This window comes from Streptomyces sp. NPDC127106, assembly GCF_042677605.1.
Classification (GTDB): domain Bacteria; phylum Actinomycetota; class Actinomycetes; order Streptomycetales; family Streptomycetaceae; genus Streptomyces.
Window position 1 is genome coordinate 262678 of record NZ_JBHXTC010000002.1, and the last position, 55703, is coordinate 318380.

A 55703-nucleotide genomic window follows, 5' to 3' on the forward strand; every position below is an offset into this window, starting at 1 on the left:
CCCGGGCGCCGCCGGGGGGGGCGCGGGCCCGCGCCGGCCGCGGGGGGGGGGGGCGCGGGGTGGCCCCCCGGGGGGGGGGGGGGGCCCGGCCGCCCCCCCACGGCCGCGCGTTGACCCCGGACGACCTGCGGGCCGAGCACAACCTCGGCCCGCTGCTGGCCGGTTCGGGCTGGGAGCTGGTCTCGTACGCCGACGAGGACGCCCGCTTCCTGGCCCTCGCGGTACGCCGCGGCTGATCAGGCCGGGGGCTGGGCCTCGGCCCCGGCCGGCCGGCGCGGGTGCGGGACGGGGCATCCGCCCAGGCCGGGGACCGGGAACGTGCCGAGCTCGCCCACGTCGTAGCCGTTCCGGTAGCCCTTGATCTCCGGGTTCTGGCGGGCGTAGTGCGGGGCCTTGCGCGGCGGCAGCAGCCGGACGGCGCGGCCGCGCAGCCGCAGGACGCCGCGGACCAACCGCTGGACCTGCGGGCGGGGGCGCTCGTACCGGAAGGCGTCGAGCAGCGGCTGGTCGAGCAGGGCGAGGCTGGCCCCGCGCAGGGCCGGGGCCAGCGGGGCCGGGTACCAGGAGGCCATCAGGTCGAGGGTGGAGTCGGCGACCTTGCGGCCGCCCTCGTCCCATCCGAAATGGGCCTTCTCGTAGGCGTTCAGGGTCTCCTCGAACTCCTCGTAGGAGTCCGGGACGTCCTTGATGCCCATGTGCCGGCCGAGGGTGGCGTAGTAGTTCGCGGAGGCGCGGCGCTCGTGGTGGGTCATCGGGCGCCAGCCGTAGTCGTCCATCCAGCGCGCCGGAATCACCACGAACGTGCACAGGACGTAGCGCATGTCCTCGTTCGAGATGTCATAGCTGCGGTGCATCTGGTTGATGCGGCGGATCGCCGTGCGCGCGGTCTCGCTCTCGAAGCCGTGCTCCACGACGGCGTCGAGCAGCAGCGCCGTGTCGTCGTAGCGCTTCTGCGGGCGGTCGGTGAATTCGGCGGTCTCGGCCAGGAGCCGGCCGATGCTGGGGACGGCGTAGGTCCGGAAGAGCGCGAGCTCCAGGGCCCGGGTGAAGTCCCAGGGGAACTCGTACGTGGCAGTGAGCCGGTAGATGGTGAGGAAGTCCTTGTCCGGGTCCAGACCGAGGATCTCCCTCAGCCGGTCGTAACGCTGCACCGGGGTGTCCCTTTCTGTGGCGGGTGGTCAACTCTACGTGCAGGTAGCGGCCTTGGAAATCGCCGCCCGCGGGCTCTCGACGCGGGGGTTACCCGCTGGTTAGGGTGCGCCGACGAGCGAGCGACCGGGAGGCCATGTGTCCGATGAGGAGGGGGGCGGTTCGCTCTATGTGCTGACCGCCGTGCTGCTGACCCCCGCCCAGTTCCCGAGCGTCCTGGGCGACGATTTCCCCGAGGCGTGTGCACTGTTGGGCGTGTCCGCGGCCCCCGAGGGGTACGGGCTGGTGCTCGGGCAGGACGAGGAGGGCGCGCGCTGGACGGTCGTCGTGGACGACGTGTCGCTCGTGGCTGCTGCGATCGCCTCCTGGGACTGCGGGATGGAGTACGACCTGTCCCCCGACGAGCGGACGATCGTGGTCTCGCTGGCGGGCTGGCCGCTGGACCTGTCCGTGGCCGCGCCCGGCGTGCCGGACCCGCACGACCCGGAGCAGGGCGCGGACGGCACCGGGCGGGTACCGCTGGCCCCGCCGTCGGCCGACACCTGGGGGCCGGTGCAGCGGCGGTTGGGTGCGGACCAGGTCGCCCGGGAGTGGGGCGACTGGCAGGACCGGGCCGCGGCCGACGGCGGTGCGGCGGCCGCCGCCCACCCGGGGCTCGCGCGGGCGCTGCGGGAGGCGCTGGAGTACACGCGGACGGCGCCGCCGCCCGGGCGGGTGCGGTCCTCCTTCGCGGGCGGGGGCGCACGGACGCTCAGGGTGGACGGGCCCGGCTGGTCGCTGGTGGCCCGCACCGACGGCGCGGCGTTCGTCCTGCTGGACGACGCGCCGCACGAGGTCCTTCCGGTGCCCCGGAATGGGGAGCGGGGGCTGCCAAAGCTGCCGGAGCTGCTGGCCGCGCTGGACGGGATCGCCGTACGCCCGTCCTGATCGCCTGACCGGTCGACCGATCGCCTGACCGATCGACCGCCCGACCGAGAACGCGTGAGAGCGAGGGGAACGACGTGGTGGTGTCCGAGCCGGTGGGCCTGGTGGTGGGCGGCCGCGCGCACGTGGCCGACGACGACTGGGGGCGGGAGAGGGCCGTGATCCGCCTGGACTCCGGCCGGTTCGGTCCGGAGGCGCTGTACGGGCTGGAGTCCTTTTCGCACGTCGAGGTCGTGTACCACTTCGACCGGGTGCCGGAAGGGAAGATCGAGACTGGCGCCCGGCGACCCCGGGGCAACCCGGACTGGCCGCTGGTCGGCATCTTCGCGCAGCGCGGTAGGAACCGGCCGAACCGGCTGGGTGTCTCCCGGTGCCGCGTGGTGCGGGTGGACGGCCTGGACGTGCACGTGGAGGGCCTCGACGCGGTGGACGGGACGCCCGTCCTGGACCTCAAGCCGTACATGGCCGAGTTCGGTCCCCGGGGTGAGGTCAGCCAGCCGGAGTGGGCCACCGAGCTGATGCGGGACTACTACTGATCGCCCCGGCCCGCTCGGCCGGCGGGCCGGGGCGGCGCTCCTCCCGGCCTGCTCAGCGGCCCAGCTGCTTCCTGTTCCTGGATATGCCCCGCAGGCGGCGGCGCTGGGAGGGGTCCAGCAGCAGATAGGCCGCCGCCGGGACACCGATCAGGACCAACAGCCCGGCCCAGAACCCGACCAGGCTCCACACCACGATGGCTGCCACGGCTCCGGCTACTGCGACACCCGCGCGCTTGGACATCTGCGGACACCTCCACCCGTCATGGGGCACTACTCCGTCACCTCACTCAACGCCCCGCGCCGTCGGCGGGTTCCCGAAAATCGGGACGGCCCCAGACCGCTCCGGAGCCGCCCCGGAGCCGCCCACCCCGGAGCCGCCCGGGACCGACCCCCACCACCCCGCACCGCCGCGGCGGAACCCCGTCCCGCGGCCCCCGCCACCTGCGCGCAACGAGCGGTGGCGTTTCGGCGCGGAGTGGCCGGGCGCGGCCTTGCCGCGGCCCCGGACCGCGGCGACGATGGGGCGCTTCCGGGGCTACGGGAGCTCCGGAACCTGCGGGAGGGTTTCATGGACGAGCCGCCGCTGGCACTGCCTGCCGGAGCCGACCCCGTCGAGCACGGGCGGGTACTGCGCAGGGCGCACTCCGCCTTCACCCGGTACGGCCGTGTCGAGGGACCGGTCCGGGCGGTGATCGCGAGGTCCTGGCTGCGGTGCGCCCGCGCACGCGTCAGCCCGGACTGCGCGCCGCAGGTGGAACTCGCGGAGGCGGAGCTCCGGCCGTACCGGGCGCAGCACCCGCTGGCCCGGGTGATGCCCCTGTTCCGGGACCTGGTGGGGGCGTTCGCGGCACACGGGTCGCACCTGTTGGCGGTGTGCGACGCCCGCGGCAGCCTGCTGTGGGTGGAGGGCGAGACGGCCACGTTGCGCCGCGCCGAGCGCCTCGGCTTCGTTCCCGGCGCGCGGTGGGCCGAGACGGCGATGGGCACCAACGCCCCGGGCACGGCGGTCGCGGTCGGCAGGTCGGTCCAGGTCCTCGGAGCCGAGCACTTCAGCCGGCGGGTCCACGCCTGGACGTGCGCCGCGGCCCCCGTGCGCGACCCCCGTACCGGCCGGATCCTGGGCGCGGTGGACATCACCGGTGGCGACGGCCTGGCCCACCCCCACTCGCTCGCGTTCGTCCGGGCGGTGGCCCGGGCGGCCGAGTCCCAGCTGGCCCTGCTGGACCCGTTACCCGCGGCCTCCGGGGACACCCTCGGGGCCCTGGGCCAGGACGAGGCCCTGCTGGTCGGCGCCGACGGGGCACGGACCCGGCTGGGGCGGCGGCACAGCGAGATCATGGCCCTGCTCGCGCACCACCCCGACGGGCTGACCGGCGAGGAGCTGGCGATCGAGCTCTACGAGGACGAATCCGTATCACCCGTGACGTTACGCGCCGAAATGTCGAGGCTGCGCGCTCTGCTGGGCCCCCGTGCCCCGCTCTCCCGCCCCTACCGCACGGCCGCTCCGCTGCAGGCCGACTTCGCCACCGTCACCCGTCACCTCGCCGCCGGCGCCGTCTCGGCGGCCCTCCAGCACTACACCGGCCCCCTCCTGCCCGCGTCCACCGCGCCCGGCATCGTGCGGCTGCGCCGCCGCATCGACGAGCAGGCGCGGGCCGCCGTGATCGCCCGGGCGGACGCGGGGCTGCTGACCGACTGGGTGTGCACGCCGTGGGGCGCGGACGACCCGGACGTGTGGCGGGCCCTGGCCGCAGCCCTGCCGCCCGGCGACCGCCCGGCCGCGCTGGCCCGCGTACGTTCCCTGGACGGCGAGCTCGGCACCGTACGACCGCTCCCCCGCAGCCGTGCAACGTATCCGCAACCTGCCCGCTCCTAGTCTCCTGCCGAGCGCCGGCCGACCGCGGCCGCGCCCGGCAAGGGGAGGACACCATGGCCCGTTACGCTGCACCCGGCACCGAGGGCGCGCTGATGTCGTACGCGTCCCGGTACGGCCACTTCATCGGTGGCGAGTACGTCGAACCCGTCCGCGGGCAGTACTTCGCCAATCCCTCCCCCGTCAACGGCGAGACCTTCACCGAAGTGGCGCGCGGCACGGCCGAGGACGTGGAGCGCGCCCTCGACGCCGCGCACGCGGCCGCGCCCGCCTGGGGGCGCACCTCGGCAGCCGAGCGGGCCTCGGTGCTGCTGCGCATGGCGGACCGGACGGAGGAGCACCTGGAGGCCCTGGCGGTCGCGGAGACCTGGGAGAACGGCAAGCCGATCCGTGAGACCCTCGCCGCCGACCTGCCGCTCGCCATCGACCAGTTCCGCTATTTCGCGGGAGCCCTGCGCGCCCAGGAGGGCGCGCTGAGCCAGCTCGACGACGACACGGTCGCCTACCACTTCCACGAGCCCCTCGGCGTCGTCGGGCAGATCATTCCGTGGAACTTCCCCCTCCTGATGGCGGTGTGGAAGCTGGCTCCGGCACTGGCGGCGGGCAACGCGGTGGTGCTGAAGCCGGCCGAGCAGACGCCGGCGTCGGTGCACTACTGGCTGGGCCTGGTGGCCGACCTGCTGCCGCCGGGCGTGGTGAACATCGTCAACGGCTTCGGCGAGGAGGCGGGCAAGCCGCTGGCGTCCAGCCCGCGGGTCGCGAAGATCGCGTTCACCGGGGAGACCTCCACGGGCCGGCTGATCATGCAGTACGCGGCGGAACACCTCAAGCCGGTCACCCTCGAACTCGGCGGCAAGAGCCCGAACATCTTCTTCGACGACATCTGGACGGTCGACGACGACCTGCGCGACAAGGCCCTGGAAGGGTTCGCCATGTTCGCCCTCAACCAGGGCGAGGTGTGCACGAGCCCGTCCCGCGCGCTGATCGAGCGCGGCCGGTACGGGGACTTCCTCGACGCGGCCGTCGCCCGCACCGAGCTGATCGTCCCGGGGCACCCGCTGGACACGGACACGATGATCGGCGCACAGGCCTCGGAAGAACAGCTGCGGAAGATCCTGTCGTACGTGGAGATCGGCCAGCGGGAGGGCGCGAAGATCCTGACCGGCGGCGAGCGCATCGACCACGGCGGCGACCTGGCCGGCGGCTACTACGTCCAACCGACGATCTTCGAGGGCGACAACCGGATGCGGATCTTCCAGGAGGAGATCTTCGGCCCGGTGGTGTCCGTGACCTCCTTCCAGGACTTCGAGGACGCCATCCGCATCGCGAACGACACCGCGTACGGCCTGGGCGCGGGCGTGTGGACCCGCGACATCAACACGGCGTACCGGGCGGGCCGCGCCATCCAGGCGGGCCGCGTCTGGACGAACTGCTACCACGCCTACCCGGCCCACGCCGCCTTCGGCGGCTACAAGCAGTCGGGCATAGGCCGCGAAACCCACAAGATGATGCTGGAGCACTACCAGCAGACCAAGAACCTCCTCGTCAGCTACTCCCCGAAGAAGCTCGGCTTCTTCTAGAGGCGTGAAGTCGATTGCCGGGAGTGGGTGTTAAGCCTCTCGGAAAAGCCCATCGAAGCCACTCCAGGTAATCAGATCGAAACCCTGGGCATTCTCCGTTTGCTTTGCGGAGGCTCGTCCGGACCAGTCACGGACCAACGGCATGTCCTTCGTGGATGGGGCAAGACAGATCCTGGGCTGCGGCCAGCCGCTCTCCAAAGTCAAGACCTCCGTTCGACGGAGGCTCGGCGGGGAGGCCTCTGGTCCGGGGCGGACGCCCTATGCGGGTGTGGACACTGTCAGGACAGGGGATCGGCAGCCGAGCATCACGGCTACTTTTTAGCTCAGGAGTCAAGGCCTGTGTCGGCCCAGAGGTGCGCCGCCATGGCTGACATCTCCCAAACCCTGGCCGGGTCTCTGACCCACCATCCCAGGGGCTCTGTTCACGAGAGCGTTCTCGTGAACAGAGCCATCCTGGTTACCGAGCTGGCCAGCCACGGCTGTCGCCGCTTTCATTTGCGTGCCAGCAAAGCGCCGGGAACCTACCTGCGTCGCCCTTTCCGCCGAGCGCGGGTAGTACGCGAAGGCTGTCGGCGGACTGCCATTGCGGATGGTTCCAGACTGGTCGGACCGGGCTGTATGCGCACGGAGACGAGGGCAGCCGCAAGCAGTCCGTTGCCGCTCGTCTCGGCGAACCGGCGGTGCACTTCTGCACGGTCCGTCATGAGCTGCCGATGCGCGACCGGGTCGCTAAGGGTTAGACCGTAGCCGTACAGCACGAGCACGCTGCCACGATCGCGCGCTACCTGCCGCCACCGACCTGATGCCGTCGCATTGGCGCGGGCAATCACGGTGCCGTCGTCGTGCTCGAGAGTCAGCCTTCGGCCCGCGATGGTGAGCGTGAGGTGCTGCGGTGAGGGGATGGTCGGCTGTGGCCCAACCAAACGACGCAGACCCTTGCCGCAAGCCCGGTGGATCTGTAGCTCGACTGTCTCACCGTTCTCGAGCAAGGTGGCGCCGAGCATCTGATCAGGCTCCAAGATGGCCAAAGCTCTCGACGCCGGCATCAGCTTCTTGATTTCCGGCAGTAGAATGTCCACGTTGGAGCGGCCAGCGAGGAACCCGTAGCCCGGGTCTGTGGACAGCGACAACACCGAATGGCAGCTGGCCTCCTCGTACACGGCACGCAGGTCCTCATCGGCCTGCAGCATCGGCGAAAATTCGGCAAGCACGGATTCGCCGGCCTCTTGCTGGTGGCGGTGTGCGGTCTCACCCGCAACGGCGGATAGCCGCGGAATCAATCCCTGGTAGATCCTCTCCCACACACTCCCGGGATCGTGCGGATCGGTGAACGTCTTGTCCCTAAGGCGGGCAAGCAGCCCAAGAGGATCCGCGTCGTCGGCGCCCTCGTGCATGGCACGCCAGCCTTCGTGGACCGCCTGCAACAAGATGAACCGTGCTTCGTCGGTACCCGTCTCGTACGCCGGATTGTCGGCGATGCAGGTCTCTTGCAGCAGGCGCCCGAGCAACTGCATCGCACGCTGCTCCCCGGTCAGCACCCATTTCCAGGCGGACTGACAGCCGACGTTGTGCACCAAGTGATGAACGGCAAACCCGTGGAGCGTGTGGGGGCCGGCATAGGGCACGAAGTCGGTGAAGGCAGCATCGGCCTCCGCCCATTTGTCCTGCAGAACCAACGCCTCGACCAACAGACGCCTCAGGTCGGCAGTGCTCGACGCCCAAGGATCAGCACATCCGACCAGGGCCTTGGTAACGGCGTGTTCGGCACGCTCGGTCTCTCCCTGCCCAATCAGGTCCTGGATAGCCAGGAGGTCCTGCACCGCCTGTTCCCTCTCGGCTGAGGGCAGACCGTCGGCCAGGACACGGTAGCCCTTCAGTAGATCCTCCAGCCTAGGGTCGGATTCTCTACGTAGTTGCATCTGCAAGATCAAGGATGCCTTACCTGGCAGGTCGGAGACGTTGTCGTGCAGGTGGCCCTCAAGCCTGCGCAGATAGCCCAGCACAGAGCCCAGATAGTCGGCCATGCGGGCAGCGCCGCCGTCCTGCTTGCGCAGATGAACGAGATGGGCGAGCGACGTACGCGCCTGGGCGGCCATTCCCTCGTCCGGGTCGCCGGCCTGTGCCAGCCATTCCAGTTCTTGCTCGAGCAGCCGCTGCGCGGACTCGTACTGGCCATGGGCGTGATGGAATGCGGCGAGGTTGCCCATGAGAAGTGCCGTGAACGTGTCTGGTGTCCCTGCCGAGCGGATGTGCCCCACGAGCGCAGTGGCGTGCTGGGCCAGCTCCCACGTCCGCTCGGCCTGGCCGGTAAGGAGGGCCCCACGCAGCCAGCGGTCCGTGTGAAAGGCAAGAGCCGACAAAGCGGCCGTGCCCTCTTCCTCGTCCATCTCCAGGTACCGGCCGATGATCTGCTGCACTACCGAGTTCATCGACACAGTGTCATCACTGCCCGGGAACGACTCGCCCCGGCTCGGCAGCGGCTCGTCCCACCGCACAAGGGAGACGTTGAGCAACTCGCGCATGACCTCCCGTACCGGTACATGGACCTCATCGAAGACCAGCCATCTGGGAGAGGGCGGCATGTTCTCGGGCTCGTAGAATGCGCATGCTGCAGCCAGATGCACTGGCACCCGACGCGGTGCGAGCCAGCACAGCGCCGCTACCGTGACCAGAGTTGCCTGCAGCAGGCCGCGGCCCTGCGCACTGATCGCCAGGCGATCCACTGTCAGCGCGACCGCTGCGGCCAGAGTCCGCGGGTACCCGGCAGGCACCGACTGCTCATCGTCGGCCGCCCGGTGAACCAAGGTCTCCGAATAGGCTGCAATCTGCTCCACGCCCACACCGCAGCTGACCAGATAGCCACTCGCCACCTCGATGGCCAACGGCCAGTACTCCAATACGTCCGCCAGCCGGGACAGCGCTGATGCGTGCTCGGCGGCCCCTTGTGCATCAACCGACAGCCGCAACTGCAGCAGCTCCAGTGCTTCCTCGCGACTCATCGGTTCTAGATCGATGCGCCCGTCCACCCTCGGCCAATGACCACCCAGCGCCGTCACGATGACCCGGCCACGTCCCTGACGGGGAATCCAGGCGCCGACAACAGACTGGCTCGCGTCGTCAAGAACCATGAGCCAACGCCCAGGCAGCGACTGCAGCTCGGCGTGAACCCGCTCACGTAACAGCCTCGGGTCGCGCACCTCCGTCTGCTCCGTCTTACCCGTTAGGTGCGCCAGGACCCTGACGAACGACGCCACCAAAGACTCTTCGGTCTCAGCATCAACCCAGAACACAGCGTCATAGCGGAAGGCCTCAGCCGCGATGTACGCGGCAGCAAGACTGGATTTCCCCAGGCCCGACAACCCTGTGATGACACACGTCAACACACCCTGCGCTGAATCCTGTCCACCCAGCAGTACCTCGCCCACCTTCTCGACAAGGTGGGCCCGGTCCACCTCCGGAACCGGAGGCACCTGCCCAAACACGATGCCCAGATCCTGCCGGCCCAAAGCCGAACGCAGTTCCTCATCACTCACCAGCACCGACCGGCGAAAAGCGCTCACATCCCACTGAGCCAGACCGGGATCAGCTGCCCGACGCATCACCTCTGCAACCAAACAGCCCAGTACAAGCCCTCCGGCCCGACCGGACAGACCCCGCCCAGCGCGCTCCCGCTCCAAACGCAGCGCACCATGGAGGTCTTCACGTAACTGCTCATCACTGCGGCCATCGAACTCAATGCCCGCACGCCCCAAGCGGTCCCAGTGCTCCTCGGACAACGCCTGACAGAGGCCCCAGGCTGCCGGAGCCCGTACCAGGAGCTCCTCAAGCCCCACCTTGAGACGCGAAACGTCCCCACCGTGGCGCTTCAGCAGCTCACCCAGACGCAGACAGCCTTCGTCCGGCACAGCGGACGTGATCAAACGGTACTGGTCGGCCTCGAAGCCGGTGACCAGGTGAACCAGCACTGACACCGCTTCGCGCGCCCTTACGGTCCGTCCCGTACCAGCACTCTTAACCTGCACCGCAAGCAGCGAGCGGCCAGAGGCGTCGACCAGATCGAAATCGACCGAATCCACATGGTGGACCGACACCGCATTCCCCGGCCCCTCAACACGACAAGCAGTCACCTCACTCTGCTGCATGCCGACCAACAAAGCTTCCACTGTGCGCAGGTACTGATACTGGAACCCACGAGCAGCAACGCGACCACCGTCGATCGCCACACAACCCCCCGGTGTCGAGACCTATTTGTGGGATTCAGCGTAGGGGCGAGGTATGACAGCCATGGACAGTCCGGCCACATGTGCGATGGCTTCCAGCCTGGAGAGGCTCAACTGCACATCGGGCGCCACCTACCGTGACAGCTCCCACGAGCCCGGAGGCATGGGACGTACCGCAGCACCCATGAGACCAGCGCGCTCTCAATCATTCCCAGAACCTCGCAGCCTCCATCCTCTTCACCCCACGAGCTCTGGGGCCGAGATCCGGACCATTTCCGCACCAGGCTTCGCCCGAGTGCCCTGCGCAGCGCCGTTTTCCCAGCTCAGCCCGGGTGTGGCTGCTGTACCACCAGCAGACCAAGAACCTCCTCGTCAGCTACTCCCCGAAGAAGCTCGGGCTCTTCTGAGCGCCTTCACCCTTGGCGGCACACAGCTGCATCGCGCCGCATGCCTCGGCGGCAAGGTCGAGCGCGGAGAGCATGAAGTGAGTCGGCTGGGGCGGTGGAACTGCCTCCGTCCCAGCCCATCAGCGGGCTCCTGCCGGCCCGATTCCTCGTCGCGATGACATCGCCAGAAGAGTCGGTGGCAGCGTCTGAGGTGCGGCGCATGTCTACCCCATCAACTGGGCTGCCCACAGACACACCCCTGTCACCGGTGTACCCCTTCAACGCGCCCGGAGAGCCGATCACTGTGGCTGGTCCAACGGCAACGATGCACCCGAACGCCCAGCCTCCCGTACACCCCGCCCCGGGCGTCGGCGCGCAGCCACGCATCGGCCACTCATCCGATGCGGGCACCGCGCCGGCGCGCATGAGGAACGCAGCGTCCCCGCAGCACACCAGCCTCCGTCTCAGCCGGTGGGCAGGCTTTCGGTCGTCGGGCGGCGGCGGACGCCGTCCGCGGTGAGCTGTACGAGTTCGCGGCGGACGCTGTCGTGGTGGGTGGGGTGGAAGCCGGGGACGGAACCGATGCGGGCGCCGGAGGTGGGGTCCCAGATCTCCAAGCCGGGTCCGCCTGCCGAGTACAGCAGGCCGTCGGCGGCGAAGAACCGGCCTTCCGGGCCTCCGAACGTCGTCGTCTCGTCGGGTCCCGAGCCGTGGACGCCGAGGTCGACCATGCGGGTGACGTCGAAGACGCGGGCGCCGGGGACCACTGCCTCGTCGTCGTCTCCGAGCCCGCCGAGGACGATCCGCGCCTCGTCCAGCCAGACCATGGGCCGGTTCCAGTGGTACTCGCAGGGAGGCAGCAGCCGGAATTCGACGGCGGGCTGCTCGCCGTGCCAGGCGGACTCCCCGTCGGCGAACCACCGGGCGAGGTCCCAGGTGACGGGCTGGCCCAGCGGGTGCCACAGCCAGGTGTCCGAAGCCAGGCGGGTGCCGCCCGGACTGAGGTGGAGCGCGCCGTGGAAGCTGTGCGCCCAGGCGGCCTCCTTCTCGGACTCCGGCATCAGGAGGACGGGCTCGCCGGTCGCCGGGTCCGTGCCCGCGATCCGGTTCCACCGGGTGCGGTGCAGGACGACGTCGCGGCCGGCGTGCTCGGTGAACAGGAGGGAGTAGGGGACGGTCTCGCTGTAGTACCCGTCGTTCTCCAGGACCGTGGTGACCCTTCCGGTGGCCAGGTCGATCACCTCGCCGGTGCGGCCGAAGTCGACGACGACGGCGGCGAACCGGCCGTTGCGGGAGGCGTGCAGCCGCAGGGCCTTGTCGTGCCCGTTCCACGGCTCCGCATCGGCCGGCACGCTGACGCCGGTGGTGGCCAGGTGCGTGCAGGAGCCCGCCTCGGCGTCCCACAGCAGGATCCGCCCGTCGGCCGCAAGCAGCAGCAGTCCCCGCTCGGTGGGAGCGAGGTCCAGGACCGTACCCGTTTCCGCGGGGAACGGGACCAGAGGTCCGGCGCCCGGGACGGGGCGGGAGGCGTCGATGGTCTCAGGGCGCCCGACGGAGTCGACGACGCTCCCGTACGAGGTGTCCGAACAGTCCTCACAGATGCGGCCTGCGGCGACCGGCCGGCCGTGCTCGGCTTCCTCGCGGCACAGGGCGCATATCCGCTGATGCTCGAGGCCGTGCCCGGTGTAATGGATGGAGAAGTCGACCTCGTCGGTCGCGGTCCGGATGTGCTCGCAGACCGGGAGGCCGTGGGCGGGGGCGTCGTGGCCGCAGGCGAGTGCCATGGTGGTGTCTCCTCGAAGTGGTGTTCCGGGCCGGTGGCCGCAGGGCCGGCCGCCGGTCGTCCCATTCCATCCGACGGCATCCTCGATTCCGGCCCGGTGCAGCGTGCGGCGGCCTGATCGGACGCCCTCCCGTGCCCGTTCGGGCACAGCCGGGCGCAGACGGGAACCGCATGCTCGGACCGGCAGTTCCCGTCGCGGCAGGCAGATGGCAAGCGGATGCCAAGCCGATGTCAGGCGGCACGGGGCAGGGTGGGAGAGACCGCGGCGGCCGTGGTGGTCTGCCGCGCAGGCCGGCCGCGCGGCCGCAACCCCTCCCGCGGGCCCCGGTTCCGGCCGTCGGCCCGGACACCAGATCGGCGGTGCACCCCCGTGCTCCTCACCCTCCCTGTCCCGGCTCCGGCCGCCTCGTCCGTTCCCGCCGACGGGGTACGAGTGGCAGTGCCTCCGCGCAGCCGCACGTCCGCGCCCGGCGGTTCCCGGCACGGCAGCCCCGGGAGCGGGCCGGTGGGCGTGTCGGTGACCGCCGAGGACGCCTTGACTGCGGAGGGCGCGCGGGCCCGGTTGCGCGACTACGCCGGGCTGCGGCCCCTGCCCGCTGCAGAGCGGCACCGGGCCGATGTGCACCTCGTCTTCGCGGACCGGTTCACCGGCGCCACCTTGGATCTCCTGCGTTCGCTGGCCGCCGGCGCGCACGATCCGGGAGCCGGCGCCGTGCTGGTGACCGGCGAGGTGCCCGACCGGTACGTCCTGCCCGCCGTGGAGTACGGGCTGCGCAGCGTGGTGGCACGCACCGCAGCGGGATTCGATCCGGTGGCGGAGGCTCTCCGGGAGACGGCCCAGGGCAACGCCGTGCTGCCGTCTGTGCTCCAAGGAACACTCATCGACCAGGTGCTCGGCCTGCGTAGCAGCGTCCTGGAACCCGCCGGGCTGACGTTCTCGGGGCTGGGGACCAGGGAGGTGGAAGTGCTGCGGCTGCTTGCGGAGGGCCTGGACACCGCGGACATCGGGCGCCGGCTGAACTACTCCGAGCGCACGATCAAGCAGGTGATCAGCGGGGTGACGGGTCGACTGGGCCTGCGCAACCGCACCCAGGCGGTGGCCTACGCTTTCCGGCACGGCGCCCTGTAACCCGGCGGCGCCCGCCGGTCGGATGCCTCGCCAGGGGTCTCCGGTCTGGCCACGGTGAGGGCCTTGTCAGCCCGCCAGCGCGCGCTCGGCCTCCTCGGCAGCGGCCTGCGTGTGCGGGGAGCCCCACGTGCGTGCGACGTCCGCAGCCTGCCGGAAGGCGTCCCTCGCGGCTGCCGTGTCGCCCAGCAGCGCGTACACCTCGCCCAGCGCGAGGGCGAGCGGGCGGGTGCAGAAGGCGGTGGTGGCGGCGGATCCGAACTGTTCCCGCAGGGGCAGGAGCAGCGGCACGAGGGCGGCCGCCGCCGCGGTGTCGTCCAGCAGGCAGGCCAGTCGGGCACGGGCGCCGAGCCGTACGCCGTAGAAGTGGTCCGGTACGGGCAGGGGTTCGAACCGGACGGCGCGCGCCTCCTCGGTACGGCCCTGGAGCGCCAGGACGAGGGCGAGTGCCTCGCCGCCGCGGGTGCCCCACGCCGCGTGCAGGGCGCGGGCCGGGGCTTCAATCTCCGCGATCCGGCCCTGGCTCAGTCTGATGGTGATGATCCCCCGGGCGTGGAGGTCGGCGGCTCGCGGCGCGTTGTGGCGTACCAGGCGTTCTCGCACCTGCTCGTACAGGTGCTCTGCTTCCGTGAAGTGGCCGCGGGCGTGGGCGAGCATGGCGAGGGTCGACAGGCTCGCTGCCTCCGCCTCGGGCATCCGGTAGCGGCGGGCCAGGGCGAGGCCCTCGTGGGCGTGGCGTTCCACCTGTTCGGCGTCGTTGCCGATCGCGGCGATCATCGCGTCTGCCTGTTCGCAGACCCACCGGTAGGCGGGCAGGTCGTGGCGCCGGGTCAGTTCGCGGAGTTCGGCGACGACGGGTGGGCAGCCGGAGGCCTGGTGTTCGTGGGGCAGCAGCTTGGTCATGGTGGTGAGCGCCGCCGCGAGCAGGGCCGGGTCGCCGGTGGAGCGCGCGAGGGCCAGTTGCCGCTCGGCGAGCCCGGCCGCCCGTTCTCCCGTGTCGTCGGGCAGCTCCTCCACCAGCGTCTGCAAGAGCCGGGCGCGGTCGGCGGGCGGCAGCCCCGGGCGGGCGGTCAGCTGCTCCAGGGTGTCGACGACGTACGTGTCGACCGTGCTCTGGCTGCGGGTCAGCCACGGTGTGGGCTCGGTCCACGCCGTGAAGGCCGCGACGGCGAGGTCTTCGCGGCCGGCGTACTGGGCGCAGTCCAGGGCCCGGCGGCGGGTGCGTGCGGCGGCGTCCCCGGAGCCGGCCCGGATCTGGGCGCGCGTGAGCGCGCCGAGCAGGCCGACGCTCCGTTCGGCCCGTGCGTCGGCCGTCTCGGGTATCAGCTCGGCCGCGTCGAGGGCCTGGCGGAGCAGGTCTGCGCTGACGTCGTGGGCGTACCGGTGCTCGGCGAGGGCGGCGGCGCGTACTGCGTGGTCCACGGCCCGGGCGGCGTGCCGGGGGTCTCCGGAGCGGGTGAAGTGCAGGGCGAGGGCGGGCAGGTCGTCCGGCCGGAGCAGGGCGAGCGCCTCGGCCACCCGGCCGTGCAGAAGGCCGCGGCGCAAGCCTGTGAGATCGCCGTACACGGTGTCGCGCAGCAGCGGGTGGGTGAAACGGACCCGCCCGGGGCCCGGTTCGGTGAGCAGGCCCGCGGTGACGCAGGCCTCCAGCGCCTCGATGACGGCGGCGGCCGGGGCGGCGGCCGAGAGCACCGCGACGTGCGTCTCGGTGCCCGCGACGGCGGCGAGCCGCAGGATGTCGGCGGCGCCGTCGGGTAGCCGGGCCAGGCGTTCGCGCACCACGTCGCGGATTCCGTCGGGCACCCCGGCCGCGTCTGCCTGGGCCTGCCCGCTCGCCAGGAGGCGGGCGCTCTCGGTGACGTAGAAGGGGTTTCCGCCGGTCCGCTCCGCAAGGGCGGTGACCACGCGGTCGTCCACGTCCGCGCCGCACACGGCCCGGACGAGCGCCGCGACCTCGGTCCTGTCCAGGCCGTCGAGGGCGACTCGGAAGGGCTCGCGGCGCGCCAGTGCGGCGAGCAGCGGGGCGAGACGGGCGTCGGCGTGGCCCGGGCGGAACGCCGCCACGACGAGGAGCGGGGCGCCGTCGATACCGGCGGCGCTGCCCAGGAGGGCCAACGTCTCCGCGTCGGCCTCGTGCAGATCGTCGATGAACACGGCGAGCGGCCGGTGCGCGGCTGCGGCCGTCAGCCACTGGTTGAAGGCGGAGTGGAGGTGGAAGCGGCCCGCGGTGGCATCGCCGGCTGCGCTGTCGGCCACCGGACTGCCGGGGGTGATCAACGCAGCGAGCGGCCCGACCGGATCCGGGGGCAGCACCGATGCCAGCCGACCCAGAGCCTGCGCCCACGCCCAGGCTGCGGGGGCACCCGCGTCGTCCGGGCAGCGCCCCTCCACGACGGTCCATCCCTGCGCCCGCAGCCCGGCGGAGAAACATTCCAGCAGAGAGGACTTGCCCGCACCCGCCTCGCCGGAGACCAGGGCGACCGCACCACCACGGAGTGCTGCGCCGGCGGCCGCGGCCAGCACACCGAGCTCGCGTTCGCGCCCCACGAAGGCCCGGCCGGCACTGCCGCGCCCTGCGGGCCGGAGCCTGCCCGGAGCCTCGGCGGGCAGGGCGTCTCCGGCGCTGCTGCGGTCCGCGGGACGCACTGCTGCGGCCGGAGGGGGTCCGTCGGAGCCGACGGGAGTACGCAGCGGAACGTCTCCGCCCGGGACCTGCGCCGCCGGCGCCCGCCGGTAGCCGACGTCCGTCAAGGGAGCCCCCGCCCCGAGGACCGCAGCCGCGGGAACCGCGGCGTGCAGGACCTCGGTCCGGCGGGTGAGGATCGCCCGCTCCAACTCCATCAGAGCCAGACCGGAGTCCAGACCGAGTTCCTCCGCGCACACGGCGGCCGCCCGGCGCAGGGCGGCCAGGGCATCTCCCTGGCGGCCGGTCGCCCACAACCCGAGGGCCAGCAGCCGCCAGCCCTCCTCACGGAGCGGATGACTGCGCACGTGGGACTCGGCAGTCGGCAGCACCTCCTGCGCGCACCCGGCTCCCAGCCCGGCCGCCATCGCCATCTCTTGAGCGGTCAGGCGGAGTTCGGTCAGGCGAGCCGTCTCGGCCACGGCCCAGGGCTCGCCGTCCCAGTCGGCGTACGCCTCGCCCCGCCACAGTCGCAGCGCGTCGTCGAGGAGCCGGACCGCCTCCGCCGGAGGTGCGCTGCGTGCGCGGTGCACGGCCGATTCGAAGGCCCAGGCGTCCACGGCGTCGTCGGGAAGGTGAAGGGCGTACCCCTGCGGGCTGCTGACGAGCAGGCTGGACGCCCCTCGCGCAGGCCGGCCGGGCTCCAGGAGCCCGCGCAGGTTGGAGACGTAGACGTGCAGGGAACTGCGCGGCTTGGCCGGCGGCCGCTCCTCCCACACCGCCGCGACGATACGGTCTACCGGCACAGCCGACCCCCGCGCTGCCAGCAGCCGCCCCAGAACGGTCCGCTGGCGCCGCCTCCCAGCCGGCACGGACTGCCCACCGACCACCAGCTCCAGCGGGCCCAGCACTTTCACACGCACCATGATCGAGCCAATGTAGCAACCAGTTGACACGAAGGGACCGACCGCAAAGCGGGTCTGTGCGTGTACCCCTGGCGCAGCCGACTGTGCTGTAGGCAGCGTTCTCTTCTCGTCGCACCTCGGCCGCGGCCGTACGGGCGCCTCGGCCACGGTCCCCGCTGCCGGTGCCCCTGACTGCAGGTAGCAGACACGGGCTGCGGCAAGGCGCCCCAGGCCGAGCTCCCCCGGTGACCAAGCACCCCCTCGGCATGGAGCCGGGACGAAGGCCATGCACACAATTTCTCTCCGGGACCTCGGGCCACCCCGCCCGCTCCCCGTCGCCCACGGAACGCCGCCAAGACCCGGACATGGCTGGACCATTGCCCATCGAGATCGTCACCGGACCGGCGGAGACCGGGTCTACCGGGCACCTGACAGCTGTCACGCCATGTGGATCAATGCTCCAGGGCCGCGGCAAGTTGTCTGCGGGAGGTGACCGCAAGCTTCCGGAAGGCTTTGGCGAGGTGGTACTCCACGGTGCTCGCGCTGATGAACAAGTTCGTGGCGATCTCCTGGTTGGTGGCACCGTCGGCGGCCATCCGTACGATCCGGGACTCCTGCGGCGTGAGCCGGTGATCCGTTCCCGCTCCCCGCGTCCGCGCCTGCTCGCCGGTGGCATGGAGTTCCAGCCGGGCGCGCTCGGCGAAGGCGCCCGCGCCCATGGAGGTGAACTGTTCGTGGGCGAGCCGCAGCCGTATCCGGGCGTCGCGCTTGCGGCGTTGTCGGCGCAGCCACTCCCCGTACAAGAGATCCGTGTGTGCTCTCTCGGTGCGCAGAGGTGTCGGTTTGAGCAGGGCGGCAGCCTCCTGGAAGAGGTCCTCCGCCCGGGTGTCCCGGGCGAGTAGGGCGCGGCTGCGGGCCAGCAGGCCGAGGGCCCAGGGGGTGCCGCTGGCGGTGGCCCGTTCGGTGAGGACGCCGAGAGCCCGCCGGGCGATCGCGTGGTCGTCGTTGCGGACAGCGGCTTCGACCAGGCCGGGCAGGCTGAGTCCGCCGCAGTGCGGCGGCGGATCGTCGAGTACGGCCTGGGCCGCGGCCTGCGCCCGTGGGTACCGGCGCAGTCCCAGCTCCAGTACGACCGATGCCGCGCGGACCAGTTGCACCTGTATCCCGCCGGGCGACTCGGGGTACAGCTCCCGCTGTGCCCGCACGGCCGACAGGGTCGCGGCCTCGTCACCGCGCCAGGCGTGCAACATGGCGTCGGTGGGGTGGGAGTACCGGGGGTCGGCACCGGTCGCGTCGGCGATGTCCTTGAATTCCGCGAAGTGCGACTCGGCAGTGCCCAGGTTGCCGCGGAAGACTTCCGAGGTGGCGTTGGCGTGGGCGCTGATCTGGAGCATGCGCAGGGCGCCGTGGCGGCGGGCGGCGTCGGCGTAGCGCCCACCGCACTCCCCGAGGGCGTCGATGTCCCACATCTCGACCGCGGCGATCATCCCGAGCAGGCTCCAGCGGGCCGCTCCACTCTCCTCCGCCCCGGGGCGTCTCATCGCCGCCAGCGCGGCCCGGAGGCTCGGCGCGGCCTGCCGGTGGCCGGCGGCGACCAGGCCTGCGTGAGCGGCAAGGAGCAGGTCCGGCACCGTGGCGTCCACGCCCGTCGCCGCCGTGGGACGGACGGAGGTCGCCAGCGCGGCGGTGGCGACCTCGAGGGCTGTCGCGTCGGATACCGTTCGGGGCACGACCATTGCGGCGTCGAAGGCTTCCAGGAAGGCGTCCCGTCCGGCCTCCGGTTCGTGCCGCGCCAGGAGGACGGCAGCGTCGAGGAGGAGGCGTACGGCTCCGTCCCGGCCCAGCATCAGGCGGGCCAGCCCGCGCAGCCGGTCGGCATGGGCGTCGAGGAGGGGAGCCGCGGGGCCCGAGGCGCGAAGAAGCCGGAGGAGTTCCTCTGTCCGGCGGGGAGCCCCGGCGGTGAGCGTGGCGGCGCATGCTTCCAGCAGCCTCGCGGTGCGCCGGGCGGGGTCCTCGGTGAGTTCCGCCGCGCGCTGGAGGAAGGAGGCCTGGGCCAGGTATCCGCCGGTCTCCCTGGCCCGTTCGGCGCACTGGTGCAGAGCGGAGGCCACGGGTTCGTCGGGGCCGTCGGTGGCGGCGGCCGTATGCCAGGCGTGCCGCTCGGGGTCGGTGTGTGCATCGGTCACGGCGGCGAGAGCGGCGTGTACCGAACGGCGTTCGGCCCGAGATGCGCCGCCGTAGACGGCCGACCGGATCAGCGGGTGGCGGAACGGGGACGTCCCCGGTATCGACGGGCGGGCCAGGAGCTCCTCCCGTTCCAGGTTCTCGAAGGCTTCGGCCGTGGCCTGGCTGTCGGCACCCAGCAGGACCCGGACGGCTCTCCTGACGAGATACCGGTCACCGGTGGCGTCGGCGGCCAGCGCGAGCAACGCTGTGCGGGACGAGGCAGGCAGGTCACCCACCTGGTGCAGGAACCGGGCCTCCAGACGGCGGCCGATGGCCGGCGGCTCGCCGAAGTCCGGCTCGGCCGGAGCGGGACCCCGGGACAGCTCGCGCAGGGCCAAGGGATTTCCCGCGGCGGCGGCGATGATCCGGTCCACCACGACCTGGTCGACCGCAGCCCCGCCCATGTGGTGCATGAGCAGGTCCAGGGCGTCGGCCTCCGGTAGCGGGCCGAGCCGGAACCCGGGAAGTCCCGCCAGGGGCGGCAAGGCGCCGGCCTCGTCGCGTACGGCGAACAGGGCGACGATGCCGTCGGCGTGGAGCCTGCGCGCCACGAAGGCGAGGACGTCGAGCGACTCGCGGTCCACCCACTGTGCGTCGTCGCAGACCAGCAGCAACGGCCGGTCACGTGCGGCCTGCGCCAGGAGCGTGAGGACAGCGAGCCCCACCAGGAACCGGTCGGGCGGCGGACCGCCGACCATGCCGAGAGCGGTTTCGAGCGCGGCACGCTGGGGTTCGGGCAGGTCCGCCCGGCGGCCGAGGAACGGCAACAGCACGCGGTGCACGGCCGCGAAGCCGAGTTCCTGCTCGGCCTCGATGCCCGCCACCTGGGTGACGCGCATGCCGGAAGCCGACGCCACCGCGTGGCCCAGCAGGACTGTCTTGCCCAGGCCGGCGTCACCCCGAAGCACGAGCGCCCCGCTCATTCCGCCGCGGGCACCGTCCAACAGCTCTTCCAGCAAAGCCAGTTCCGACCGCCTGCCTTTCAAGATCATGAAATGAAGATAGCGACATCCCGTGGAAGCGCGGGTGTCCAGGTCCGCGAACGACTGGGGGGTTTCCAGGATTCGAAGCAGCCGCCTCCCCGGCAGGCTCGCGGCATGCATGTGAACGCAGCCACCGTCGTCAGGTCCGCCGACCCCGGCCCCCGGAAGGCACAGGAACTCCAGCACCGGCCGCCCGAGCAGCGGATTGTCCCACCGAGGACGCCCTCTCCGGGATTCCGCTCCGCGTACGGGCCTCCAGCCGGCCGCACGGCGCCTTGGGCCGAGGCTGTGGGGCGCCTGTTCGGACCGGTGGACGTGCAGGTCGAAGACCCGGAGCAGGTCACCGGCGGGATTTCCATGGGCGACTGCGGGTACGTACGGACCTGCACTTTCGACGCCGCGCCGCACCGGATCCGGGTCGGCGGCAGGGCGGCGGCCCGAGGAGACGACAGGCACGTCTTCGTACTGGTCCAGGGATCGGGCACCGGGTTGCTGGCGCAGAACGGCGGACGAATGCGCCTCGCACCGGGCGACATCGCCCTCTTTTCCACCGGCGGTGGGCTCACGCTGACGTTTCCGGAGCCTTCACGGGTGCACCTGCTGAGGCTCCCGCGCCTCGTGCTCTCCGTGCCGCAGGCCGACCTGTCGACCCTGTTCGCGGCCCCGGTCCGCCCTTCGGCGGGTCTGCGAGCGGTGACTTCCCCGTTCCTGGCCGCAGTCGCCAGGGCCTCGCCGCAGTGGTCCGCCGCCGTCGGGGACCGTGTGGCAGGGCATGTCGCCGACGTGCTCGCCACGCTCATCACCGAGTCCCCGGCCGGTTCCCGGCCCGCGGACGGGAACCGGGAACCAGCCGACTCCGGCAGCCTGGCACGGGTGGGCTCGGGGCCCCCGGAAACCGGGAGACCGGAGCACGGGGGAACCGTGTATGGAACAGCGGCCCCCGGGGACCTCGCGGCACGGATCCGTGCCCACATCGCCCTGCACCTGCCGGATTCGGAGCTCTCGCCCGGTTCCATCGCCGCCGCACACCACGTCTCGGTCCGCTACGTGCACTGGCTGTTCTCGCAGGAAGGCACGACGGTCGGCAGCTGGATCAGACAGCGTCGGCTCGAGGAGGCAGCCAGGGAACTCGCCCTGCCCGGCCGGGGGGACACGGTCGCCCTTGTCGCCCAGCGCTGGGGGTTCGTCAGCGCGAGCCACTTCAGCAGGGTGTTCCGCAAGAGGTACGGCATGTCGCCGCGGGCTTGGCGCGACTCCTGCGCACCGGCTCGGGGCCCCCTGTCGGCCGCCTCCTGACAGCGCAGGCCGGGGACCCGGGTGTCGGGCCCGGCGGACGGTGCCCGCCGCCGGATGCGGATACGGATACGGATACGGATACGGCGTCAGCGTGGGCGCTTGTGGCCGTTGAGCTCGATGTAGCCCAGGTCCCTGATGAGCGCGGCGACCGTCAGGTAGTACCTGCTGTAGCCCGGGGCGCCGATGGTGATGCCTCCGCCCGTGGGATCGTTGAGCCGTTGGTACACCCAGGTGGAAAGCTGTCCCCAGCTGGTCTGGAGGGCCGCGCCGAACCGGTCGATGGGCGTCGACGTGTTGTTCCTGATGTTCTGGCGGAAGATGTCGAAGAGGTACCCGAAGCGTGCTGCTTCGGCGGTCACGCCGATGACGTCCACGAGGCAGGACCCGACGGTGTGCTGTTGCCCCGTGGCGAGCAACTGCTGTGTGTTGCCCAGGGTCAGCAGCGAGTTGTGGAGGTTCTGCGGGGTCATGCGCCGCTGGTCACGGGTGCTGCCACTGGGCAGGTTGGCGTAACTGCCGTTCCAGGGGAGGTGGTGGGCCTGGACGCCCAGGACCCGGTTGAAGGCGTCGGGGTAGCCGTCGGGGAAGACGTAGTGGCGGTTGCCGGTGCCGTTGGGCTGCCCTGGCTGGTAGAACCCGGCGAGATAGAGGGTGTTGGCCCAGTAGTAGAGGGAGACCACGTGCTGGCCGGCGTGACTCACCCGGATCTGGATCAGCTGGTTGTAGGTGGTGGTGGTCTCGTCCAGGACCTGGTAGAAGTCGTGGCCGCTGATCCGGTGCACCTGGTCGATCATGTTCCAGTAGCGGTCGTGCTGGACCCGGCCGCCGCCTTGGAGACCGGTGATGTCCCAGTCGACCACGGTGAGCGGCCGGTCGGGGTCGGCGTGAGCGGCGGGCGCGATGGCGCCCAGCATCCCGGCCGACAGGGCGAGTGCGAGGAGCAGGCCGGCGAGCCGCCGGCAGCCTCGTCTGATCAGGTCCACGTTGTCCACATTGAGCGTGTTGAGCATGCAGAACTCCATGTCGTGCAGCGAGGGCAGGCGTGTATCGGCGCCTGCGAACTGGGGACCGGGCCGCGGCTCAGACGGCCGGATCGGTGAACCGCCGGAGGAAGGCGAGAGCCGTGTCGGCGACCTCGCGCCAGCCGTGGTCGATGGTGAGGGAGTGGCCGCGCCCGGGGATCTCGGTGATCTCGGTGACGGCGTGTGCGTTGCGCGCCTGCTTCTTGTACGAGGCGTGGGCGATGGCCCAGGGGACGGTGTGGTCCTTCTCCCCGGAGATGATCAGCAGGGGGCCGCGGCCGGCTGCGGTGGTGTCCACCGCGGCTTCGGTCCACGGGTTGAGGTTGGCGGCGGCGGCCTGGAACAGGGGCTCGCCCGGGGCGGGGACGGCGAAGGTGTCGTACAGCTCGCGGGCCTCCTCCTCACTCACGGCGTTGGCGAAGGAGTACCGGAACTGCTCGTAGGTCAGCGGTACGGCCCGGTGGTAGTTGGCCGGGTTGCCCAGGACGGCACTCGCCGCGCGCAGGGAGGACAGCGGCAGGGGCAGTACTCCGCGGAAGGGGGCCGGGTCGATGGCGACGGATGCCCGGGACAGGCCGCGTCCGGCGGTGATCTGGGTGATCAGGCCGCCGAAGGAGTGGCCGATGACGACGGGTGTGCGGTCGAGCCTGCCGATGAGGTCGCAGAAGTGGTCGGCGACCTGTCCGACGCTCTTGCCCGCGAACACCTCCGGGTGGGCATGTGCCTCGCCGACCGTTGCGGGATCGTCGGGCCAGCCGGCGAGTACGGGCGCGAAGCCGGCCTCCTCGAAGAGGGCGGCCCACCGCTCCCAGCTGGTGGGCAGCAGCCACAGACCGTGGACGAAGACGACGGGGATCCGGCCGGTGGCGTTCGCGGCCTCGACCTGCGCGAGGTCGCGGGCGTACGAGGCGCTGGGCGACGGTGTGCTCATGGGAGCTCCTTTGCGGGACGGCCGGGGTCAGACGGTGCGGGCGGCGGCCCTGATCAACGAGACGACGGCATCGGGCCGGCTGTGCATCGGCAGGTGGGAGGAGGGGACTTCGGCCGTACGCGAACCCGCCCGCCGGGCCTGGAAGCGCTGGAGCTCCGGGACGATCCCCCGGTCCTGGCCGCAGATCAGCGCCCAGGAGGGCAGCGTGCGCCAGGCCGCGGCGGTACAGCGGTCGGTGAACGCGGTCGCATTCAGCGGGCGCTGTCCTGCCGCGAGAAGCCCGGTGACGGAGCGGGGGACGTCCTGGGCGAAGACGTCGTGGAAGCGGTCGGGCCGGAGGTACAGATCGGTGGCCGGGCCGCCGTCAGGGCCCGGGACGGGCACCGGGGTCAGGGCCGCCTCGAGCTGGGAGCCGGGGAATCGGCCCGCGAGCTCGCCCAGCACTTCCCCGGCGTCCGGCATGAACGCCGCGATGTAGACGAGGGCCTTGACGTTGGCGGCCGTCGCGGCGGCCTGGGTGACGACCGCCCCGCCGTAGGAGTGTCCGACGAGGACGACCGGCCCGGGGACGGCGGCGAGGCGGGCCGTGACCTGGGCCGCGTCGTGGGCCAGGCCGCGCAGCGGGTCGGGGGCGACGATCACCTGATGGCCGGATCGTTGGAGGCGCTCGGTGACGGGGTTCCAGCTGGAGGCGTCGGCGAACGCCCCGTGGACGAGGACGATGGTCGGCCGCGCACCGTTCTGCTGGGAAATGCTCGTGGTCTCTGCGGACGCGGCGGTGGAGGCCGTGCCGGCGGTCAGTCCGGCGGCGCCCGCGGCAGCAGCGGCCATGGCGGTGCGCCGGGAGAGGGCAGGGCGTGGGGTCATCGGGGGCGGGTTCCTTCGGAGGGGATCTCAGGGGCTGGCGGGGTGGAGGGTGCGGGCCGGTGCAGGAGGGCGCGGGTGGCCAGTCCGCCGGCCGCTCCCGCGGCCACGGCGGTCAGGGACCACCAGGCGGGCCAGGGCGGCAGGTCCAGGGCCCGGTCGACGGAATGACGCCCGGCCCCGGTGAGCGCCAGGGCGGCGGCAGCGGTGATGAGGACCAGCGGGTATTCGTAGCCGTCCTTCTGCACCCACAGGCCGTTGGGCCACTTCACGGTGAGCGCGACGGTCATCACCCCGACCGCCCCGGCGGCGGCGAGCGGGGTCAGGGCCCCGGCGGCGAGCAGGAGGCCGGAGCCGATCTGGGCGGCGCCCGCGGCGAGGGCGGTGAGCGCCCCGCCGCGGAAGCCGTCGCGTTGGAACTCCTCGGTTCCCCCGGCCAGCCCGCTGCCGCCCAGACGGAAGCTGACCTTCTGCACGCCGTGTCCGGCGAGCAGCAGGCCCGTCATCAGGCGGAGGATCAGCAGACCGGTGTCCATGGCGGTCGTTCCCGCCGCTCAGCCGGCCGCGTGCGGGTCGATCATGGTGTGGGCGTAGACGACGCCCAACCCGTAGGCGCCGCCGTGCTCCTTGACCACGTCGGTGGTGGCGGCGTACGTCTCGGTGCGGGCCCAGTCCCGCTGGAGCTCCAGCAGTACCTGGAGCCAGGTGACGGGCACGGCTCCGGCCGCGGTCATCCGCTGCATGGCGTGCTCGTGGGCCGCCGGGGTCACGCCGGCCGAGGCGTCGGCGACGACGTAGACCTCGTAGCCCTGGTTGAGGGCGGAGAGTGCGGGCAGGACCAGGCAGACCTCGGTCCACAGCCCGGACAGGACGATCTTGCTGCGGCCGGTGGCCTTCACGGCCTCGACCAGCGCGGTGTCCTCCCAGGCGTTCATGGAGGTGCGGTCGACTATGTCGTGCTTGGGGAAGACCTCGCGCAGCTGCGGCAGGATCGGCCCGGAGAACGACTCGGCCGCGACGGTGGACAGCACGACGGGGACGTCGAAGATCTTGGCGGCCTTGGCCAGGCCCACGGTGGCGTTGATGACCGCGACCCGGTCGGTGCTGCCGGCGCCGAAGAACATCTGCGGCTGGTGGTCGACGAAGAGCATCATCGCGTTGTCGGGGGTGAGCAGGTCCGGGCTCGGGGCAGCGTGGACGGCATCGAGGTCGAGTGCGAAGTCGGTCATGGGGAGATTCCTTCCAGTGGTGATCGACACAGGGGTGCCGAAGAGAGGGCGAAACGGGGGATTCGGGGGTGTCTTCGGGTCAGAGCGCGAAGCAGGGGTCGAAGGCCTGCGGGGGCTGTTCGGGGGCGAATCCGCGGGCGACGCGCCACTGGCGGTGCCGCTCGGATTCGGCGGCGGCCTCCGCCAGCAGGTCGGCCTGGCGGGCACCGGTTGCCGACGGCGCCGGAGCGGCCTGGTAGCCGCCGTAGTGGGCGACCGGGCTCCAGGCGGGGCTGACGGGCGGCAGCGCCTCGTCCAGGCCCTCGTAGGTGTCGGCGGCGTACACGATGCGCCCGCCGGTCACCGTCAGGACGGACTCGATGTACGGGATGTCCCCGGCCGGGACGGTGAGGTAGTCGTGCGACAGGACGGCGAAGTCCGCGAACCGGCCCTCTGCGAGGACCCCCTTGTCCGCCTCCTCCCCGGTGAGCCGCGCCCCGCCCACCGTGTACAGCTCCAGGGCCTGTTCACGGGAGACGAGTTGCTCGGCGGGGCGGAGTGGCAGGTTGCCGACGGTCCGGCCGGTGACCAGCCAGTGCAGTGCCACCCACGGGTTGTAGGAGGAGACGCGGGTGGCGTCGGTGCCGGCGGCGAGGGGTATGCCGGCGCGCAGCATGTCCGCGATCGGTGGGGCCGCTGCGGCGGCCTGCGCTCCGTACCGTTCGGCGAAGGCGCGGCCCTGGAAGGACATCCGGTTCTGGACCGAGATGCCGCCGCCGAGGGCGGCGATCCTCTCCAGGCTGTGCGGCGAGACGGTCTCGGCATGGTCGAACAGCCAGCGCCGGCCCGCCGGGAACAAGCCCTCGGCGGCGAGCTTCTCGAAGACGGCCAGGTCCCGGCGGATGGTCTCGTCGTAGGTGGCGTGCAGCCGGAAGCCCCAGCCCTGCTCCGTCAGCAGCCGCACCGCCTGCTCGAACTCGCCCTCGTAGCCGTCCGTGAGCTCCGGCCGAGGTTCGGAGAAGTTCTCGAAGTCGGCGGCCGCCCAGGTCAGGTTCTCCCCAGCACCGTTGAGGCGCAGCCAGGCGTCCCCGTCGCCGGGGCGGACGGTCTCGGTCCAGCGGCGCAGGTCGGCCAGCTCCTGACCGGCGGTCTGCGGGAAGAGGTGGTAGCCGATGCGCACGCTGAGCTCGCCGGCCCGGGCCAGGTCGGTGACGGTGGCGTAGTTCTCGGGGAAGTTCTGGAATCCGCCTGCCGCGTCCACGGCGGAGGTGAGGCCGAACCGGTTCAGCTCCCGCAGGAAGTGCCGGGTGGAGACCTTCTTGTCGCTCTCGTCGAGGGTCGGCGCCTTGGCCAGCGTGGAGTAAAGGACAAGAGCGCTGGGCGCAGCGAGGAGCAGTCCGTTGGGGTGGCCTTCGCGGTCCCGGACGATCTGCCCGCCCGTGGGGTCGGGGGTGTCCCGGGTGAATCCGGCGGCCCGTACGGCGGCGCGGTTGAGGATCGCGGACTGGTAGAGGTGCAGCACGAAGACGGGGGTGTCCGGTGCCGCGGCGGTCAGTTCGGCCGGCGTCGGCATCCGGCGCTCGGCGAACTGGTCCGCCGTCCAACCGCCCACGACCCGGATCCACTGGCCCCGCGGGGTCCGCCCGGCCTGCTCGCGGAGCATGGCCAGCGCCTGGCGCAGCGACGGCACGCCGTCCCAGCGCAGCTCCAGTACGTAGTTCAGGCCGCCACGGATGACGTGGAGGTGGGAGTCGTTGAGCCCAGGGACGATCCTGCGGCCGAGCGCGTCCACGACCCGGGTGCCGGGCCCGACGGATCCGGCGATGTCGCTGTCGTCGCCCAGGGCTGTGATCCGGCCGCCGCGCACGGCGAGCGCCGTCGCGGCCGCCCGGGCCGGGTCCTGTGTGTGTATCTTGCCGTTGCGCAGGACGAGGTCGGCGTAACCCCCGTCCGGTGAACCGTGGACGGGTGTGATCCCGCCGACGGGCATGCTGGTCATGGTGCTCGCTTTCGATGCGTCACGACGTCGGAGGTCGAAGAGCCGGGGCGTACGGGGCCGGGTGCGAGTGGCCTGACGGCCAGGTCAGAGGGTGCGCCGTACGCCGGCCTGGCGTTCGAGGTTGCGGAGCTGGACGGACAGGTCGCCCTCGACGGCGTGGTGGGCCGGGCCGCTGCGGCCGATCGGCAGGACCTCCTCGCCGCGCATGTCTTCCAGCATCAGCGCGAACGCGGTGTACAGGGCGATGGCTGCGAGGAGCAGACCCAGCACCCCGGAGACGGTGCCGAGCCAGGCGACGCCGGTGAGATGGGCGAGCGCCGCCACGGTGAAACGGGGCACGGCCGTACACAGCACGAGCCACAGGGCCCGCTTGCGGCCGGCCACCGAAGCCATCAGCACGGCGAACAGCGCGAACACGGCGTTGAGTACGCCCAGGACGCGGGTCCCGCCCGGCGGGTCCAGCACCAGGGTCAGCGAGGATGCCAGCCACAGGCCGGAGAAACAGGCCATCAGCGTGGCCGCCACCACGTCGCGGGCGCCGAACGCGAACCAGCTCACCAGGAGTTGCAGGACGACCGCGGGCAGGACTGCCAGGCCCACCGCGCGGCGGGCCCCGTCCTCGAAGACGCCCAGCTGGAAGCAGCCGACGATCACCGAGGCGATGGCCACGGTGTAGAAGCCGAGCGGCATCGGGGAGGCGATCGGTCGCAGGTTGATCCGCGTCATCCCGCGCAGGTCGGGCTCGAAGCGCCGGCCGCCGCCGAGCGGATCGTCTCCGGCGGCCGACTGCGCCGTCGGTTCAGGCATCGGCCAGGGCTCGTCGCAGCGTGCCGATGGCGAGGTCGATGGCCGACTGGGCGGCGTGGGTGCCGCGCAGGGCGTTGAGCATCACGAAGTCGTGGATGATGCCCTGGTAGCGGACGGCGGTGACGGGTACTCCGGCGGCGCGGAGCTTGTTGGCGTAGGCCTCGCCCTCGTCGCGCAGGACATCGGCCTCGGCGGTGATGACCAGGGCCGGGGGCAGACCGGCCAGCTGCTCGGTGCCGGCGCGCAGCGGGGAGGCGGTGACCTGGGCCCGCTCGGTCTCGTCGGGCGTGTACTGGTCCCAGAACCACTGCATGCCGTCGCGGCGCAGGAAGTAGCCTTCCGCGAACTGGTGGTAGGAGCCGGTGTCGAAGGAGGCGTCGGTGACCGGGTAGAACAGCACCTGCTGGGCCAGCGGCAGGCCGCCGCGCTCCTTGGCCATCAGGGTCAGTGCCGCGCTCATGTTCCCGCCGACCGAGTCACCGGCCACCGCGATCCGGGAGGCGTCCAGATCGTGGGCGGCGCCGTCGGTGACGACCCAGCGACCCACGGTCCAGTTCTGCTCGATCGCCACCGGGTAGCGGTGCTCGGGGGACAGGTCGTACTCGGGGAACACCACGGCCGCCCCGGCCCCGACGGCGAGTTCACGTACCAGGCGGTCGTGGGTGTGGGCGTTTCCGAACACCCAGCCCGCGCCGTGGATGTACACGATGACCGGGAGCCGTCCGGCGGCCCCGGCCGGGCGCACGATGCGGGCCCGGACCTCACCGGTGGGGCCACCGGGTACGGTCACCCACTCCTCGTCGACGACGAGCAGGTCGGCCGGGCCGGACTGCACCTCGTCGACGGCCTTGCGGCCCTCGGCCGGCGGGATCTCGAAGAGGAACGGCGGCTTGGCCGTCGCCCGGGCGAACTCGGCCGCGGCCGGCTCCAGGACCGGGACGACGGGCGTGAACGGATTCTGGTCGGTCATGATCCGGCCTCTCACTCGCAACGGGCGCGCCTCGGCGGCGAGGGATCCGCCGGACACGGCTCCCGCACCGGAACTGCCGGAGCCGCTTCGAAAGTTAGGCGCAATCGAGCGGGGCGGGTCGCCCCTGGGTGCACGGATCTGGCCCCTGCGTGCAGAGCCTGACCGGACCCGTCCGCACCTCCCCCACACTGATGCCGAGGGCACTCAACGGACCTGACGGAGGTGGGACTTCGTGTTGCTCCTGGATCTGGACACGTATGCGCCAGAGGAACGAGTGGACGCGTTCCACCACGCGATGAACGATGCCTCGGTACCGAACGACGTTGTCCATGAATCACCCGAAACGGGGGTACGCGCCCGGTTCGAGACCTGGCGGGTGGGCTCGCTGGACCTGTTCGACGTCCGCAGCACGGGGTTCGAGGTCCGGCGGACCGCCCGGCACGTGCGAGAGCACCGCGACCGCCCCGTAGTCTCCGTCTCGCTCCAGACCGCAGGCATCCACCGAGCGGAGAACGCGGGCGAGCGGTACGTCCTGGGCGCGGACGACATCGGCGTCTTCCACGAGCTCACCCCACGCCGCTACGGCTGGTCCGGCGAGGGCTCCTCCTGGGCCGTCACCATCGACATGGAGCACCTCGGGGTACCGGTGGACACCGTCGCCAGGGCATCCGTGCGACTGCGGACCAGCCCGCTGCACGACCTGGTCCTGGCACACCTGCGCACACTCCGGCGAGACCCCGGGCGGTTGGAGAAGGACCCGGGCGCAGCCGCACTCGGCAACGCTACCACCGACCTGGTCCGGGCCCTCCTGACATCGGCGGCCCACGATGAGGACGACCGGCGTGTCCGCTCCGTCATGGACGACTGCCTGGCCAGCAGGATCATGGCCTACACCCGTCGCCATCTGAGCGACCCGGAACTCACACCGGAGCGCATTGCGCGCGAGCACGCGATCTCCAGGCGCCAGCTGTACGCGGTCCTGTGCCGAGCCGGCATCAGGCTCGAACAGTGGGTCATATCCGAGCGCCTCGAGGCGGCCTGCCGCCTGCTGGCCTCTCCTCAGCACGGCAGCCTCCCCGTGTCGGCGGTGGCCGCGCGCTGTGGATTCACCAGCCCCAGCCACTTCACCCGTCGGTTCCGGGCCGCGTACGGCGTCACACCGCGTGAATGGCGACGCCATCGAACGGGGGAGGCCTCACGCGCCGTACCCGAGGACCGGCCTTGACCGACAGTCGGCGATGCCTGCCCGACGAGTGGGTGCGGCCCCGGACCGTGCCCGCCCACGCGGCCCCGGCAACGCGCCGGTGACCGCGTCAACTCCTCTTGGCGGTGAGCCCGTCGTACAGGAGGTCGAGGAGACGTTCAGCCTGATCTCGCTGGTCAGGCTTGGTACAGGTCAGGGCGATGCCGGTGAGGGCGACGAGGGCGTCGGCGGCGCTCACGTCCGACCGCACGGCGCCGGTCGCGACGCCCGCTTCGAGCAGGGACGCGAGGGCGCCCTGGATCCGTTCGCGGCTCTCGGCGTAGGGATTGACTCCGGCGTCCACCACGGCCCGCAAGGCTTCCGCCATGCCCAGTTTGGCAGTCGTGTAGTCGATGAAGCGTGCCATCCAGGTGCGCAGGGCAGTGTGCGGCGGCAGGGCTCCCAGCAGCTCGGGCACCGCTTCGCACAGCTTGGCCAGCTCGTTGCGGTAGGCCGCCTCGATCAGCGCCTCCCTGGTGGGGAAGTTTCGGTAGAGGGTGCCGGCACCGACGCCGGCCTCCTTCGCGATGCGTTCCCTGTGCGCGCCCAGCCCCTGCTCGGCGAAGACGCGCACCGCCGCTTCGAGAAGCTTCTCCCGGTTGCGCTGCGCGTCGGCGCGCAGCGGCCGTCCCGTCTCCCTGGTCATCGACGCCTGCTCCCATCCGGCCCGAGGTTGCCAACCGGAGGAGCCTCCACTTACAGTCGAACAAGCGGAGGCACCTCCACTTCCACTGTAGGTCACGACCTGCCGTTCCTGGACCCTCCGTGTCTGCTCAGGCCACCGGCCACGGCGGGACCGCGGACCGAACACCACACCCCACCGTGCCGCGCACCCTGCACACAGGCCGTCGACGTACCCCAAGGAGCACGAGCATGCCTCTCCCCCTCGAAGACAGGGTCGCCGTCATCACCGGCGCGGCGAACGGTGTCGGCCTCGGCATCGCCCAGGAGTTCGCCGAAAACGGCGCCCAGGTCGTCATCACGGACCTGCGTCAGGCCGACCTCGACGCCGCCGTCGCCCACATCGGCGGCGCATGCACCGGGATCGTCGCCGACGTGACCAGCCTGGCGAGCATGGAGTCGATGTACGCCCAGGTGAAGGCCCGCCACGGGCGGGTCGACGCGGTCGTCGCCAACGCCGGCATCGGCGCGCACGCACCGCTCGGCGCGATCACGGAAGAGCAGTTCGACCGCACGTTCGGTGTCAACGCCAAGGGCGTCCTGTTCACCGTGCAGCCGGCGCTGCCGCTGATGTCCGCCGGCAGCACCGTCGTCATCATCGGCTCGACGGCCTCCATCGAGCCGCCGCGCGGCATGGGCCTCTATGGAGGCTCCAAGGCCGCCGTGCGCGCCTTCATCCGGTCCTGGATCCAGGACGTCAAGGGATCGGGTATCCGGATGAACGTGCTCAGCCCGGGCGCGGTCGACACCGAGTCCCTGCGGCGGGCACTGGGCATGGCCCAAGGAGCCGACGAGGTCGAAGCCGCCGTCGAGCGTATGGGCGAGGGGAACCCCACCGGCCGGATCGCCGATCCCCGCGAGATCGGCAAGGCTGCGGTGTTCCTCTCCAGCGACGCCTCCGGCTTCGTGACCGGTGTCGAACTCTTCGTGGACGGCGGTATGGCCCAGGTGTGACCGGCGGGCCGCGTGGGTGGGAGACCCGCCTCGTGGACACCTCAGCGGGGGGGCTGCGGGCCCCGCCCGACACCCTCCGTACCACCGTCGACGTCGACGTCGACGAAGCCCCTGCTCGGGATCGTGAGCGGCGTGGTCATCGCCGTGTGGGCACCCGGGGCCGGCCGGCCACCCCGAGGTACCGGTGTCTCCGGCTGTCGGCCGAGAGGCCCTCAGCAACCCGGTCGCAGGACGGCTCGGCCGGTCACGGGTAGCGCTTCGGTTCGCCGGGGCGCTCGAAGTAGAACCCGCGCGGCCCGTGGGGTTCCGGTTCCGCGGCACCGTCGCACAGGCAGGGCTGGCCCCTGCCCTCGACCAGACCGCTGCCGTCGAGGAGGGGTTTCCCGTCGAAGCGCCGCCCGACGGAGCCGAACAGGTGCGTCCCGCGGCCGAGTCGCATCAGGCCCGTGACGACGTGCCGCGGCGGGACCGGCAGTCCGCCCGCCACGAGGGGGACGAGCAGGAAGAGGTTCCGCTTGTTCCGTGCGCTCGGGCCGGTCCACAGCGCCACGATCACTGCGGCACCGTCCGGGTCGGGAACACATCCGCGGACGTAGTACGGCCTGGCGATGGGGGTTTCGGTGTACTGCCAGAGGGCTGCGGCCACGGCGCTCTGCGCGCGGGAGAGACAGCTCTCGGAGCAGGTCAGTTGACCCATGACGGGCACTTCTGCACCCCCCGGCAGTAGGCCGTGATGACTCCGACCTTCCCCTTCGCGCCGGGCGCTTCGTACCTGCCGTCATCGGTGGTCTTGGCGTAGCGGACCTTGACCACGAAATCGATCTGTCGGCCGTCCTTGATGGCCGAGCCCCAGTACTCAAGGTTCCGCTGCTGGTCGGACCGCTTGTCGGGCCTGCCGTTGAGCGCGGCATTGATGAGCCTGCAGCTGGTGATGCCGTGCGGACGGGAGAAGTGCTGCCATCCGAGCTCGGCGTTTCCCGTCCGCGTGGGGATGCGGCGGTTGTCCCAATCCGTCTGAACGCACCTCTCCGTGGTGTCCCAGGATTCCTGCGGGGCACCAGCCGGAGCAGCGCCCAGGAGAGCCGCGACAGCGGGCAGAACGGCCATCCGCCGTAAAGGAACAGTGATCATCCACCAAGGTTCCCGGCCTCCTCGTCTGCTCGTACATGGGCGGCATGCACATTCACCCGGATGCCGGATCGAGCCCCTGCGTCCGGCCACCCTGACCGGGACCGCGCCGCCCCTCGGCGTCGAGGGCCCCGTCAGGTCGTCGCCGGCGCGGACTCGATACACCACGGCTCGATCCCGGCCCCGCCGGTCCGCCCGACGGCCGTTCGCCGCAGGAGAGGGAACTCGTCCCGCACCACGCGCGACTACCTCGCCAGGGCCCGGGGGGTGGGGTCCTCGCTCGCACTCGTCGAATCAGGGAATGTCGATGGTCGAAGAACAACGGTCCGCGGCCCGGGTGTACAGCGGTTCGGCCAGGTGGGCGCCGCCGCCGGCGCTGACGGGGTTCGTCCTGCTGCTCGTGACGGTGTTCGTCGTCTCGTTCGGTGTCGGACGGGCCGCCGGTCCCGTCGCACCCGGTATGCACTCCAACAGCAACGGCTCCGGTTCCCGTGGTGATTCCGCTCCGCACGGTGCCGGCGGCACGGGCGGAGCGCACCCGGGCGGCACGCGATGACGGCAGAAGCGGCCAGCATCGCGCTGGTGAGCACCGATCTGGCCGTCGGCGGTATGACCTGCGCGGCCTGCGTGAACCGGGTGGAGAAGCGGCTGGCCAAACTCGACGGCGTGACGGCCACCGTCAACCTCGCCACCGGCAAGGCCCGGGTGCAACACCCACCGCACGTCGCGGTAGGGGACCTGGTGGCCGCCGTGGAGGGCGCCGGCTACACGGCCGAGCCGGTGGCACCGACCGTGTCGCCGCAGGCCGCCAGCGTCCCGGCGCCGCCGTCGGCGCAGGACGGTGCCGGCGCGGATCGCGAACGGCTGCTGATCACCACCCTGCTGTGCCTGCCGGTCCTCGTGCTGTCGATGGTGCCCGCCCTGCAGTTCCGCTACTGGCAGTGGCTGTGCCTCGTCCTCGCCGGGCCGGTGGTCGTCTGGAGCGCGTGGCCGTTCCACCTGCGGGCGGCGCGTGGGTTGCGGCACTCGGCGGCCACCATGGACACCCTGGTCTCCCTCGGCGTCCTCGCTTCGTTCTCCTGGTCCTTGTACGCGCTGTTCCTCGGCGGTGCCGGCGAGCCGGACATGCGGATGCCGTTCACCCTCCTCCCCTCGGCGGGAGAGGACGTCGCACACGTCTATCTGGAGGCGGCGGTCGGAGTTCCCCTGTTCGTCCTGGCCGGCCGCCACCTGGAGACGCGCGCCCGGCGCGGGACCGGTGCGGCCCTGCGGTCCCTGGCGGGCCTGGCCGTCAAAGACGTGACGGTATGGGAGGACGGTCGCGAGCAGCGGATGCCGATCGGGCAGCTGCGCCTGGGGCAGGAGTTCATCGTCCGGCCCGGGGAGCGGGTCGCCACGGACGGGGTGGTGGTCTCCGGGAGTTCCGCCCTCGACCTCTCCCTCGTCACGGGAGAGAGCGACCCGGTGGAGGTCGGTCCGGGCCGACCGGTGGTGGGCGCCGCCGTGAACGCCTGCGGACTGCTCCGCGTACGGGCCACCGCTGTCGGCTCGGACACGCAACTGGCCCGGATCACCCGGATGGTCGCCGAAGCCCAGGCGGGGAAGGCCCGCGCGCAGCGGCTCGCCGACAAGGTCGCGGGCGTCTTCGTTCCGGTCGTGCTGACGCTGGCCGTCACGGTGCTCGGCTTCTGGCTCGGCGCCGGGGCCGACCCGCAGGCCGCCGTGACAGCGGCCGTGGCGATCCTCGTCGTCGCCTGCCCGTGCGCCCTGGGACTGGCTACCCCCACCGCACTCATGGCGGCCACCGGCCGGGGTGCGCAACTCGGCGTCCTGGTCAGCGGGCCGCAGGCGCTGGAGGCACTGCGTCATATCGACGCCATCGTCCTGGACAAGACCGGCACGCTCACCTCGGGGCACATGTCGGTCGTGCAGGTCACGGCAGTCGACGGCGGCATCGGGCGGGACGCGGTGATCCGGTCGGCCGGGGCGGTGGAGCAGGGGTCGGAGCACCCGCTGGGCCGCGCGCTCGTCTCCTACGCCCGACGCGTGCTCCCCGAGGGGCCGTTGCCTGAGGTCGTCGACTTCGCGGCCACTGCCGGAAGCGGCGTCACGGGGGTGGTCGAAGGCCGCCGGGTGGAGGTACGTGCTCTCGGCGACGGCCTGCCCGACGCGCTGGCGCAGGCGCTGGCCGAGGCGGAGGCCGCCGCGCTCACGCCGGTCCTGGTCCGGGTGGACGGTGTCGACGAAGCGCTCATCGCGCTGGGGGACGCGCTACGGCCCGGAAGCTACCGGGCCGTGGACCGGCTGCGGCGGCTGGGGCTGGAACCGGTCCTGGCCACCGGCGACCGCGACGCCACCGCGCAGGCCGTCGCCGGGGAGCTCGGCATCACCGAGGTTCACTCCCGCTGCACACCGCAGGACAAGGCGGCGCTGGTCCGGGAGTTGAAGGGGCGGGGCCGCCGGGTGGCCGTGATCGGGGACGGGGTCAACGACGCGGCGGCACTGGCGGCGGCCGACCTCGGCATTGCGATGGGCAGTGGGACGGATGTGGCCATCGGGGCCGCTGACGTGACGCTCGTGCGCGGTGACATCGAGGCGGTCGCCGACTCCGTCCGCCTTGCCCGGCGCACGCTGGCGACGATCCGCCTCAACCTGGTCTGGGCGTTCGGCTACAACGTCATGACCGTACCGCTGGCGGCCGTGGGGTGGCTGAACCCGATGGTCGCCGCAGCGGCCATGTCCGCCAGCTCGGTCCTCGTCGTGGCCAACAGCCTGCGCCTGCGCACCTGGCAGCCCTTCCCGAAGCGCTCCGCGGCATCCTCCCGAAAGGCCTCCCGGCGATGACCGATTCCCTCCGGACGACGACAGAAGGCCCGGGGCTGCGCCGTCGGCGCTGGCGCGACGGGCTGCTCGCCGCGGTCGTTCCCGTCGTGGCCTGCCTGACGGCACTGGTCGGCCTGACGGCGTGGACGAAGGCGGGGGCGGCCGGCAGCCCGGCACGCATCGAAGTCGGTGTCGGGCGGGTCTTCCTGCCCTACGCCGACAAGGAGCGGACCGCCGCCTTCTTCACGATCAGCAACACCGGCGGATCGGACGACCAACTGGTGTCCGTCACGTCTCCGGCTCTCGACGACGTGATGCTCAGTCGGCACGAGCGGGTGCGTGAGGGTGCCGACGCGATGGGCATGGTCCCGTCCGTGGACGTCCCGGCAGGAGGCCGCTTGACCATGACGCCGAGCTCCGTCGACGTGATGGCGACGGTGAAGGTCCGGTGGAAGGAGGGCGACCCCGTCCCCTTCGTCCTGCACTTCCGGCGCAGCGGGCCCGTGGACGCGGTGGCGTTCGTGGTGCGGCCGGGCAGCTGAACAGGGCGGCCCGGCCGGCACCAGCGCATCACGCGACGGCGACAGCGACAGCGACAGCGACAGCGACGGAGTCCAGTTGCTTCCTCTGGTCGGGACGTCACGGAAACCAGAACGGGTCTCGATACGACTACGTGAGGGAGCTCACCGGACCACGTGTCCGGCCCATCACCATCCGCACCGGGAAGTGACGCAATGACGGAGCAGAAGTACCAGGTGACCGGCATGTCCTGTGGCCACTGTGCCGACCACGTCACGAAGGAGGTGTCCGCGGTTCCCGGGGTGAGTCGCGTCGTCGTGGACCTCGCGGCGAATGCCGTCACGGTCACGGGCGCGCCCCTCGACGACAGGCTGGTTCGAGCGGCGATCGCCGAAGCGGGCTACGGCGTCACCGACGCTCCTTGATCTCGCAGGGGACGGTTCCCGTCGATCGGCCGACTCCGGGAACCCGGCGGACCCGTCGTCCGACTACTGCGGCGTGGGCGACGGTGGGACATCCTCTCGCGCCCAGCCGCTACGTAAGGATTGAGGTAGGTGTGATGGGCGGGCTGGACGTACGCATGCGCCAGGTGGCCTGCCGGCACGGCCGGGTCGAGGCGGTCGCCGATGTCGATCTGGAGATCGCGGCCGGCGAGCGCGTGGCGCTAACCGGGACCAACGGTTCGGGCAAGACGACGCTCCTGCGTGCCGTGCTGGGTCTCCACCGGCAGGTGTCGGGGTCGATCACGGTCGGGGGACGGGGCACCGGGTCGCCGGCGGAGTGGGCGTGGCGGCGACGGGCGTGTGCCTGGATCCCGCAGAAGCCCGCGGCGGGCCGGTTCCCGCTGCTGGGCTCCGAGTTGCTGGCCAGCAGCACCGCTCCCGCGGATGCCGCCGAGGCGGCGGACCGGCTCGGTGTCGCGGAGTTGGCCGAGCGCCCTCTGCACACCCTGTCGGGCGGCCAGTTGCAGCGCATGTACCTGGCTCGGGCGATGGGATGCGTGGCCGCCGGGGCGCAGGTGCTGTTGGCGGACGAGCCGACGGCCGCGCTCGACTTCGGCGGGCAGGAGGAGGCCGCGGACGTCCTCACCTCCCTGCCGGTGACGCTGGTGGTGGTGACGCACGACCGGAGCCTGGCGGAGCGCTGTGACCGGGTGCTGGAGATGGCGGCGGGCCGGCTGCGGGAGGTGCGGTGACCCTCGCGACCGCCGACCTCGGCGCTCTCCTGCAGCTCGTCCCCGTACAGCGGGCGGGGATCGCCCTGCTGCTCGCGGCGGTCGGGCTGCCCGTGATCGGGGTGGTCATCGTCGGGCTCGACATCATGCCGGTGCGGTTCGCGATGATGCACGTCGCGTTGCTGGGCATCGCGGTCGGTCTGCTGACCGGTCTCGACCCCATGCTGTGCGCGCTGGTCGCGTGCGCCCTCGCCGGAGCGGGCGTGGCCCCGCTCGCCCGGACCCCGGACGGCCTGTCCGGCGCGATGGGCCTGCTGATGAGCCTGGCGATCGCCGCGGCGCTGCTCCTCATGGCGGTGTCGGGGGTCAACGCATCCGGTGCCTTCGCACTGCTGTGGGGGTCGATCCTGTCCGTGGGCACGCCGGATCTGATCGTCCTCGGCGTGCTGGCCGTCGCCGTACCGGTCCTGTTCTGGTGGCGGCGGCGCGAGATCGGCCTCCTGCTGTACGACCGTGAGCTCGCCCAGTGCTCGGGCGTGCCGGTGCGGGCGCTGACCGCCGTCCTCCTCGTCCTGGTGGCTGTCGCGGTCGCCGGGGCGATCAAGCTGACCGGCGCGTTGCTGGTCGACGCCCTGACCCTGCTGCCCGCGCTCGCGGCTCGCCGCCTGGGCAGCTCCTTGAAGTCGATCACGCTGTGGGCCATCGGCATCGGCGTCGTCGTCAACCTGACGGGGTTCCTCCTGGCCCTGTGGCTGGACTGGCCGCCCGGCCCGGTCCTCGTCCTGACGGCGGGGGCCCTCGTCCTCGCCGTGCATTTCATACCCGAACGGAGAATCAGCTCATGGCGCGCACCCGCGTCCGTATCCCTGCCCTCGTCGCACTGAGCGCGGCGCTCCTCCTGACCGCGGCGTGCGGCAGCGACCCCGCTTCCGACGCCGCCGCACCGGCCAAGGGCAGCGGCGAGGCGAAGAAGGACAAGCCCGTGGTGGTCGTGACCACCACATGGGAGGGCGCTTTCGCCAAGGCCGCCGGCGCGGAGGACGTGAAGGTGATCGTCCCGCAGTCGGTGCACCACGCCCCCGACTACGACCCGAAGCCCTCCGACCTCGCCGCCGTGGCGAAGGCCGACTTCGTGCTCTACGCGCCCTTCGAGCCGTACGCGGCGAAGATCAAGGAAGCGGCGGGCTCCAAGGCGAAGCTGGTCGAGGTCAACCTCGACAACGACCCCGACAAGGTCAAGGCCGAGGTCGACAAGCTGGGCGCGCTCTTCGGCACGGCGGACGCCGCCACCCAGTGGAAGGCCGGCTTCGACACCGAGTGCGCGAAGCTGAACAAGGACGTCCAGGCGTCCTGGCCCGGCGGCAAGAGCCCCTCCGTCGTCACCCAGGTCTTCACCGCCTGGGCCGCGAAGCTCGCGGGAGCCACCCCCGTGGGCACCTACGGACCCGAAGCCGTCACCCCGGCCCAGCTCGCCGACCTTTCCGCGAAGAAGCCGGCCCTCGTCCTGGACAACGCCCACATGTCCACCGGTACGGTCCTGCCCGACTCCGGGGCCAAGCAGGTCAAGATCGTCAACTACCCCGGCGTAGACCTCGACCTGCTTCCCGTCTACCGCAACGCGGCAGCCGAGCTGAAGAAGGCCATGGCTTCGTGATCCGGACGGCGCGGAGCGCGCCGTGACCGCTTCCGTCCCGGGACAGGGCGCACCCCTGTCCCGGACGTGGGCCCGGGCAGCGCAGAGCTGCCCGGGCCCACGTGTCATCCGGCCTGTGCCAGCGGGGCCGGGCCCGTGTGGCGGCGCCCGTCCGGCTCGGACAGGCGGCGGTGCCCGTCCGGCTCGGACAGGCGCTCGCGCAGGGCGGCGCGGTCGGGCTTGCCCGCCGGGGTCAGCGGGAGTTCGGCCAGCAGCAGCAGGTGCTCGGGGTGCTTGCGCTGCTCCAGGCCGCGGGCGGTCAGATGGGCGCCGAGCCCTCCCAGTACGGGGGCCTCGGCCGTGCGGGGCACGATGCAGGCGGCCAGCCGCTCCCCCATGACCGAGTCGGGTACGCCCACGCACACCACGTCACGGACCAACGGGTGGGAGGCCAGCTCGCGCTCCACCTCGGCCGGGCTGATGTTGGCGCCGCCCCGGATCACGATGTCCTTGAGCCGTCCGACGACGTGCAGGGTGCCGCCGTCGTCGAGGAAGCCGAGGTCGCCGGTGCGGACCCAGCCGTCGGGGGTGCGGTAGCGGGCGTCGAGGTGCGGGGAGGCGACGTAACACAGCGGGGTCATCGGGCCGCGCGAGATGATCTCCCCGATGGTGCCGTCGGGCAGCGGTTCGTGGGTGTCCGGGTCGGCGATGCGGATCTCCGCGACGCGGGGGTCGGGGTGACCCGCGACCACGCCCGTGCTGTCGGTGGGCGGGACCTGGTGGGCGAGGCCGGTGTGGCAGTTGACGCCGTCGGCGGATCCGTAGAGGTTGACGACGGGGCTGCCGAAGGCGCGGGCGGCGTCCTTGGCGGTCGTCTCGTCGAGGGGTGATCCGCCGAGGACCAGGGCGGTCGGGGCGGGCAGTGCGCCGCCGTCGGCGTCGAGCCGGTCGAGCATCATCCGGATCATGGTCGGCACGCCGAGGATGTGGGTCGGCTCGTGCTCGCGTACGGCCGCCAGGGCGGCTTCGGGGGTGAAGTGGTCGAGCAGGACCAGGGTGCCGCCGTGCCGGGCCAGCGTCACCGCGGTGCCGTTGGAGCCGAAGGCGGAGGCGAGCGGGACGAGGAACAGGCAGCGCGGAGGCGTTCCGTCCGGCATGAGGGAGGCGAGGAAGTTGCCGCGGCCGCCGGCGAGGGCGTTGTGGGAGTAGGCGATCATCTTCGGTTCGGCCTCGGACCCGGAGGAGACCAGGATGCGGGCCGCGCTGTCGGGATCCGGCCGGGCCGGGGTGAACGCCGTCGCGTCCGAGCGCAGCAGCTGCGAGAAGGCGACCGTCCCTGCAGGGGCCGCTCCGGGGCCGGCGGCGATCACGTGCCGCAGCGCGGGCTGCGAGGGGGCCAGGGTGAGCAGGTCGGCTGCGTGGTGCGACCCGCGGTGTTCGGTCGCGGCGATGACGGCGACGGCTTCGGCGCGGCGCAGCAGGCACTCGGCCTCCAGGACGCCCCGGCCGACGGGGAAGGGCAGGGCGATCGCGCCGAGGGCCGCGATGGCCAGGTCGGCGATGACGGCGTTGCGGTTGTTGGGGAGCTGTACGCCGACCACGTCGCCCGGGCCTATCCCCAGGTCGCGCAGGCCGGCGGCCAGACATCGCACCTTGCGGTCCAGGGCGGTGTAACAGAGCTTGCCCTTGTCGTCGAGGACGGCGGTCGCGTGCAGGTTCGCGATCTGGCGTGCCCGGAAGAGGCTGTAGAGGTCGAGGTCGGGGCAGGTGCCGTCGACCGCCCAGGAACGGCGGAGTTCGGCGGGCAGCAGGTCGTGCAGGGCGACGGTCATCTGAAGCTCCAGGGGTCGGGAACGGCAGGGGCACCGTGCGCGTCACGGCTGATCGAGCCGGCGAAGCGCGCGTCGTGGTGGAGGTCGGCCAGGTCGCTGGTGACGGCGGTGGCGGTCAGGCCGTGGCCGGCCAGCAGGGACAGGGCGTCGGGGGTGGTGAGTTCGCCCAGGTCGTAGGCGGCGGCTGCGGCTGCGCACGCGTCGGAGGGGGCGATCCATCCGTCCGCCGTGGGCAGCGGGCGGCGGAATCCGGCGGGCCGCCGCGGGTTCTCACCGCGGGCAGCACGGCGCAGGGCGGGTGCGGTCAGGGTGTCGGCCGCGCCGAGGAGGGAGGAGTCGACGCGCACGCCGTGCCCGGTGCGCTCCCGCAGCAGGAGCCCCGCGAGCACGGCTTCGGCGCCGGTCAGCCCGCCCAGCACGTCGAGCAGGGTCATCAGGGACGGGGCGGGCGGTTCGCCTTCGGGACGTACGGCCTCACCGACGCCGGTACGGGCCTGGACCATGAAGTCCGTGCCCATGGGGGCGTCGGGCAGCCGGTCGGCCCAGCCGCTCGTGTACGCGTAGACCAGGCCCGGGTGCACGGCGGCGAGGTCGTCGGCGTCAAGGCCGAGTTCTGCGGCCTTGCCCGGGGCCCAGTTGTGCAGGAAGACATCGGCTTCGGCGGCCATCTCCCGCAGGCGACGCCGGTCGGCCTCCGCCTTGATGTCGATCTCCACCGCCTTCTTGCCCCGGTTGAGGGCGAGCCAGCGGGCCGAGATGCCCGAGCAGGCCGGGGGCATCCCGCGCAGCGGGTCCCCGCCCGGCGGCTCGATCCGTATGACCTCGGCTCCGAGCAGTCCCAGCAGGTGCGCGGCGAGCGGGGCCTGGATGCGGCGGCCCGCCTCCAGCACGGTGATGCCGGCCAGCGGCCGGCCGGCGGCCGGAGCGGCTACGGCGGACTTGGCACCGGGCTGGAGCTTGGCACCGGGCTGGAGCAGACTCAGGGACCAGGGCGCGGCGCCGTCGTGTTCGGCGGCCCGCTCGGCGAGCGTGCGCAGGACGCACACCTGCGCGCCGGAGAGGGCGGCGGCCTGCCGGATCCGATCCAGGGGGTGGGCCCGGGTGACCTCGTGCAGAGCTGCGGGGAAGGGGGAGCAGGCGGTGGCGTACCGGAACTGGAAGGGCCGCCAGCCGGCCCGCATCGCGGCGGCGGGCGCTTCGAGGGCCTTCCAGAATGCGGCCCAGGCCCCGGGGTCGAGGGTCTCCAGTTCGAAGAGGGTGCCCTCGGCGGAGGTGAAGGGCGGGCCGCCGGGTGCGAGGTCCGCCGCTTCGCCCTCGTCGGCGCCGGCGGCGGCGAGGTACTGGGAGACGGCGAGCAGCCCGGCTCGGTCCGCGCTCGTGGTGACCTGCTGCGGCTCGATGCCCCGGGCCGACCCGATCAGGGTGGCGAGGAGTGCCTGGACGGTGAGGACGGCGGTGGCGGTGGCCGTGTAGTCGGCGGCCAGGCCGCGCGGGCCGCCGTCGCGCCGGCCGTGGACGGCCATGACGCCGGTGGCGGCCTGCACGGTGGCCTCGTCGACGAGGCCGGCCTCCGGGCCGCCCCAGCCGGTGGTCGCGTGGACCGGCTCGAATCCTGCTCCTGTGATCATGACGTGTCCGGTGGCCGCGTCGTCCTGCCCGACGGGCTCGCCCTGTGCGCCGAGCAGCCGGAGGCGGTCCGCCAACTCGCTCGTGATCTGCGGCGGCCCCGAGGTGTCGAAGCGCAGTGTGTCGAGCGGCCGGACCGTCTGCGTGGTTGCTGGTGACGCCATGCCTCTCCTCTCCTGGCGCGGCGGTGGCCGCGCCGGGACGTTTCCGGATCCTCGGGAACCCGGCAGCATGCGCACCCGACCAGTTCCACGGACAGACAGTCGGACAACCGTTCCCACGGGTTCCCGGAAATCTGGAGGAAAGCAGTGGCAGAGTCAGGCGCAGCCCACACCGCGCACGCCCAACGTGACCGGCACGTGGCCGAGTTGCGCAATCGGGTCGCTCAGTTCGTCCGGGCCGAGGTGATCCCGTACGAGCCGGTGCTGGACGCGGGAGGCCCTGCGGCGGCGGCCGCCCTGGGCGAGCTGCGGGACCGGGCCCGGAAGGGGGGCCTGTGGGCCCTGCCGCTCCCGGTGGAACTGGGCGGCGGGGGCCTTGCCTTGGGGGCGTATGCCGCACTGGCCGAGGCCGAGGGCGTCAGCGATCACGGACCCGTTGCTCTCGGCTCCGCTCCTCTCCTCGACGTCACGATGCTCGCGCGCCACGGCGGGAGCCGGATCCGTGAGGAGTACCTCACGGGCCTGGTCGCCGGAGAGATCCGCAGCTGCTACGCGATGACCGAGCCCGGTGCGCCCGGCACGGACCCCTTCCAGACCGCTACCCGGGCCGAACGTCGGGCGGACGGCAGCTGGATCGTCACCGGCCGCAAGTGGTTCACCTCGGGAGCCGCGACCGCCGACCTGGTCACCGTGCTGGCCCGCACCACAGGCGCCACCGGGGACCGCGAGGGGCTGTCCCTGCTCCTGATACCGACGGGTTCCCCCGGCTTCCGCGTCGTCCGTGAACTCCCGGTGTTCGGTGCGGCCGGCCAGTACGAGATAGAGCTCGACCGGGTGCCGGTGCCGGCCGACCACCTGGTCGGCGAGCCGGGCCGGGCACTCGCCGTCGCCGGGGAGCGGCTGCAGTTGGGCCGGACGTTGCGCTGCCTGCGCTGGCTCGGCCAGGCGCAGCGCGCCTTCGACCTCATGTGCGAGCGCGCCGCCACCCGGAGCGGATCCCGCGGACCGCTCGGCGACCACCAGCTGGTCCAGCAGCACGTCTTCGAAGCCCTGCTCGCCCTGCGCACCACTCGCCCCCTGGTCCACGAGGCGGTGGCCCTCATCGACGCCGGGCAGGACGCCCATGTCGAGGTCGGGCTCGCCAAGGTCGCCGCGGCGCGGATGCTCCAGCAGGTCACCGACTCCGCCATCCAGGTCCACGGCGCCGCCGGACTCGGCCCGGACACCCCGCTTCCCGCGCTGTTCCGCAGCGGACGTGCCGCCCGCATCCTCGACGGCCCGGATGAACTGCACATCACCTCCGTGGCCCGCCGGGTCCTTCGCGGCCACGGCGCGCAGCCTGTTTCGTCTCTCCCCGGCGCAGCAGTCGCTGCTTCCTCCGCCGGCACAACCATCTCCTCCTGAGGTTCGCCGCAACTGCCTGATGCGAAGTCAGTCGGTCGAGCACTGCGACCAGTTCCCCCGTCCCGATATGGCCCGCACCACATCGCCCGCGTCCGGAGCAGGAAACCGGACGGGAACCACTCACACCATCCGCACCCCGGTGCAACGCGCTCGACGAGGGTGCGAGGATGAGCCCGCAATGACACCAGGCCACTGTTCCCGAGCCGTACGGGCTGCGACGTTCGCAGCCCTGTGCGTGCTGCTCGCGGCCACCGGCCACGTGCTCATGTCGGGAACGCCCGTAGCCGGCTGGGCCATGGCTGCCGCGCTCGTCGGCACGTCCGCCCTCGCCTGGTCCCTGGCCGGCACCGAGCGCGGGCTCCTCGCCGTCACCACGGTGGCGATCGCCGTCCAGGCCGCACTGCACGCGGGGTTCTCCCTGGTCCAGTCCCTCGGCCAACCGCTCCGGTCCGGCCGGTCCTTCGCGCAGGAGTGGGCCCAGTACCTGACGTGCGGGGACACTGAACTGTCCGCGTCCGAAGCCGCGCGCCTGGTCGACGACGCCGGCCTCGGCGCCAAGGTGCAGCAGCCGCCCCCCGGAACCACGGAAGTGGCGGATGCAGGGGCACACGCCCCCCACGCCCTCCACGGCATGGTCGACGCCGCGGCGGGTACGCCCGTGCCGGACGCGCACGCCATGGCCGGCATGTCGATGTCACCGTCCGGCATGCTGGCGGCGCACCTGCTGGCCGCCGTCATCGCCGGACTCTGGCTCGCCTACGGAGAACAGGCCGCCTTCCGGCTCCTGCGCACCTTCGCGGCATGGCTCTGGACGCCGCTGCGGCTGCTCCTGGCCCCGACGCGGGTGCCGCACCGGCCACCGCTGCACGCTCGCCGCGAGCGCCACAGCAGCCCGCTGCGGCAGCTCTTCCTGATCAACGTCATCACCTCACGGGGTCCGCCGGCGGGAACCGCTGTCATCTGACAGCCGGCTCCCCGAGCACGCGCGGGCGATCCCCGCCGAGCCTCGGGCATCGGCCATGCCCTCCGGCAGGCCGTACACCCCACCGGCCCGCCGACTGCGACGCCGGGCACCACACGCGTAAGGACCTTGTGGCGATGACCCCTGCCCCGAGCACCCGCCAGGATCCCGCCGAGCCGAAGACGGCCAGGCACACCCCCAGTAGCGACGAGGCCGTGACACGACTCGCGCTCGCCGCACGTGACGGCGACCCCGAGAAGGCCGACCGGTTCGTGCGCTCCCTCCAACGCGACGTCTGGCGGTACGTCGCGTTCCTCAGCGCCGACCCCCAGGCGGCCGACGACCTCACCCAGGACGTCTTCGTACGGGCCCTCCAGGCGCTGCCCCGGTTCGAGGGCCGCTCCTCCGCCCGCACCTGGCTGCTGTCCATTGCCCGCCGCACCGTCGTGGACAGCCTCCGCCGCTCCGCCGCCCGGCCACGCCTGGCGGACCGCCACGACTGGCAGACCGCCGCCGAACAAGCACAGCCCCAGGGGCTCCCCGGGTTCGAGGACGGCATCGCCCTCGCCGAACTCCTGGCGACGATTCCGGAAGAACGCCGCGAGGCCTTCATCCTCACCCAACTGCTGGGGCTGCCCTACGTCGAGGCGGCCGACGCCATCGGATGCCCCATCGGTACGGTGCGCTCCCGCGTCGCCCGCGCCCGGTCCTCGCTCATGGCGCTCCTCACGGACATCGAGGTGCCCACCGCAGAACAGGACCGTCCCGTACCGCAGCGGCGCCGCGCTGCCGTGCCGGCAGCTCCCGCCCTCCGGGCCGTGGCACTGCTCGCCTGAACCAGGAGGTGAGGGATGCGGGCGGGGCACGGCGTGCGCGTGCCCCGCCCCGTCCACCACACCCCTTCGGTCCGCTGGCATGCGGTGCCGCCCCCGGGCGTGTCTTCGTCACGGGTAGGCTGTGAGCGCAGCTGGTTCGCCCCGTCCGCCAGGCGGGATGCGTCGTAAGAGGGAACCCGGTGGGAATCCGGGACTGCCCCGCAGCGGTGAGCGGGAACGACCGCCGTCATACGCACTGGGACCGGAACCGGTCCTGGGAAGCGACGGCCAGTAGGGGCCCGCCGGGAAACCGGCAGGCGTGCCCGCGAGTCCGAAGACCTGCCCGTTGCCCGCATGCCGAAGGCGCATGCGGGGTCCCGGAGGACGATCTCCAGGGCCTTTCTGCCGCGACTCGCGAAGGAGAGTTGACGTGGCCGACCAGACTGCCACCGCCGTGGGGTGCACCGCCAAGGGCCCCGGCGATTCCCGGGTGACGCTCGCCCACATCATGAGCGAGCACGACACCAACCTGTACGGAACCATCCACGGCGGCGTGGTGATGAAGCTCATCGACGACGCGGCCGCTGCCGCAGCCGGGCGTCATGCCGACGGCCCCGCCGTCACCGTGGCCGTGGACCGGATGGCCTTCCTGGCGCCGGTGCGCGCCGGTGACCTGCTCAGTGTCGACGCCGAGCTGGAACGCGCCGGCCGGACCTCGATGTCGGTCGGCGTACGCGTCCGCGCCGAACGCTGGAACGCGTCGGGCCCCGCTGCCGAAGTGGCGACCGCGAGAATGACCTTCGTCGCGATAGACGCGGACGGCAGGCCGCGGCCCGTCCCGGCCCTCGACATCCCCCACCCGATCCCCTCGTAGGCCGCGTCGCACCGGAGCCGGTGAGAACGCCCCGCGCCTCCAAGGGCATCGCCGTCGCGCGGGGACGCCGTCCCGCTGTCCAGCAGCCCGTTGGGCGATCCAGCGTGCAGCAGCGGTCGCAGTGGGGTGTACCGGGGCTGGCTGGACTCCCACGCACCGGGCCGCACACCCTCGCTCGCCCCGTGCCTTCGACGAGGTGTGAAGAACATCCGATCCATCTGCGGTGAGAGGACCACCCATGCCCCGCAACCATCCGAAGTCCGTGCTGTCCGCCTTCGCCGTGGCCTTGCTGATATCCGGCTGCGGAGGCGGTACCGCGCCCTCCGCCACCTCGTCGGCGGGTGCGCCCGCCCAAGGGTTTCCGGTCACGATCGACAACTGCGGGGTGAAGAGCACCTATCAGCGACCGCCGCGGCGCGCCGTCTCGCTGAACCAGCACGCGACCGAGGTCCTGCTGTCGCTCGGCCTGGAGAAGTCGATGGTGGGCACGGGCTATCTCGACGACCGGATCCTCCCCGAGTACCAGGCCGCCTACGACAGCGTGAAGGTCGTCTCCAAGGAGTACCCCTCCTTCGAAGTCCTCCTGGAGGCCGAGCCCGACTTCGTCTACGGCGGGTGGGCCTCCACCTTCGACGAGAAGGAAGGACGCAGCCGGGCCGCCTTCACCAAGGCCGGGATCAACACGTACCTCAACACCGAGGAGTGCCCCACCGGCCCGGTGACCGTGGCCTCCATGGACGAGGAGATCCGCACCCTCGCCAAGATCTTCGGTGTGCCCGAGCGGGCGGAGGAGCGGCTGGGGAAGCTGCACGCCACCCTCGACACGGTCGAAACCCAGCTCACCGGTGTCACCCCGGTCAAGCTGTTCGTCTACGACAGCGGCGACAAGACGGCGTTCACCGCCGGTGGCAAAGGCATCGGCAACGAGATGATCCGGCGGGCCGGCGGCGTGAACCTCTTCGCCGACCTCGACAAGGCCTTCGGCGACGTCTCGTTCGAGCAGGTCGCGCAGCGCTCCCCCGAGGCCATCGTCATCTACGACTACGGCGACCAGTCCGTCGAGGACAAGAAGAAGTTCCTGCTGGCCAACCCGGCGCTCAAGGACGTGCCAGCGATCAGGAACCAGCGGTTCGCGGTCCTGCCGCTGTCCTCCACCGTGCTCGGCGTCCGGATGCCGTCGGCCGTGGAGTCGCTGGCGAAGCAGCTGCACCCGGGCCGCGTCCGGTGACCGGGGTGAAGGCCCCGGCGGCCGAGGAGGCCGGCCCTCGCGAGGAGAGCCGGCCCGTCCCCGCGCGTCGCCGCCGGACCCCGTACGGCCTGGTGCTGACGTTCTGCGGCGTTCTGGTGGTCTGCGCCGCGACGGCCGGGATCGCAGCGGGATCGATCAGCGTCCCGGCCGACCAGGTGTGGGGCATCCTGCTGCACCGCGTGCACCCGGCGCTCGCCGAGCCGACGTGGACCCCGGTGCGCGAGACGATCGTCGTCGACGTACGTCTGCCCCGCGTACTGCTGGCCGGCGTGGTGGGTGCGGGTCTGTCGGTGGCCGGGATGGCGCTCCAGGCCCTGGTGCGCAACCCGCTGGCCGACCCGATGCTGCTCGGGGTGTCCTCGGGTGCGTCGGTCGGCGCGGTGCTCGTCCTGGTCCTGAACCTGACCGTGTTCGGGCTGTTCACCCTGCCGGTGGCCGCGTTCTGCGGCGCCCTGGCCGCCTTGGTCGCCGTCTATTTCCTCGCCCGCTCCGGTGGGCGGATGACGACGGTACGGCTGGTCCTGGCGGGTGTGGCCACGGCGGAGGTGCTGTCTGCGCTGGCGAGCTTCCTGATCGTCACCTCGAACGATCCGCACAAGACGCAGTCCGCGCTGCGCTGGATGCTCGGCGGACTGGCCGGCACCACCTGGACCACGGTGTGGATCCCCGTCGGCGCGGTCCTGCTCGGTACGGCCGTCCTCCTCGGCGTCTGCCGTCCCCTCAACCTCCTGCTCGCCGGCGAGGAAGCCGCAGCGGCTCTCGGTCTGGACGTCCACCGCTTCCGCGGCGCCCTGTTCACCTTGGTGGCCCTGATGATCGGTACGATCGTCGCGGTCAGCGGGCAGATCGGATTCGTCGGACTGATCATGCCGCACGTGGTGCGGCTGCTCGTGGGCGCCGACCACCGCCGCGCCCTGCCCGCTGCAGCCCTCCTCGGAGCGGCATTCCTGATCAGCGCCGATCTTGCCGCGCGCACGCTCATGAGCCCCGAAGAGATACCGGTCGGCATCCTCACCGCCCTGGTCGGCGGCCCGTTCTTCCTCTGGCTGATGCGACGAAAGGCCGCTCGGTGACCAACCCGTCCACCGGTGAACCCGGTCGTCTCGACGCCCAGGGCGTCAGCGTCGTCGTGAACGGCAAGGTCCTGGTCGACCAGGCGTCACTGCACGTGGCGCCCGGCGAGGTGGTGGGCCTGGTCGGCCCCAACGGCGCCGGCAAGTCCACCCTGCTGCGCACCTTCTACCGAGCGCTGCGCCCCACCACAGGCCGGATCCTGCTCGACGGGGAGGACGTGTGGCGGTTGCCCGGCAAGCGGGTCGCCCAGCGCCTCGCGGCCGTACTGCAGGAAACGTCTGGGGACTTCGCACTGACCGTGTACGACGTGGTCGCCATGGGCCGCACCCCGCACAAGCGGGCCTTCGCGGGCGATGACGCGGACGACCGGGACGTCATCACGCGGTCGCTGGCGGAACTCCACGTCGAAGCCCTCGCCCACGCTCCGTTCGACCGGCTCTCGGGTGGGGAGAAACAGCGGGTCCTGATCGCCCGCGCCGTGGCACAGCGCACGGGGACCATGGTCCTGGACGAACCGACGAACCACCTGGACCTGCGCCACCAGCTCGACGCCCTCAGGCTCGTCCGCCGGCTCGGCGTCACCGCCGTCGTCGCCCTCCACGACCTGAACCTCGCCGCGGCCTTCTGCGACCGGATCTGCGTCATGGCCGGCGGTCGGATCGTCGCCACCGGCAAGCCCGAGGAGGTCCTCACCGGGCCCCTCCTGTCCGAGGTGTACGAAGTCGAAGCCGAGGTCATCGAGCATCCGCGCACGGGAGTGCCCTTCGTCAGCGTCCTGCCCGGTCACGAACGGCCGACCGGCGAAGCACGGGAGGCTGGAGAACAGGCCGTTCGCAAGAGCTGAGGGAACGCGGCCGGGTCCCGCGGCTCCCCGTCGCGAGCAGCCTGGTCCTCGACCCCCTCCCGTTCTCCTGACCAACTCCGGACACGAGAAGTCATCGCATGCGTCTCGGGCTCGCCCTGGGCTGACGGCGGAGAACCCGTCGAAGAGATCCTCCCCGTCGTGGAGGAGTACGGCCCCGACGCCGTGAGCATCCTCGGCTACCTCGCCGCGACCACCGAGCACGTCGAGCTCGGCACCGCGATCATGCAGATCGGTACGGGCGAGCGGCACCCGGGCCCACACCCCGCCGGAGATGTGGGCCCGGGGACGCTCGCCGGAGATGCGGGTGCTACCAGGAGGACTTGGTGACTCCGGGCAGGAAGCCGGCGTGTGCCTGCTCACGCATGCGGACGCGCGAGAGCCCGAACTTCCGCAGGTGCCCGCGGGGGCGGCCGTCCACGCTGTCCCGGTTGCGGACCCGGGTGGCGCTCGCGTTGCGGGGCTGCTTGCGCAGCTCCGCCAGCGCCGCGCGCCGCTCGGCCTCCGTCGAGGAAGGCCGCCGGAGGACCTCCTTCAGCTCGGCGCGCCTCGCGGCGTACCGCTCGACGACCGCCTTGCGCTTCTCGTTCTGCGCGATCTTGCTCTTCTTGGCCATCAGACCTTCACCCCCCGGGCGCGGATCCGGGCCACCGCGGCCTCGATGCCGATGGCGTCGACGGTCTTGATCGCCTTCGCGCTCAGGGTCAGGCGGACGTGGCGCCCCTCGCTCGGCAGCCAGTAGCGCTTGCGCTGGATGTTGGGGTCGAAGCGGCGGGAGGTGCGCCGGTGGGAGTGGGAGATGTTGTGGCCGAAGCCCGGCTGGGCGCCGGTCAGCTGGCAGTGGGCGGACAAGGGTGCTACCTGCCCCTCTCTGGACGGGAGTGGTTATTGGAAACGATTTCCATTCCCGTATAGTACTGGCATGGCTCGCAACGAAGTACGCCCGATCGTCAAACTCCGCTCCACGGCCGGCACCGGCTACACGTACGTCACCCGCAAGAACCGGCGGAACGACCCGGACCGCATGGTGCTGCGCAAGTTCGACCCGGTGCTGCGCCGGCACGTCGACTTCCGCGAAGAGCGCTGACCCCCGCACCTCCTCCTGCCTGAAGGACGCCCTCATGAAGCCCGGAATCCATCCCGCGTACGGCCCCGTCGTCTTCCGTGACAAGGCCGCCGACTTCGCCTTCCTCACCCGCTCGACCGCCACCAGCGAGAAGACGGTGGAGTGGGAGGACGGCAACACCTACCCCGTCATCGACGTGGAGATCTCCTCGCAGAGCCACCCCTTCTACACCGGCACCGCCCGCGTCCTGGACACCGCCGGTCGTGTGGAGCGCTTCCAGCGCCGTTACGGGAGCACGGCATGACCCTGCCCGTCGTCATCGTCGGCGGGCTCCACTCGGACGCCCGCAAGGAGGTCGTGGAGCGGCTGCTGCACGACCTCCCCGGCAGCGTCGCCCTCCACCACGACTTGGCCACAGCAGCGGCGGGCACGGTCCTGCGCACGGTGCGTGACGCCTCGGGCGAGCTGTCCCGGGGCGAGACGCCCCTCGTCAACGACTGCGCCTGCTGCGCGCTGCGCGAGGACCTGCTCCCCGAGCTGGAACGACTGGCCGACAGCGGCCAGACCCGGTTGGCCGTCGTCGAACTGTGGGACTCCGTAGAGCCCAAATCCATGGCCGAGGTCATCGCCGCGCACGGCGCCGGTGCACTCGATCTCACGGGTGTGATCACCGCGGTGGACCCGGCGCTCGTCCTGCCGTACCTCGTCAACGGCGACGACCTGGCCGACGCAGGCCTCGCAGCGGCGGCCACCGACCAGCGCACGGTCGGAGACACCTGGGCGCGGCAGCTCGAGTACGCGCCCGTACTCGCCCTCGTCGACAGCGCGGAAGCCGACGCCGAGGACCACGCCCTGCTGGCCCAGCTCCACCCGACCGCCCGGCAGGTGTCCGCCACGTCCGGCGAGCTCGCCCGTTCCGTCCTCGCCGGGTTCGACGTGGAAGCGGCGGCCGCCGCCCAGCACCCGGCCTGCGCCCTGCTCCCGCAGGAGGCGGAGGCCGCGGGAGTCACCACCTTCGTCTGGCACCGCCGCCGCCCCTTCCACCCCGAGCGCCTCTACCACGCGCTCGAAGACCTGTGCTGCGCGGCCGCCCGTAGCCGTGGCCGGTTCTGGCTCGCCGACCGCCCCGACACCCTGCTGGCCTGGGACGCAGCGGGCGGCGCCCTGTGCGTGGAGAACGCCGGGCCCTGGCTGGCGTCCCTGCCGGACGCCGCCTGGGAACTGGTCCCGCCCATGCGCCGGGCGGCCGCCTCGCTCGACTGGCATCCCGAGCACGGCGACTGCTGCCAGCACCTGGTCTTCACCTCGCCCGGCCTCGACCGCCACGGCCTGGAACAGCTCCTGGAGTCCTGCCTCCTCAGCGACGCCGAATACGCGGCGGGGCCCGAGGCCTGGAGGTCCCTTCCCGCCGCCTTCGACTCCCTGCTCGACCCCGTTTCCTGACGAACCGACGACCTCAAGGAACCCGCATGGCCCGCCGCCAGAACCCCCGCAAGCCACTCACGTCCCGCCCCAACCCGCTGGACGCAGCGAAGATCACCTACATCGACTACAAGGACACCGACCTGCTGCGGAAGTTCGTCTCCGACCGGGGGAAGATCCGCAGCCGGCGCGTCACCCGCGTCACCGCCCAGCAGCAGCGACAGCTCGCCGCCGCCATCAAGAACGCCCGCGAGATGGCCCTGCTCCCGTACGGCACCCGATAGGTCCCGGCGGAAACCCGCCGACGGCACCACCGATTTCCTGCCGCCACCAGCCCGGCAGCGCCCCGTCAACGACAACACCCCGACTCACCCAGGAGAACCCCGTGGCCGTCCCCAAGCGGAAGATGTCCCGTAGCAACACCCGCCACCGCCGCGCCCAGTGGAAGGCCACCACGCCGCAGCTCGTCCCGATCACGGTCGACGGCTCCGTGTACCAGGTGCCGCAGCGCCTGGTGAAGGCGTACGAGCGCGGCTTGCTCCGTCCCGAGGGCTGAACCGCTCATGACGACGTACGACCGACTGCCGGTGACCGTCCTGTCCGGGTTCCTCGGCGCGGGAAAGACCACCCTGCTCAACCACGTCCTCGGAAACCGCGAGGGGCTGCGGGTAGCGGTGATCGTCAACGACATGAGCGAGGTCAACATCGACGCCGCGCTCGTCCGCGGCGGCGAGGCCGCCCTGTCGCGCACCGAGGAACGCCTGGTCGAGATGACCAACGGGTGCATCTGCTGCACCCTGCGCGACGACCTGCTCGAAGAGGTGGACCGGCTCGCCCGCGAGGGACGCTTCGACTACCTGCTCGTCGAGTCCAGCGGCATCTCGGAACCCATGCCCGTCGCCGCGACGTTCTCCTTCCCCCGCGACGACGGCGCCACCCTCGGCGATCTCGCCCGCCTCGACACCATGGTCACCGTGGTCGACGCGGCGAACTTCCTGCCGGAACTCGCGGGTGGCGACGAACTCGCCGCGCGCGGGCTCGACCAGTACGAGGACGACGAACGCACCGTCAGCGACCTCCTCGTGGACCAGATCGAGTTCGCGGACGTCATCGTTCTCAACAAGCTCGACCTGGTCGGAGCGAATCAGGCCGCCCGGCTGCGCGCCGCCCTGACCCGCCTCAACCCCGAGGCCCGGATCGTCCCCGCCGTCCGTGGACGGGTGGCGCTCCAGCAGGTGCTGGGCACCGGTCTGTTCGACGTCGAGCGGGCCCAGCAGGCCCCCGGCTGGGTCAAGGAGCTGAACGGAGACCACGTTCCGGAAACGGAGGAGTACGGCATCTCCTCCCTCGTCTTCCGCTCCGACCGCCCCTTCCACCCCGGCCGCCTGTGGGCCTTCGTCACCGAGGGCCTCGACAGCGGCACCTTCGGCCACGTCCTGCGCTCCAAGGGCTTCTTCCGGCTCGCCAGTCGCCCCCGGGTGACCGGCCTGTGGTCACAGGCCGGCGCGGTGGCCCGCTTCGAACCCTCGGGCGTCCTCGGCGCGGACACCGCGCAGGGCCAGGAACTCGTCTTCATCGGCACCGGCCTGCGCCCCGACGCCCTCCGCGCAGCCCTCGAAGCCTGCCTGCTCGACCCGGGCGAGCCCGTCCCCACCGAGGACGACTTCCCGGCGTGGGAGACGTACGGAATGGAAGACGCCTGCGAACACGAACACTCCGCCCCAGAGGCGGCCTGAAACTCCGGGCCGGGATGGGGGTCCCCCCTGCTCGAGCGAAGCCGAGAGCAGGGGGGAGGTCGCAGCCACGGCACTGCCCAGCCCGGTGCCGTGGCCGTGGTCGTCCCCGGTCGGGTGGCTGTGCGATCGATTCGCTGGTGGGCCGGGCCGGCACGACCCGAGGAGCGGGGGGTGGGCCCGGAGTGCGGACCGGCGGGTCCATAGGGTGGCCCCATGTCTGCCACGTTGAGTTCCACGAAAGCCGCTGCCGCGCTGCGCACAGCGGCTCGCGTGTCCGCCGAGTCGTTGCTGGTCCTGCTGATAGCCGGGGTGGCCCTGTGGATCGTGGGTCGCATGTGGTCGGTCGTCTGGCCGCTCATCGTCGGACTGCTCCTCACGACCCTGACCTGGCCGCTGACTCGCTTCCTGCGGCGGCACGGCTGGCCTCCCGCCGTGGCGGCAGGGGTCGTCACGGTCTCGTTCATGCTGGTCGTCGCCGGCATCGTCGCGCTCATCGCGGTGCCGGTCGCATCCCAGTCCGGGGAGCTTTCCAAGGGCGTGGTCGAGGGAATCCAGCGACTGCGTGAGTGGGCGGCCGGGCCGCCGCTGAACATCGGCGACGACGAGATCTCCGGCGCTCTCGACACGGCGATGGCCCGCGTCCAGGACAGCATCGGCAGCATGGTCACCGCGGTCGCGACCGGCGTGGGCACCGTGTTCAACGGCGTGGTCACGGCCTTCCTCGCCCTCTTCCTGATGTTCTTCTTCCTGAAGGACGGCACCCGGTTCGTGCCGTGGCTCAGCCGCCAGCTCCCCGGGCGACTCGCCGTCGACGTCCCGATCGTGGCGGAGCGGAGCTGGGACACCCTGGGGGCGTTCGTGCGCAGCCAGGCCTTCGTCGGCCTCCTCGACGCCGTGTTCATCGGCCTGGGTCTGTGGATCCTCGGCGTCCCCTTGGTCCTCCCCCTCGCAGTGCTGACCTTCGTCTCCGCGTTCGTGCCGATCGTGGGCGCCCTGTTCGCCGGCTTGGTGGCGGTTCTCATCGCGCTCGTGTCGAACGGCGTCACGGACGCGCT

Annotated in this window: 50 protein-coding genes, 2 pseudogenes and 1 riboswitch (1 of these 53 running past the window's edge); of the genes and pseudogenes, 31 read left to right on the top strand and 21 right to left on the bottom strand. The window is 71.9% G+C overall.

Annotation, left to right across the window (positions count from 1 at the left end):
• Nucleotides 1-98 precede the first annotated feature (98 nt).
• A pseudogene (locus ACFVGY_RS03850) lies at nucleotides 99-236 on the top strand (SAM-dependent methyltransferase); the annotation flags it as partial.
• Here the strand turns inward: ACFVGY_RS03850 and ACFVGY_RS03855 are convergent.
• Nucleotides 237-1151, bottom strand: a complete 915-nt coding sequence (locus ACFVGY_RS03855; protein WP_385670465.1) for an oxygenase MpaB family protein — start codon at nucleotides 1149-1151, stop codon at nucleotides 237-239.
• Nucleotides 1152-1287: 136 nt separating this feature from the next.
• On the opposite strand from ACFVGY_RS03855, the gene ACFVGY_RS03860 reads away from it, so the two are divergent.
• Nucleotides 1288-2076, top strand: coding sequence for a hypothetical protein (locus ACFVGY_RS03860; RefSeq protein ID WP_385670468.1), 789 nt, complete (start codon nucleotides 1288-1290; stop codon nucleotides 2074-2076).
• Nucleotides 2077-2153: 77 nt separating this feature from the next.
• Nucleotides 2154-2609: an SAM-dependent methyltransferase gene (locus ACFVGY_RS03865; RefSeq protein WP_385670884.1), complete on the top strand. Its 456-nt coding sequence runs from the start codon at nucleotides 2154-2156 to the stop codon at nucleotides 2607-2609.
• A gap of 52 nt (nucleotides 2610-2661) precedes the next feature.
• On the opposite strand, the gene ACFVGY_RS03870 is transcribed toward ACFVGY_RS03865, so the two are convergent.
• On the bottom strand, nucleotides 2662-2850 hold the full coding sequence (locus ACFVGY_RS03870) for a hypothetical protein (RefSeq protein WP_385670471.1): 189 nt from the start codon (nucleotides 2848-2850) through the stop codon (nucleotides 2662-2664).
• 327 nt (nucleotides 2851-3177) lie between these two features.
• Here ACFVGY_RS03870 and ACFVGY_RS03875 point away from each other — a divergent pair, with 327 nt between their 5' ends.
• Together ACFVGY_RS03875 and ACFVGY_RS03880 are read left to right on the top strand one after the other, a co-directional pair.
• A complete protein-coding gene (locus ACFVGY_RS03875) occupies nucleotides 3178-4485 on the top strand; it encodes a GAF domain-containing protein (protein ID WP_385670474.1) in 1308 nt (435 codons plus the stop codon).
• A gap of 53 nt (nucleotides 4486-4538) precedes the next feature.
• Nucleotides 4539-6062 (top strand): aldehyde dehydrogenase family protein, encoded by a 1524-nt coding sequence (locus tag ACFVGY_RS03880; protein WP_385670477.1) that lies wholly within the window; start codon nucleotides 4539-4541, stop codon nucleotides 6060-6062.
• 521 nt (nucleotides 6063-6583) lie between these two features.
• Here the strand turns inward: ACFVGY_RS03880 and ACFVGY_RS03885 are convergent.
• Both ACFVGY_RS03885 and ACFVGY_RS03890 read right to left on the bottom strand, forming a co-directional pair.
• Complete coding sequence (locus tag ACFVGY_RS03885; protein WP_385670480.1) at nucleotides 6584-10285, bottom strand: NB-ARC domain-containing protein; 3702 nt, start codon at nucleotides 10283-10285, stop codon at nucleotides 6584-6586.
• An 847-nt stretch (nucleotides 10286-11132) separates the two neighbouring features.
• The gene (locus ACFVGY_RS03890) at nucleotides 11133-12452 is read right to left on the bottom strand and encodes a hypothetical protein (protein ID WP_385670483.1); all 1320 of its coding nucleotides are present in this window, start codon (nucleotides 12450-12452) and stop codon (nucleotides 11133-11135) included.
• Between the two features lie 504 nt (nucleotides 12453-12956).
• Between ACFVGY_RS03890 and ACFVGY_RS03895 the strand changes: the two genes are divergently transcribed.
• Nucleotides 12957-13580, top strand: a complete 624-nt coding sequence (locus ACFVGY_RS03895) for a response regulator transcription factor (RefSeq protein WP_385670486.1) — start codon at nucleotides 12957-12959, stop codon at nucleotides 13578-13580.
• A 66-nt stretch (nucleotides 13581-13646) separates the two neighbouring features.
• Here ACFVGY_RS03895 and ACFVGY_RS03900 read toward each other — a convergent pair whose 3' ends face one another.
• Nucleotides 13647-17006, bottom strand: a complete 3360-nt coding sequence (locus ACFVGY_RS03900; protein WP_385670489.1) for a BTAD domain-containing putative transcriptional regulator — start codon at nucleotides 17004-17006, stop codon at nucleotides 13647-13649.
• A 551-nt stretch (nucleotides 17007-17557) separates the two neighbouring features.
• Nucleotides 17558-20323 carry an ATP-binding protein gene (locus ACFVGY_RS03905; RefSeq protein ID WP_385670492.1) on the bottom strand — a complete coding sequence of 922 codons (2766 nt, stop codon included), beginning with the start codon at nucleotides 20321-20323 and terminating at the stop codon, nucleotides 17558-17560.
• A 105-nt stretch (nucleotides 20324-20428) separates the two neighbouring features.
• Between ACFVGY_RS03905 and ACFVGY_RS03910 the strand changes: the two genes are divergently transcribed.
• Nucleotides 20429-21610 carry a helix-turn-helix domain-containing protein gene (locus ACFVGY_RS03910; protein WP_385670495.1) on the top strand — a complete coding sequence of 394 codons (1182 nt, stop codon included), beginning with the start codon at nucleotides 20429-20431 and terminating at the stop codon, nucleotides 21608-21610.
• 86 nt (nucleotides 21611-21696) lie between these two features.
• On the opposite strand, the gene ACFVGY_RS03915 is transcribed toward ACFVGY_RS03910, so the two are convergent.
• The 8 genes from ACFVGY_RS03915 to ACFVGY_RS03950 form a co-directional block, all read right to left on the bottom strand.
• Nucleotides 21697-22620: a ribosome-inactivating family protein gene (locus tag ACFVGY_RS03915; protein WP_385670498.1), complete on the bottom strand. Its 924-nt coding sequence runs from the start codon at nucleotides 22618-22620 to the stop codon at nucleotides 21697-21699.
• A gap of 70 nt (nucleotides 22621-22690) precedes the next feature.
• Nucleotides 22691-23563: an alpha/beta hydrolase gene (locus ACFVGY_RS03920; protein WP_385670501.1), complete on the bottom strand. Its 873-nt coding sequence runs from the start codon at nucleotides 23561-23563 to the stop codon at nucleotides 22691-22693.
• A 27-nt stretch (nucleotides 23564-23590) separates the two neighbouring features.
• A complete protein-coding gene (locus ACFVGY_RS03925; RefSeq protein WP_385670504.1) occupies nucleotides 23591-24430 on the bottom strand; it encodes an alpha/beta fold hydrolase in 840 nt (279 codons plus the stop codon).
• Nucleotides 24427-24963: a DoxX family protein gene (locus ACFVGY_RS03930; RefSeq protein ID WP_385670506.1), complete on the bottom strand. Its 537-nt coding sequence runs from the start codon at nucleotides 24961-24963 to the stop codon at nucleotides 24427-24429. Before ACFVGY_RS03930 ends, ACFVGY_RS03925 begins: the two co-directional genes overlap by 4 nt.
• 18 nt (nucleotides 24964-24981) lie before the next feature.
• A complete protein-coding gene (locus ACFVGY_RS03935; RefSeq protein ID WP_385670509.1) occupies nucleotides 24982-25656 on the bottom strand; it encodes a hydrolase in 675 nt (224 codons plus the stop codon).
• A 79-nt stretch (nucleotides 25657-25735) separates the two neighbouring features.
• Nucleotides 25736-27634: an amidohydrolase gene (locus ACFVGY_RS03940; RefSeq protein WP_385670512.1), complete on the bottom strand. Its 1899-nt coding sequence runs from the start codon at nucleotides 27632-27634 to the stop codon at nucleotides 25736-25738.
• Between the two features lie 84 nt (nucleotides 27635-27718).
• On the bottom strand, nucleotides 27719-28441 hold the full coding sequence (locus tag ACFVGY_RS03945; protein WP_385670515.1) for a GPR1/FUN34/YaaH family transporter: 723 nt from the start codon (nucleotides 28439-28441) through the stop codon (nucleotides 27719-27721).
• Nucleotides 28434-29411, bottom strand: a complete 978-nt coding sequence (locus ACFVGY_RS03950; RefSeq protein ID WP_385670518.1) for an alpha/beta hydrolase — start codon at nucleotides 29409-29411, stop codon at nucleotides 28434-28436. The genes ACFVGY_RS03945 and ACFVGY_RS03950 overlap by 8 nt, the downstream gene beginning before the upstream one ends.
• 232 nt (nucleotides 29412-29643) lie before the next feature.
• Between ACFVGY_RS03950 and ACFVGY_RS03955 the strand changes: the two genes are divergently transcribed.
• The gene (locus ACFVGY_RS03955) at nucleotides 29644-30636 is read left to right on the top strand and encodes a helix-turn-helix domain-containing protein (protein WP_385670521.1); all 993 of its coding nucleotides are present in this window, start codon (nucleotides 29644-29646) and stop codon (nucleotides 30634-30636) included.
• An 88-nt stretch (nucleotides 30637-30724) separates the two neighbouring features.
• On the opposite strand, the gene ACFVGY_RS03960 is transcribed toward ACFVGY_RS03955, so the two are convergent.
• Entirely contained in the window at nucleotides 30725-31300 is a 576-nt protein-coding gene (locus ACFVGY_RS03960) for a TetR/AcrR family transcriptional regulator (RefSeq protein WP_385670524.1), read from the bottom strand.
• 227 nt (nucleotides 31301-31527) lie between these two features.
• On the opposite strand from ACFVGY_RS03960, the gene ACFVGY_RS03965 reads away from it, so the two are divergent.
• Complete coding sequence (locus ACFVGY_RS03965) at nucleotides 31528-32289, top strand: SDR family NAD(P)-dependent oxidoreductase (RefSeq protein WP_385670527.1); 762 nt, start codon at nucleotides 31528-31530, stop codon at nucleotides 32287-32289.
• A gap of 244 nt (nucleotides 32290-32533) precedes the next feature.
• On the opposite strand, the gene ACFVGY_RS03970 is transcribed toward ACFVGY_RS03965, so the two are convergent.
• Nucleotides 32534-32986 carry a hypothetical protein gene (locus ACFVGY_RS03970; RefSeq protein WP_385670530.1) on the bottom strand — a complete coding sequence of 151 codons (453 nt, stop codon included), beginning with the start codon at nucleotides 32984-32986 and terminating at the stop codon, nucleotides 32534-32536.
• A complete protein-coding gene (locus tag ACFVGY_RS03975) occupies nucleotides 32974-33420 on the bottom strand; it encodes a hypothetical protein (RefSeq protein ID WP_385670533.1) in 447 nt (148 codons plus the stop codon). Before ACFVGY_RS03975 ends, ACFVGY_RS03970 begins: the two co-directional genes overlap by 13 nt.
• A gap of 298 nt (nucleotides 33421-33718) precedes the next feature.
• Here ACFVGY_RS03975 and ACFVGY_RS03980 point away from each other — a divergent pair, with 298 nt between their 5' ends.
• From ACFVGY_RS03980 to ACFVGY_RS04010, 7 genes are all read left to right on the top strand, one after another.
• Entirely contained in the window at nucleotides 33719-33973 is a 255-nt protein-coding gene (locus tag ACFVGY_RS03980) for a hypothetical protein (protein ID WP_385670536.1), read from the top strand.
• On the top strand, nucleotides 33970-36261 hold the full coding sequence (locus ACFVGY_RS03985; protein ID WP_385670539.1) for a heavy metal translocating P-type ATPase: 2292 nt from the start codon (nucleotides 33970-33972) through the stop codon (nucleotides 36259-36261). Before ACFVGY_RS03980 ends, ACFVGY_RS03985 begins: the two co-directional genes overlap by 4 nt.
• Nucleotides 36258-36782 (top strand): copper chaperone PCu(A)C, encoded by a 525-nt coding sequence (locus ACFVGY_RS03990; RefSeq protein ID WP_385670542.1) that lies wholly within the window; start codon nucleotides 36258-36260, stop codon nucleotides 36780-36782. The genes ACFVGY_RS03985 and ACFVGY_RS03990 overlap by 4 nt, the downstream gene beginning before the upstream one ends.
• 192 nt (nucleotides 36783-36974) lie before the next feature.
• Nucleotides 36975-37184, top strand: coding sequence for a heavy-metal-associated domain-containing protein (locus ACFVGY_RS03995; RefSeq protein ID WP_385670545.1), 210 nt, complete (start codon nucleotides 36975-36977; stop codon nucleotides 37182-37184).
• A gap of 134 nt (nucleotides 37185-37318) precedes the next feature.
• Nucleotides 37319-37954 carry a metal ABC transporter ATP-binding protein gene (locus ACFVGY_RS04000; protein WP_385670548.1) on the top strand — a complete coding sequence of 212 codons (636 nt, stop codon included), beginning with the start codon at nucleotides 37319-37321 and terminating at the stop codon, nucleotides 37952-37954.
• Nucleotides 37951-38817: a metal ABC transporter permease gene (locus tag ACFVGY_RS04005; RefSeq protein WP_385670551.1), complete on the top strand. Its 867-nt coding sequence runs from the start codon at nucleotides 37951-37953 to the stop codon at nucleotides 38815-38817. Before ACFVGY_RS04000 ends, ACFVGY_RS04005 begins: the two co-directional genes overlap by 4 nt.
• On the top strand, nucleotides 38775-39587 hold the full coding sequence (locus tag ACFVGY_RS04010; protein WP_385670553.1) for a metal ABC transporter solute-binding protein, Zn/Mn family: 813 nt from the start codon (nucleotides 38775-38777) through the stop codon (nucleotides 39585-39587). Before ACFVGY_RS04005 ends, ACFVGY_RS04010 begins: the two co-directional genes overlap by 43 nt.
• A 104-nt stretch (nucleotides 39588-39691) precedes the next feature.
• On the opposite strand, the gene ACFVGY_RS04015 is transcribed toward ACFVGY_RS04010, so the two are convergent.
• A complete protein-coding gene (locus ACFVGY_RS04015; protein WP_385670556.1) occupies nucleotides 39692-41398 on the bottom strand; it encodes a class I adenylate-forming enzyme family protein in 1707 nt (568 codons plus the stop codon).
• Nucleotides 41395-43188, bottom strand: a complete 1794-nt coding sequence (locus ACFVGY_RS04020) for a CoA transferase (protein ID WP_385670559.1) — start codon at nucleotides 43186-43188, stop codon at nucleotides 41395-41397. Before ACFVGY_RS04020 ends, ACFVGY_RS04015 begins: the two co-directional genes overlap by 4 nt.
• 144 nt (nucleotides 43189-43332) lie before the next feature.
• Between ACFVGY_RS04020 and ACFVGY_RS04025 the strand changes: the two genes are divergently transcribed.
• From ACFVGY_RS04025 to ACFVGY_RS04060, 8 genes and pseudogenes are all read left to right on the top strand, one after another.
• Nucleotides 43333-44589, top strand: a complete 1257-nt coding sequence (locus ACFVGY_RS04025; RefSeq protein WP_385670562.1) for an acyl-CoA dehydrogenase family protein — start codon at nucleotides 43333-43335, stop codon at nucleotides 44587-44589.
• Between the two features lie 178 nt (nucleotides 44590-44767).
• Nucleotides 44768-45553: a hypothetical protein gene (locus tag ACFVGY_RS04030; protein WP_385670565.1), complete on the top strand. Its 786-nt coding sequence runs from the start codon at nucleotides 44768-44770 to the stop codon at nucleotides 45551-45553.
• A 134-nt stretch (nucleotides 45554-45687) separates the two neighbouring features.
• On the top strand, nucleotides 45688-46386 hold the full coding sequence (locus ACFVGY_RS04035) for a sigma-70 family RNA polymerase sigma factor (RefSeq protein WP_385670567.1): 699 nt from the start codon (nucleotides 45688-45690) through the stop codon (nucleotides 46384-46386).
• A gap of 115 nt (nucleotides 46387-46501) precedes the next feature.
• A riboswitch (cobalamin riboswitch) is annotated at nucleotides 46502-46727 on the top strand.
• 68 nt (nucleotides 46728-46795) lie between these two features.
• Nucleotides 46796-47206: pseudogene (locus ACFVGY_RS04040) on the top strand (acyl-CoA thioesterase); the annotation flags it as partial.
• Nucleotides 47207-47477: 271 nt separating this feature from the next.
• Nucleotides 47478-48467, top strand: a complete 990-nt coding sequence (locus ACFVGY_RS04045) for an ABC transporter substrate-binding protein (RefSeq protein ID WP_385670569.1) — start codon at nucleotides 47478-47480, stop codon at nucleotides 48465-48467.
• Between the two features lie 5 nt (nucleotides 48468-48472).
• Nucleotides 48473-49561, top strand: a complete 1089-nt coding sequence (locus tag ACFVGY_RS04050; protein ID WP_385670572.1) for a FecCD family ABC transporter permease — start codon at nucleotides 48473-48475, stop codon at nucleotides 49559-49561.
• Nucleotides 49531-50406: an ABC transporter ATP-binding protein gene (locus ACFVGY_RS04055; RefSeq protein ID WP_385670887.1), complete on the top strand. Its 876-nt coding sequence runs from the start codon at nucleotides 49531-49533 to the stop codon at nucleotides 50404-50406. The genes ACFVGY_RS04050 and ACFVGY_RS04055 overlap by 31 nt, the downstream gene beginning before the upstream one ends.
• A 159-nt stretch (nucleotides 50407-50565) precedes the next feature.
• Nucleotides 50566-50754, top strand: coding sequence for a hypothetical protein (locus ACFVGY_RS04060; RefSeq protein ID WP_385670575.1), 189 nt, complete (start codon nucleotides 50566-50568; stop codon nucleotides 50752-50754).
• On the opposite strand, the gene rpsN is transcribed toward ACFVGY_RS04060, so the two are convergent.
• Together rpsN and rpmB are read right to left on the bottom strand one after the other, a co-directional pair.
• A complete protein-coding gene (rpsN, locus tag ACFVGY_RS04065) occupies nucleotides 50735-51040 on the bottom strand; it encodes a 30S ribosomal protein S14 (RefSeq protein ID WP_385670578.1) in 306 nt (101 codons plus the stop codon). The genes ACFVGY_RS04060 and rpsN overlap by 20 nt on opposite strands.
• Nucleotides 51040-51276, bottom strand: a complete 237-nt coding sequence (rpmB, locus tag ACFVGY_RS04070) for a 50S ribosomal protein L28 (protein ID WP_385670581.1) — start codon at nucleotides 51274-51276, stop codon at nucleotides 51040-51042. Before rpmB ends, rpsN begins: the two co-directional genes overlap by 1 nt.
• A gap of 70 nt (nucleotides 51277-51346) precedes the next feature.
• Between rpmB and rpmG the strand changes: the two genes are divergently transcribed.
• The 7 genes from rpmG to ACFVGY_RS04105 form a co-directional block, all read left to right on the top strand.
• Nucleotides 51347-51511, top strand: coding sequence for a 50S ribosomal protein L33 (rpmG, locus tag ACFVGY_RS04075; protein WP_385670584.1), 165 nt, complete (start codon nucleotides 51347-51349; stop codon nucleotides 51509-51511).
• A gap of 34 nt (nucleotides 51512-51545) precedes the next feature.
• Nucleotides 51546-51794: a type B 50S ribosomal protein L31 gene (locus tag ACFVGY_RS04080; RefSeq protein ID WP_069922962.1), complete on the top strand. Its 249-nt coding sequence runs from the start codon at nucleotides 51546-51548 to the stop codon at nucleotides 51792-51794.
• Nucleotides 51791-52933, top strand: a complete 1143-nt coding sequence (locus tag ACFVGY_RS04085; RefSeq protein ID WP_385670587.1) for a CobW family GTP-binding protein — start codon at nucleotides 51791-51793, stop codon at nucleotides 52931-52933. The genes ACFVGY_RS04080 and ACFVGY_RS04085 overlap by 4 nt, the downstream gene beginning before the upstream one ends.
• A 26-nt stretch (nucleotides 52934-52959) precedes the next feature.
• Complete coding sequence (gene rpsR / locus ACFVGY_RS04090) at nucleotides 52960-53196, top strand: 30S ribosomal protein S18 (protein WP_385670590.1); 237 nt, start codon at nucleotides 52960-52962, stop codon at nucleotides 53194-53196.
• A 101-nt stretch (nucleotides 53197-53297) separates the two neighbouring features.
• On the top strand, nucleotides 53298-53468 hold the full coding sequence (gene rpmF, locus ACFVGY_RS04095; RefSeq protein ID WP_007267665.1) for a 50S ribosomal protein L32: 171 nt from the start codon (nucleotides 53298-53300) through the stop codon (nucleotides 53466-53468).
• A 7-nt stretch (nucleotides 53469-53475) separates the two neighbouring features.
• Nucleotides 53476-54648 carry a GTP-binding protein gene (locus ACFVGY_RS04100; protein WP_385670593.1) on the top strand — a complete coding sequence of 391 codons (1173 nt, stop codon included), beginning with the start codon at nucleotides 53476-53478 and terminating at the stop codon, nucleotides 54646-54648.
• 213 nt (nucleotides 54649-54861) lie between these two features.
• Nucleotides 54862-55703, top strand: partial view of an AI-2E family transporter gene (locus ACFVGY_RS04105; RefSeq protein ID WP_385670596.1) — the 5' portion only. The gene runs 274 nt beyond the window's last position; the window shows 842 of its 1116 coding nt (coding positions 1-842); it begins with the start codon at nucleotides 54862-54864; its stop codon lies beyond the right edge, outside the window.

Excerpts from the sequence above, each read along its gene's own strand:
- rpmG (WP_385670584.1), top strand. The coding sequence starts at position 51,347 with ATGGCTCGCAACGAAGTACGCCCGATCGTCAAACTCCGCTCCACGGCC.
- ACFVGY_RS04030 (WP_385670565.1), top strand. The coding sequence starts at position 44,768 with ATGACACCAGGCCACTGTTCCCGAGCCGTACGGGCTGCGACGTTCGCA.
- ACFVGY_RS03920 (WP_385670501.1), bottom strand. The coding sequence starts at position 23,563 with ATGAGCACACCGTCGCCCAGCGCCTCGTACGCCCGCGACCTCGCGCAG.
- ACFVGY_RS03890 (WP_385670483.1), bottom strand. The coding sequence starts at position 12,452 with ATGGCACTCGCCTGCGGCCACGACGCCCCCGCCCACGGCCTCCCGGTC.
- ACFVGY_RS04015 (WP_385670556.1), bottom strand. The coding sequence starts at position 41,398 with ATGACCGTCGCCCTGCACGACCTGCTGCCCGCCGAACTCCGCCGTTCC.
- ACFVGY_RS04045 (WP_385670569.1), top strand. The coding sequence starts at position 47,478 with ATGCCCCGCAACCATCCGAAGTCCGTGCTGTCCGCCTTCGCCGTGGCC.
- ACFVGY_RS03935 (WP_385670509.1), bottom strand. The coding sequence starts at position 25,656 with ATGACCGACTTCGCACTCGACCTCGATGCCGTCCACGCTGCCCCGAGC.
- ACFVGY_RS03870 (WP_385670471.1), bottom strand. The coding sequence starts at position 2,850 with ATGTCCAAGCGCGCGGGTGTCGCAGTAGCCGGAGCCGTGGCAGCCATC.
- ACFVGY_RS04100 (WP_385670593.1), top strand. The coding sequence starts at position 53,476 with ATGACGACGTACGACCGACTGCCGGTGACCGTCCTGTCCGGGTTCCTC.
- ACFVGY_RS03965 (WP_385670527.1), top strand. The coding sequence starts at position 31,528 with ATGCCTCTCCCCCTCGAAGACAGGGTCGCCGTCATCACCGGCGCGGCG.
- ACFVGY_RS03975 (WP_385670533.1), bottom strand. The coding sequence starts at position 33,420 with ATGATCACTGTTCCTTTACGGCGGATGGCCGTTCTGCCCGCTGTCGCG.
- ACFVGY_RS04020 (WP_385670559.1), bottom strand. The coding sequence starts at position 43,188 with ATGGCGTCACCAGCAACCACGCAGACGGTCCGGCCGCTCGACACACTG.
- ACFVGY_RS03940 (WP_385670512.1), bottom strand. The coding sequence starts at position 27,634 with ATGACCAGCATGCCCGTCGGCGGGATCACACCCGTCCACGGTTCACCG.
- ACFVGY_RS03915 (WP_385670498.1), bottom strand. The coding sequence starts at position 22,620 with ATGCTCAACACGCTCAATGTGGACAACGTGGACCTGATCAGACGAGGC.
- ACFVGY_RS03950 (WP_385670518.1), bottom strand. The coding sequence starts at position 29,411 with ATGACCGACCAGAATCCGTTCACGCCCGTCGTCCCGGTCCTGGAGCCG.
- ACFVGY_RS03925 (WP_385670504.1), bottom strand. The coding sequence starts at position 24,430 with ATGACCCCACGCCCTGCCCTCTCCCGGCGCACCGCCATGGCCGCTGCT.
- ACFVGY_RS03960 (WP_385670524.1), bottom strand. The coding sequence starts at position 31,300 with ATGACCAGGGAGACGGGACGGCCGCTGCGCGCCGACGCGCAGCGCAAC.
- ACFVGY_RS04080 (WP_069922962.1), top strand. The coding sequence starts at position 51,546 with ATGAAGCCCGGAATCCATCCCGCGTACGGCCCCGTCGTCTTCCGTGAC.
- ACFVGY_RS03945 (WP_385670515.1), bottom strand. The coding sequence starts at position 28,441 with ATGCCTGAACCGACGGCGCAGTCGGCCGCCGGAGACGATCCGCTCGGC.
- ACFVGY_RS04085 (WP_385670587.1), top strand. The coding sequence starts at position 51,791 with ATGACCCTGCCCGTCGTCATCGTCGGCGGGCTCCACTCGGACGCCCGC.
- rpsN (WP_385670578.1), bottom strand. The coding sequence starts at position 51,040 with ATGGCCAAGAAGAGCAAGATCGCGCAGAACGAGAAGCGCAAGGCGGTC.
- rpsR (WP_385670590.1), top strand. The coding sequence starts at position 52,960 with ATGGCCCGCCGCCAGAACCCCCGCAAGCCACTCACGTCCCGCCCCAAC.
- ACFVGY_RS04010 (WP_385670553.1), top strand. The coding sequence starts at position 38,775 with ATGGCGCGCACCCGCGTCCGTATCCCTGCCCTCGTCGCACTGAGCGCG.
- ACFVGY_RS03980 (WP_385670536.1), top strand. The coding sequence starts at position 33,719 with ATGTCGATGGTCGAAGAACAACGGTCCGCGGCCCGGGTGTACAGCGGT.
- ACFVGY_RS04035 (WP_385670567.1), top strand. The coding sequence starts at position 45,688 with ATGACCCCTGCCCCGAGCACCCGCCAGGATCCCGCCGAGCCGAAGACG.
- ACFVGY_RS03990 (WP_385670542.1), top strand. The coding sequence starts at position 36,258 with ATGACCGATTCCCTCCGGACGACGACAGAAGGCCCGGGGCTGCGCCGT.
- ACFVGY_RS03905 (WP_385670492.1), bottom strand. The coding sequence starts at position 20,323 with ATGATCTTGAAAGGCAGGCGGTCGGAACTGGCTTTGCTGGAAGAGCTG.
- ACFVGY_RS03985 (WP_385670539.1), top strand. The coding sequence starts at position 33,970 with ATGACGGCAGAAGCGGCCAGCATCGCGCTGGTGAGCACCGATCTGGCC.
- ACFVGY_RS03880 (WP_385670477.1), top strand. The coding sequence starts at position 4,539 with ATGGCCCGTTACGCTGCACCCGGCACCGAGGGCGCGCTGATGTCGTAC.
- ACFVGY_RS03970 (WP_385670530.1), bottom strand. The coding sequence starts at position 32,986 with ATGGGTCAACTGACCTGCTCCGAGAGCTGTCTCTCCCGCGCGCAGAGC.
- ACFVGY_RS03930 (WP_385670506.1), bottom strand. The coding sequence starts at position 24,963 with ATGGACACCGGTCTGCTGATCCTCCGCCTGATGACGGGCCTGCTGCTC.
- ACFVGY_RS04000 (WP_385670548.1), top strand. The coding sequence starts at position 37,319 with ATGGGCGGGCTGGACGTACGCATGCGCCAGGTGGCCTGCCGGCACGGC.
- ACFVGY_RS03995 (WP_385670545.1), top strand. The coding sequence starts at position 36,975 with ATGACGGAGCAGAAGTACCAGGTGACCGGCATGTCCTGTGGCCACTGT.
- ACFVGY_RS03910 (WP_385670495.1), top strand. The coding sequence starts at position 20,429 with ATGCATGTGAACGCAGCCACCGTCGTCAGGTCCGCCGACCCCGGCCCC.
- ACFVGY_RS03875 (WP_385670474.1), top strand. The coding sequence starts at position 3,178 with ATGGACGAGCCGCCGCTGGCACTGCCTGCCGGAGCCGACCCCGTCGAG.